Genomic DNA, 57,671 nt, shown 5'->3' with positions numbered 1-57,671 from the left:
AAATTGCCGAACATTTCTTTGCCGATATTGATTTTGACTGTCAGATTAATTTAGTGACAACGGATCAGGAAGTTACGGTGATTAAAGAATATCTTGAGAGTGTTTCCGTCAAAGCAAGCAGCATCAAATTCATTTACGTAAAAGAAGATATGTCGCACATTTTTGAGATTAATGAAGCCTTATCAAAGAATGAATTGATTTGTTTTACAGGCGACCGTTATTTTGAAGGTTCCAAATTCTTGGAAGGCGATTTACTCGGAAAATCAGCGAAATTTCCGGCTGGACCTTTTCTCATTGCCTCGCGATTGGGAGTTCCGGTTGTGTATGTATATGTGATGAAAGAAAAAAATCTTCATTATCATTTATACGCGAGAGTAGCTCAGAACGTTAAAAAGCGCGATGCACAGGGGCTTTTGAATTCTTATACTCAAAATTTGGAATCAATGATCAGAAAATATCCTCTTCAATGGTTCAATTACTTCGATTTTTGGGATGATATTGATTAAATTTCCTACTTTTACCCCAGAAAAAACTAATATTTAAAACTCAAACACTAAGATTCTTTTATGAATTAATCCTTTTTTGCTTTGATTTTCATTGATTAAGTTTTACTTTGCTGAGTGTTAACGCCTTTGCGAACTCAAAAACAGTTAATTGTAAAAAAATCTTTGCGAACTTTGCGTTAAATAAAATTATTTCTAAATTTCTTTCTAAATTTCTTGGTAATTAATTTTCTCCTTTGAAAAAAGAATTTGACATACTTGTAATCGGCAGCGGATTGGGAGGTCTTGTTTCGGCACTTGTTTTGGCGAAAGAAGGTCTGAAAGTCTGTGTTTTGGAGAAAAATAACCAATATGGCGGAAATTTACAGACCTTTTCCCGCGATAAGATGATTTTCGATACCGGAGTTCACTATTTAGGCGGGCTTTCGGAAGGGCAGAATCTTCATCAGTACTTTTCTTATCTGGAAATTATGGAAGATCTTGAAATTCAGAAAATGGATGAAGACGGTTATGATAAAATTACTTTCGGAGAAGAAGAAACTGAATATCCTCACGCGCAGGGTTATGAGAATTTTATCGAGCAGTTAGCCAAATATTTTCCTGAAGAAAGGGAAAATTTAGAAGATTACTGTGAGGAAATTCAGAGGGTTTGCAGTCAGTTTCCGAGATATAATCTGGTAGGGAAAGACAATTATAACGAAGAAATCCTTCATCTCAACACGAAAAGATTTATTGAGTCTTTAACTTCAGATAAAAAGCTTCAATCTGTTTTACTGGGATCCAATTTTTTATATGCCGGAGATTCTGAAAATGTTCCGTTTTACGTGCATGCTTTGACGGTGAATTCTTACATTCAAAGTGCTTATAAATGTGTAAAAGGCGGAAGCCAGATTTCAAAATTACTGATCCGAAAACTCCGTCAATACGGTGCTGAAGTTCATAAGCATTCCGAAGCTTCCGAATTTATTTTTAATGAAACAAATTCTTTAGCAGGCGTAAAAACCAAGACCGGAAAAGAATATTCGGCGAAACAGTTTATTTCCAATATAGAAATCCGTTCAACCATTAAACTGATTGGGGAAGAACGGCTGAAAAAATCTTTTTTAAACAGAATAATGAGTTGGGAACCTGTTCCTTCGTGTTTCAGTGTTTATCTGGTCTTAAAACCTCAGACGGTTCCGAATTTTAATTATAATATTTATCATTATTCCAACGAAGAACTAGTTTGGAATGCGTATCGTTACGAAAAAGAGTCATGGCCCGAAACATACATGCTTTCTTCTACTCAATCAAAATATCACCCTGAATTTGCAGAAAGCTTAACGGCTATTTCTTATATGAATTTTGAAGAAGTAAAAGAATGGGAAACGACTTTTAATACCGTTGCAGACGAGCATGAAAGGGGAGAGTTGTACGAAAATTTTAAGCTTGAAAAAGCGGAGAAAATGATTGATGCTCTGGAAAAGAAAATTCCAGGTTTAAGGCAATCAATTAAAAAAAATTATACTTCTTCGCCACTGTCTTACCGTGACTATATCGGAAGTTTCGACGGAAATATGTATGGCTACACCAAGAGTTCAGAAAACCCATTGAAAACTATGGTTTCGCCACGAACAAAGATTGATAATCTATTTCTTACCGGACAATCTGTAAATATGCATGGAATTTTAGGTTGTACCATCGGAGCATTTAATACCTGTTCTGAAATCTTGGGAAAAGAAGTTATCGACGAAAGATTAACACAATTGATTAATAAAAACAATGGTGAAAAATAACAGCAGGTGTACTTTGCAGTCTGTCATTCAGAATGAAAAGAACTGGAATAAAGAATCTAAATGTAAAAAAACAGATTTCTCCTTTCGTCGAAATGACAGAGTTTTGATCTTATTTTTTCTCATTCTAAACCTTAGCCTTATCTTGACATCCTGTGGAATAAGAAAATCCATCAAACATATTCCCGATGTAAAACAATATTCGCTTGAAATTCCGAAAGTCAACAAGATCAATGATTCTACTTTTAATTTTAATCAAAATTATTTAACCAAAAATAAACAACAGCTTTGGGAGCTCTATATCAAAGGAAATTCTTTACAATTGGGCTATAATAATGGAGCTTTAACGCAAAATTTAATGCAGAAACAGGAAGAAATATTCTTTTCAAAAGTGGAAGGTTTTGTTCCGTCGAAGTTTAAGCAAAATTTATTGCGCGGCTTTCTAAAATGGTATAACCGAAAAATGTACCTGAACGTTCGTGAAGATTATCAGGCAGAATTATACGGCTTATCTCAATATTCATCAGATAAATATGATTTTATCGCTCCGAAATTTTTGCGGAGTATGTACTTGCACGGAGCGCACGACATTGGTCACGCGATGCAGGATTTGATGGTAGTTGGCTGTACTTCTCTCGCAGTCTGGAATGAAAATACAGAGGACAGAGATCTCCTGATCGGAAGAAATTTTGATTTTTACGTCGGTGACGATTTTGCTAAAAATAAATTAATAGAATTTGTAGAGCCAGAAGAAGGAATTCCTTATTTGTCTGTAAGCTGGCCGGGGATGATCGGAGTCGTTTCGGGAATGAATAAGGAAGGAATTACGGTGACGATTAATGCAGGAAAATCTAAAATCCCGCTGACGGCAAAAACGCCGATTTCTTTGGTAACAAGAGAGATTTTACAATTCGCAAAAAACATCGATGAAGCGATTGCCATTGCCAAAAAACGGAAAGTTTTCGTTTCAGAATCGATTTTGGTGGGAAGTGCGAATGATAAGGATGCGGTGATTATAGAAGTTTCTCCGGATAATTTTGGAGTGTACAAAGTGGAAAATACGAGCCGTGTTTTTTGTACAAACCATTTCCAGTCGGATGCTTACAAAAATGATAAGAGGAATCAAAAACATATTGCAGAAAGTCATTCTGAATACCGTTATGAAAAATTGCATGAACTTTTACAGGAAAATAAAAAGCTTAATCCTGAAAAAATGGCTGCGATTTTAAGAGATAAATCGGGTTTGAAAGAGGAAAAGATCGGCTACGGAAATGAAAAGGCAATCAATCAGTTGTTGGCGCATCACGCGGTGATATTTTCGCCTCAGAAAAAGCTGGTTTGGGTTTCTTCAAATCCGTACCAGTTGGGAGAATTTGTTTGCTATGACTTAAACGAAATTTTTTCGGATAAAAGATTGAAAAACGGAGAGTTTGCAAAATCGAACTTAAACATAGCAAAAGATCCTTTCGTAGATTCTAAAGAATTTGAAAAATATGAAGAATTTAAATTTGCTAATGGAGAAGTTCAACGTGCGATTGATGGTGATAATGTTCTTTTAACTGATGATTTTATTCCGCATTATCAGTCGTTGAATCCTGATTTTTGGTTCGTTTACTATCAATCCGGAAAATATTATTTTAAGCAAAAAGAATTTTCTAAAGCAAAAATTGAATTTGAAAAAGCTCTGACTAAAGAAATAACAACGGTTCCGGACAATGGAAATGTGAGAAAATATTTGAAGAAAACTATAAAAAAGTTGAAATGATATTGAACCCCTCCGGGGTTCGCAGTGAAGATTTTCATTTACCCCAGATTACACTTGAGGCTATTTATATTCAGCCACTGCGTGGCTGTGCAAAATAATTAAAATTGACAAAACTTCTAACCCCGTTTGAGCGGATGTGTGAACTTTTTTAGATTCCGGCGGCTCGTCGAAGACAAGCCGCCGGAATCTAAAAAAGAGCGAGTAGCGAAAGTAGGAATCAGCTCCTAAAAATCAATTATTTCTCAGGACTTACTTTATTTAAAAAAAGAAAAGTCGCAATCCCGGAAATCACGGACATTGTTGTTGCCAAAATAAGACTTCCGATTATGTATTGAAGCAGATTATTTTTTACCAGTTCAAAATTTAATTCCTCACTCAGAATATTGCTTTCACTCTGTACAAAAGGAGATCCCAAAAATAAAGCAGCAGCAATGATAAAAGGAATAAACGGAGGCAAGCTTACATTAGAAGCCACAAAAGCCAATACTTTATTCAGCTTAAATAGCACCGCAAGAGAAATGGTAAGCAGGGTATGAAATCCCCAAAACGGAGAAAAACCTATAAATACACCCAAAGCAATGGAAAAAGACTTGGTTCGGTTGCTTCCATCACTTTCCAGAACATCTTCTTTTAGAAATCTTTTAAAGCTTTTTTTTTTGAAATTATTCACGAAGTTCCGCGGAATAATATAAAGTAAAGTAATGGTCACCAAAATTGTATTCAGAATGCTGATCCTTGTAAAATCCTTAAAAGGTCTGAAATGAGAAACTCTTTCTGCCGGATCATACAAAACTTTTATAGAAACATTCTTTACGGGCACATGTCGCCATGCGGTTCTTACGATTATTTCAATTTCAAATTCAAATTTCGGAGTAAAATACTTTTTAGGAATTTTGTGTAAAGGATACAATCGATAACCGGATTGTGTGTCTTCAAGCTTAATCCCGGTTTCGAACCAGAACCAAAAATTCGAAAAACGATTTCCAAAGCTGCTTTTCTTAGGAATTCCGTCCTGAGACATATTTCGGTTTCCAATCAATAAAACATCTTCATTTTCATTAAGCAAAGCTTCTACAAAAACAGGAATATCATTGGGATAATGTTGTCCATCAGAATCGATGGTTATCGCATAGTTATGATCCAATTCTTTTGCCTTTCTGAAGCCGATTTTCAAGCCGTTTCCTTTTCCTTTGTTCTCAGGTAAACTGATGAGACTAATCTGAGAATATTGGCTTAAAATCTCCTTTGTGGAATCGGTGGAGCCGTCGTTGACAACAATGATATTTTCTGTGTAATCTAAAACACCATCGATCACTCTTTTCAGAGTTTTTTCATTATTGTAAGTAGGAATTAAAACGCAGATCTTTTTTTCAGAGATTGCATTTTGTACTTCAGGCAGGTTCATTGTTTTATTTAAAGGTGGCTTTTTCGGCTTCGGTCATTGTCTTGGATTGTGCGGCGAATCTTTTGATATAATTTTTCAGCGCAGTGTTTTGTTTGCTGTAATTATTTAATAGAAAAGCCTTATCATCTTTAAGGCTTCCTCTATATCCTACAATTTTAGGAATATTTTCCTGAACACTCATTCGGATCACTCTCAGTTCGGCGTTGTTCGGGTTACTTTTAATAATCGTTTCAAGACTTGTTGCGCCGGATTTTACCAAAGCTTTTCTGTTGTTCTTGGTAATTTTGGCTTCCATGATCTTGGCTGCAGCTTTATAGCCCTGAACTATAGCGTCTGATCCGGATGCTTTTTCCGCAGTATTGATAAATGCCTCCGTATTTGCATTGGACGAATTTGCCTTTGCATAGCTTTCTCTCAAAGATTCAAGACCCGATTGGAAAAAAAGGATAAAAGCCGTTAAAAATGAAAAAATTAGCTTCATTTTGCTGTTTTTTGGTAGTTAACTGACATTTTTAATGCAATAGTCTCGCCAAAAGACGTTGTGTTTTTTACTTTCACTTCTTCTTCGGTCTGTGTGATATCGAGTTGCAGTTTCAGGTCCGGTGTTTCAAACGGGTTGATGATCGCCATAAATTTCACATTAGATGCCGTTTTTAAAAATAAGGCCGACCCTGTGAATTCTTCAGAAAGTTCTTTTACGATCTGCATCATGCAAACTCCCGGAGTTACAGGATTTCCAGGGAAATGTCCCTTGAAAATATCATGATCTTTATTCAAAGAAATGTTGGCAATATAACTTCCGTTTTCTGCCTGTTCATATGATTGTAATGTATAAAAATCTGTAAGAATGGTCTGCATGTTATTCTGTTTCAGTTATTTGAAATAGTTTTATATTGATCTTGAAATCTTTGTGTTGAAGGTTCAAGCTATCCGCGAAGATATGTTTTTTTGCATCAAAAGTAAAATCGATTTTTTCCTTATTATTTTTCGTATAAATGATTTGTTTCAATAAACCATTTTCTTTGTTAAATAATAAATAATAGATTTTTTTATCAACTTTAGAAAGATAAATTTTTGAATTTTCATTTTCAAAGCTTTCAGTCACAGGATATTCTTTTTTTAAAAGCTGTTGGAAGTCATTCTTTAAAAAGTTGATGACGATTTTTTTGTCTAAATCAGGAAGAACATAGTTCAGCTTAAAATTGTTATCCGAAATTTCAAAATCGATTAATTTATTTCCGAAATCTGAAGTAAGGACAACACGGTGCGTCGTTTCGTTAATTTTTTTTAATATTAAAATTCCGCTGACATGATTTTTATAAATATCCATCTGACATTTATAAACATAATCTTCATTGGAAGAAAAATATAAATTTTCAACTGTTTTTTCAGAAGTGGAAAGAGGTTTTACGTCTGTTAGCTTGTACGTTTTACACGAAACAAACAGTAAGAAAATCAGACTATAAACTGAATTCTGAAGCAGCAATCGGCGCATTGATCTTTGTATTTTTGAAAACAATATTCGTGGTGTCTCCCGAAGCTTCCGTCATATTTACCTGCGAAACTGTAGATTGACCTTTTGGAAAACTCAACTCAATTTGCTTAATATATTTCAGCAATTGAGCAGATTTCGGGGTGAATTTTGCAATGTTGAAATTGGCATTTTTCAGATACGTAACAGAAAATTCAGGATCGTTGAACATTTGTCCGTTTGAACTTCCGACAATCAGCTTATTGATTTTTTCAAAAGTTTTACTTTTCGCATCGACAGAAGATTTTTTCCCCTGATCGTTGATGAAAATTTTATTATCCTTGAAAACAATGCTGTATTGATAAGGTTTCGTATACTTCCAGCTCAGCATATTCGGAGTCTTTAAAGACATTTTCCCGTACGTTACGATGCTTTTATCCAGAAAATCCATTTTTTTGGTTTGGATAAAATCTGCCTGTAAGGTTTTTATTTCTTTGGTTTCCGAAGAAACTTTAGTTACAAATGCTTTTGCTTCCGCTCCAGACATTGCCGTGTTTTGTGCAAAAAAGAAGCTTGAAACTAATAAAAGTGCTCCGAAAGCAATATTTTTAATCATTGTTTAACGTTTTTAAATTTAACCACAAAAGTCACAAAAGATTATTTTTAACTTAAATATTTAGAAATAAAAGTTTGCAAAAGATAAAACTCAAAGATTTTCAGAACTTATGTGTTCTTCTTAATCATTTAAACTTAAAACTCTAATATGTTAAAACGCTTTTGTCTCTTTTGTGGCTAAAATATTATCAATTGTAAAAGTTGAGTAATTTTTATCCTTCAAAAATACTAATAAATCCACCAAAACATTATACGTTTTTTCCGAAGTGTCATGAAGAAGAATGATACTTCCTTTTTTCAATCCTTTGGTAACTTTTCGATAAATTTTTTTCTCATCTTCTGTAATCGTATCGAGAGAACGTACATTCCAGCCGATGCTTTTTTTGTGAGTTTTTTTGATGGCTTTGGCAATATTCGGATTGGTAACTCCGAAAGGCGGACGATATAAACTGGTTTTTAAATTTCCAATTTTCAACATGATGTCATCACATTTTTCAATCTCTTCAACCATTTTTGAAGTCGATAAAAAACCTGTCGCGTTCAAATGTGAAAAAGTGTGATTTCCAATCGTATGTCCTTCTGCAATAATTCTTTGGAACGTTTCGGGATATTTTTCAATCTGTTTCCCGATGCAGAAAAAAGTCGCTTTTACATTGTTTTCTTTTAACAGATATAAAAACTTCGGCGTGAATTCCGTCGGACCATCATCAAAAGTCAGAGCCACTTCCTTGATCTTTGTTCTTTTATGAGTAATACTGTTGACAAAATATCCCAATGTAATATCGAAAGAACCCCAAACAACAACCGCGGCAAATAATAAAAAACAAAATAAGTACACCCAAAAAGTCCCATGAAACGCATAAATAAAAACGTTACAGAAAAGATAAAATAGGATAAATAGATAATGCTTCATCTTTATTGTCTTTGAATTTTTGGTTTTAAATATCCAGTTTTTTAAAGCGGTATCTTTGTCATTCAGAGCGAAACGAAGTGTAGCGTGGAATCTAAACGTCGTCAAAAATCCATGTCGAGATTCCTACGGAATGACAAATAGACTGATTATTTTGAAATCATCAAGCTCTTCCCAACAAAACCAAGCTATGGTCATTCCCTGCAAGATGATTATAAAGCAAAATATTTTTAATTCCGCCTTTCTTCGCAGAATTAATCATCATCACTTCCGGAATCTCTTGATTTTTCAGAATATGACAAGCCATAAACGTTGAAAAACCACTTGCTGTATTGAATTCGCCACTCAGATGTTTGTAATATAACAAAGCCGAATTTTCAAATAAATTCATTGCTTTTACATAATACACATCCGATTTTGCATCTCCGCTGAAACCTAAAATCACAGCATCAATATCATTTTTAGACAAATTATTTTTAGCTAAAAAATCTTCAATAAACAGTTCCGTTTCTCCCAAATCTAGTTGGCTATTGATCTGAATATCTTGTAATTGGGCATACGAATTTTCCGTTTTGTCTTTCCCTAAAACAAAAAAACTTGCGCCTTCTCCCCAGATGACACCGTCTGTTGTTGAATTAAGATAATCGATGGGAAGATTTTCTTCTTTTTTAATGGTTTTGTTTAATCTGTACAATTCCATTGTCCGGTCGGTTTGTTCGTCTGTTGAACCGACTAAAACGTTTTTCGCTTCACCGTCATTGATCTGTAATTTTGCATCCAAAAACGAAAATTCCAGGGAAGAAGATGTGTTGACATACGTGAAATTGTACGCGTGACATTGCAGACCTAATGCAATTTGCCCCGCAACCGTATTGTGTGTGGATTGAATAAAAAACGTAGGAGTCAGAAACTCTTCATTGTTATCCAATACATTTTTCAGAAATTTTTCGGAATCCTGGGAACAGCCCATTCCTGTTCCGACGATAATCGCGTCAGGATTTTCGATTCGGGCTTCTTTTAAAGCATATTGTGAAGCTACGGAACTCATTTTTACGGTTTTAGACATTCTTCTGCTGGCTGCAGGTGGAATGAATTCTTTGTAATTGGGTTCGATCGCTTTTAAAACCTGAGATGAATTTTCGGGCTTAAGATTTTGGAAAAAATTTTCATTTAATGTGTCCTGAACTGAGATACAGGCTGCACTGTTGATGTAAACTGCACTCATGATTTTGAAAAAATTAAAGTTGAACAATTTCCTCCAAAGCCAAACGAATTGGAAAGAACGTGGTTAATATTTTTCTCTTTGAGCTCAGTCACGGGCGTTAAATCAAATTCTTCCATTTTTGTTTTAAAATTCAGATTCGGGAAAATAAGATTGTTTTGAATGGCCAACAACGAATATACCGCTTCAATTCCCGCTGCCGCTGCCAAAGTATGACCTGTAAAAGCTTTCGTAGAACTGAATTCAGGAACTTTATTTTCTCCAAAAATTCTGATCATCGCAATACCTTCAGACAAGTCATTGTTCGGAGTTGCGGTTCCGTGAACATTGATATAATCGATGTTTTCTTTATCTAAACCTGAAATTTTCAATGCTTTTTCCATGGCTAAATAAGCGCCTTGTCCGTTTTCCGAAGAAGCGGTTTGATGATGGGCATCGTTCGCATTTCCGTAGCCTGAAAGATAGCCTAAGACTTTTTTGTTTTCTTTTTTAACAACTTCATCAGATTCCAAAACGATGAAAGCGGCAGCTTCACCAAGATTCAGACCTTTTCTGTCATTGTCAAAAGGGGTATTGTAAGAATCTGTAAGAATCATCAGCGTATTGAACCCATTCAAAGTAAATTTTGAAAGAGAATCTGTTCCGCCAACAATCACACGATCCAAAACGCCGTTTTTTATCAGTTTTGCACCCATCATAATCGCATTCGCTGCAGACGAACAAGCTGTACTGATGGTTGAGACCATGCCTTTTAGACCCAAATAATCTGCAATCAATAACGATGAATTTCCCGCATCATGAGCGTCAATATATTTTTGCTTTTCAGGAAAGTCTTCGTAAGTGTAGAAATATTTTTCGGTAACGTCCATTCCGCCAACGCTGGTTGAGGAAATCAGACCGGTTTTATATTCATTAATGTCGGAAATTCCGGCACTTTCTACGGCTTCTTTTGCAGCAATCATTCCTAACAAAGAGGTTCTTGTTGCGTTGTTATCTTCATTCAACTGAAGTTTTTCAACAAGTTCCTGATTAGACAATTTTATCTCGCCCGTTTTGATATTTCCGGCATGACGAGTTTCAAACAAGCTAATGTCTGAAATTCCATGTTTTCCGGATTTTAGCGAATTCAAATTTTCCTCCACATTGTTTCCAATGGCGGAAATAATGCCCATTCCTGTTATGGCAATTTTTTGACCCATTTTATTTTATAATGTAACAATATAAAAATGTAACAGTTTACCAATTGTTAGACTGCTACATGGATACATTGGTATATTAATTTATTTTGTTCTGTTTTCTTCAATGAATTTCGCCATTGTGTCGATCGAAGAGAAAATTTCTTTCCCTTTTTTCGGATCGGCTAATTTGATTCCGTATTCTTTATCCAAAAGCACGATCAATTCCAGAGCGTCGATAGAATCCAACCCAAGACCTCCGCCGAATAACGGATCTGTATCTTTGATTTCTTCTACTGCAACGTCTTCTAAATTAAGAACTTCGATGATTTTGTGCTTTAATTCTTCTCTTAAGTTTTCCATAAAATTAATTTGAAAATATGTTAATGAGACAATTTGAAAATATATCATCAAATATTTAAATTAAAAATATTCTGATAAATAATTGTTGTGCTTTATTGACATGATTTTACATTTTCAAATCCGCACATTTTCAAATTCTCAAATTTATAATGTCAGCAAATATACAAAAGCTTTATAACTTTCCTGATAGAGTTCTACCCAGCCACACAATACTTTATCAGCCTTGCCCGACTGTAAAATCTGTGCTGCGTAATCGTTTAAAAATTGTTCATCAAATTCGTCCAAAACGAAAAAAGCATTCTCTGTTTGCATTTTATGTTTAATACTGATTTCACCCACACAAATATTAGGCAAAGTATACACAAAAACGGCAGGACTTGGAAAATAATTTTCCTGAGAATTGATGCTTTCCTGATATTTAAAATCAGTGTCCAAACTTGATGATCTGTTAGCAAAAACCAAAGCTGTTCTGCTGTGGTCTTCATCTTTTAAAATCATTTCAGAAGCAAGAAAAGCGAGTTTGCTTAAGTTATCCATTTTATGAAATTTTGGATAATTCAATGCTAAACTTTTATAAGCTTCTTTCGCAAAATCTAAAAAATTTTCGGTTTGAGTTTCAAAAATAACCTCGTTATTGAGAACGATTTTTGATTTTTCTATGGTGCAAATATCTGTTTTCTTCATCGTTTTCATTTTAGCATTTTTCTAAAATAATTGCTGCATTACACCCACCAAAACCTGAAGCCGTTTTCAAAATATATTTGATTTCTGCCGGTTGATTTTCTTTAATAATATTCAAAGGTTGGGAAGTTCCCGTTTCTTCAAAATTTTTAGACGGAATTAAAGTATTTTGTAAAGAGCTTTCCATTGAAATAATACTTTCCAACAATCCTGAAGCTCCTAAACAATGACCGTAATAGCCTTTCATACTGTTAAGAGGAACATTTTGTAATTCCATTCGGTTGAAAGCGATGGCTTCCATTTCGTCGTTATATATGGTAGCCGTTCCGTGGGCAGAAATAAAATCAATTTTTTCTGCCGAAATATTGGCTTCTGTCATAGCATTTTTGATGCTCGCAAACAATCCGTCACCGGTTCTTGATGGTCCCGAAATATGGTTCGCATCATTAATTGCTGAATCTCCTAAAACTTTAAAACTAAATTTTTCGTTTGAGATTGCTTCGTCACTTCGTTCCTCGCAATGACTAGTAATATAAACCGCTGCAGTTGCTTCACCAATGTTAATTCCGTCACGATTTTTATCGTAGGGTTTACAAATTTCGGTTCCGATCGCCTGAAAAGAATTGAAACCAGAAATCACAAATTCCGAAATTTCATCTCCGGCAATGACAAAAGCATCTTTATATTTTCCTGCCTGGATCATATTTTTCGCAACAGCAATCGCCATAACTCCTGAAACACAGGCATTAGAAACCACAATCGGTTTTGTTTTAAATCCGAAGAAGTCAGCAATTTTTTGAGCTAAGCTGGAAAGAAAAACGCCTTCCGGCAAAGTTTTCTGGTTTTTTAATAAACTGATATTTCCTTTTGTGGTTGATAAAATAAAAGCCGTTTCGTCTGAAATCTGATGTTTTTCAACTAAAGGTTTTAAACTCAACAAAAACATTTTTTCAAGCCTTGTGAATTCCGTAGTGTCATTCTGAGCGGAGTCGAAGAATCTATTAAATTCTTCGTTCAGTTTTTCGGAATTAATCATGGAAGCATAAAAAGGCTCCTGATTTTCTATGATTTTATGTAAAGCTACACCGGATTTTCCTTCCAAAAGAGCATTCCAGTTCGAAGAAACATCAAAACCTAAAGGCGTAACACAATTGTAATCTGTAATGTAAACTTCCTTTCTCATGATAACCCCATTTTATCTTTCCAGGCCTGAAAAAACTCAGGATTATACAAACATAAATTATTGTCAGAATCCAGGAAAACCTGAATGGTTTCTCCTGAACAGACCAATTTATTGTCTTCGTTAAAAAGCTCGTATCTGTAAATCAATTTCGCTGAAGTGGAATTTACGAAAGTCGTTACAATTTTAAATGTCTCCCCATATTTTAATGGCAGAAAATGTTCACAAGTACTTTTTACAATCGGTGTAACGTAACCTGCTTTCTGAATATCAAGATACGTCAAACCATGCTTTCTTCCGAAAGCTTCTCTTCCGTCCTCGAAATAGACGATGTAATGTCCATGCCAGACAATTCCCAACGGATCTGTTTCGTTGAATCTTACGCGGACTTCCTCTGTACAAGTTAAATTTTCTTTAGACTGCATTTTGTTTTCTTTTTTTTACCACAAAGGTTTTCACAAGGTTCACAAAATAAATTTCCACATTTTCTATTTGCGTTAAAATACTTATGTTCTTCGCGGTTAATAAACCCTTAAGTTCACAAAATTATACACAATGTTCACAATGGTTATTCTAAATTTTATATCGTTCCGTTGATTAATCTTTTTACACCATTTTTAAATAAAACTGAGTTAAAATTAATTAATAAACCCAATTTGCAATTGCTTAATTTTAAATACGTTAAAACTTGAGCAATATGAATTTCATTTAATGATTCTACGGATTTTATTTCAACAACAACTTTTCTCTCAACCAGTAAGTCAATCCTATAGCCAATGTCAAGTTTTATATCATCATAAATTAATGGCATTGGTTTCTGTTTTTCTATTAGTAATCCGGATTTCTGTAACTCATAGTACAGACACTCTTCGTATGCGCTTTCTAAAAGTCCAGCTCCAAGTTGGCGATGAACACTTAACCCTGCATCAAATATAACTTTTGAAATCTCATTTTCATTCATATTATTTGTGTTTTTCAGATTTTTATTTAACCACAAGGAACACAAAGTATTTAACGAAGAACACAAAAATTATCTCAAAGGTTTCAATATAGTTTATTTATTTGTGCTCTTTGTGATAAATCTTAGTGCCCTTTGTGGTTAAATTTAAACTGCATTTTGTTTTCTTTCGTAAAATAATGAAATAGCGACCATGGCTACATAAAATAAAAATAAGAAAGTGATTTCTTTAGAAATTCCGCCGATTCCGCTGTTTCTTAAAATGATATCGTAATAGGCATTCAATCCCCAATTCATAGGAGAGAATTTGGCGATCGTCTGCATAAATTCAGGCATTAAAAATACCGGAACCCAAATTCCGCCAACTGCAGCCAAAACGACAACCGAGGTTGCTCCAAATGGCGCAGACTGTTCCTGAGTATCGGCAACAGTTCCCAATAAAACACCAAAACCAATGGCTGCCAAACCTGAAAATAAGGTCACAACAATAAGTTGCAACATTTTTCCTGTGACGTCAAACTGTGGTAAATCCATATATGGGAAAAGGTAAATTCCTACAGCAACCATTAGTAAAAACTGAATGACACAAATGATCAAATAAGTAAATGTTTTTCCTAGAATATGGATGAAATAAGGGGTCGGACTGATTCTCGCTCTCACGCTCGTTCCCTGACTTTTTTCTTTCACTAAATTAATCGATAAAGGAACCACAATAAAGAAAATGGCAAACAAAGCCCAAGCCGGCACGTTATGTTGAACGGAATTCGGCATGACATCCATGTTGCCTTTTTTCGGTGTGATTTCTTTAAAGCTGATCAAATTTTTATTTTCTTCCAGATTTTCCGTCGTTCCCAACTGATCCTGGAAAGCTTTGTAAATCTTTTTATTTTCGATCTCAAAAACCATTTTGTTCACAGCATTCATCACATTGTTTTTGAAGCCGATATTGGTTGCCGGATCAAAATACAGATGAATATCTTTCGCTTTTGAAACCGTTTTCTTCACGGCGGAAGAATCCGTTTCCAGACCGAATGAACTCACGATGGTCTGAACTTTAGAATCAATATTTGAATTGATATCTTTCGTTAAATTCTTAGGAATAACAATCGCCATTTGATAGTCGCCGCCAAAAACAGCATCCTGAGCAGATTTTTCCGTATAATTGGTCAGTAACTCAAATGTTTTGCTGCTTTCGAGTTCCTGTTTTATATTTTTTGAAACTTCAGACTTATCGTTATCAATGAAAATGATTGGAATTTTTGAGCCTTCCAGATTTTTAAAAGTAGAATCCTGAATCAAGGTAATCGTGATAATCAATAATAAAGGCATCACGAAAATAATGACAATTCCTCCGATATCTCTTTTCAGCAAAAGGATTTCCTTAACGAAACTTCTCCACAGTTTATAAAACAACATCTCTTAATTCTTTTCCGGTTAATGAAATAAAAACATCTTCTAAGTTTTCGGCATTTGTCACTCTGTTCACCAATTCTTCAGGGGTTCCGACTGCGTGGATTTTCCCGTGGTCGATAATGGCAATTTTTGTACAGAATTCCTCCGCTTCTGAAAGGTGATGTGAAGTATAAATAATGCAGGTCCCTTTTTTATTTAAATCCAAAAGATGGTCAATAATTGCTTTTTTTGACTGAACATCAACACCAACAGTTGGCTCGTCCAAGAATAAAACTTTCGGATTGTGAAGGGTTCCCGCGATCAAATTGCAGCGGCGCTTCATCCCTCCTGAAAACTGTTCTACTTTTTTATCCGCAAATTTTGATAAACCCATTATTTCCAAAGATTCATCGATAGCATTTCTTAATTTTTTATGGCTTAAACCGTACAGACTTCCGAAGAACATCAGATTTTCTTTAGCGCTCAAAGTTGGATACAAAGCGTATTCCTGCGGAACGATCCCTATAATTTGTCTTAATTTAAAACCGTCTTTCTGAGGAGATAGTCCGTTGATTTTAAAACTTCCTGAAGTGGGTTTTATCAACCCTGAAAGCATGGAAATCAATGTTGTTTTTCCGGCTCCGTTTGGACCCAGAATTCCGTAGATTTCGTCTTTATCAATATTCAACGAAATATCATTTACAGAAAACTCTTCTGCATTTTTATATTTTTTATATAAATTTTTAATCTCAATAAAGTTCTCCATTTAGATCGCTTTTCTCAGTTTTTTATAGAAAGCTTCTTCCAGATCTGCGATATGAAGCATTGTTTTCGAAAGCTGATTATAAATATCGCTTTTCGAGTTTCTGTTTTTGTAAACTCTTGCAATATCCACCGCAAAATCTCTCCAAAGATCACCGATTGCTGTAATTTCTTTGGAAAGCTCTCTCAATTCATCATTTTTAAGGATCACTGCAGCTTCCTGTAAGAAAGCTCCATAAATAAATCTGAAACCACCACCTCCGGTTCCGATTTCTTCCTGCATTCTGATCAGTTGTCCCAAATAATGATTGGTTGTTTTTGTTCCTTTTTTCGCCGCCCATTTCGGGATGCTTTTAGCCACCCAACGCATTGCTTTTACTCCAATGATTGGAACGGGAGCCAACATATTTTTGCAGGTATCTTTAATTCCTTTTTTAATCGCTTCTTCAAGATTTACATTTTCAGGAATGTAAGTAGGGTAGTACATATGGCCTTTTGGAGGAAGAGCGCCTTTTGCATATCTTACTTTCTCCAGTTCGGCTTCGGTAAGCGTCGTTGTATAATCCATCACAGGATCACTGATCAGGAATTTTCCGTCTTCTTTGCCGTAAACAACAAGATTATGAGCATTGAAGTGGAATTTATATTCTTCAGGAAAATAAGTCAGGTTGAAAACGCCAACCTGTAAACCTGTCGGGATATTTTGTTCCAGATTTTTTTCTAAAGCGGTTTGCGCATCTTTGGGATTGGAGAATTTTTGTCTTTTGATTTTTATTCCCAGTCTTTTTGCCGCTTTGCTGAAAATCGCACCGGGCATCGGGCGATAACTGAAACCGGGAGCGAAATTCACTTTTAAAAAAGGAAGATACACAAAGAACAATCCGGAACCGATTCCGAAAATCATGGGTTCGCTGAGTTTTAACCCTTTGTTTAATAGTAAATTGGAGGCAACACCGTTTTCGCAATGTGCGGTCTGATGGTGTTCAAAGTTGATCTTCATTGTTATTTACCGTCGAAGTTTTTTAATTCGTCTACCGAAATTCCGAATGCATCGGCATATTTTTTCAGGGTAGAATCGCTGAGTTTTTTGAAAATTTTGGGTTTTGCGTGTCTTTTCACAGTCCATTGCCATTTGTCAACATAGGCCGCAAGAACCTGTAGATCCATTTTATTTAATTCCATGAAATAAATAATCGGACTTACGATATTATTGGCAACGTTTTGTTTTGCTTCTTCAATACGCTCATGAATCAGCTCCATCGATTCTTCGAGCGCCGCTTTTTTAGCGTCCCAACCAATGCTGTTTGCTGTGGTATAATTATCGTTTTCGTCGGTCACATACAACACTTCGGTCATATTTGCTGACTGTAAATTACTTTCGTCCTGTGGAAGATCTTGCTTTTTCACCCGAAAAAAATTCTGTTAATTGTAGTCTTAATAATTGGCTAAAATAGTAAAAATGCAGGACATAGTATAATGTGTATTTTATTGGACTCCTTTTTAAAAGCCCCTTTTACATCATAAAAATATTGAATTTATGTCCGTCCGGATCAGCAAATATGAAACCATAATTATGATCCCCAAATTCTTCGGGACTTGATATTAATTTACCTTCAGAGTTTTTAATTTTTTCTGCCCATTCATTAACCTCTTCTTTTGTTGCGGCGGAAATGGTAAAAATAATTTCATTCGATTGTTCTGAATCTGATATTTCTAAATCAAGGTTTCTACTCAAAATTTCTTTTTTGAAAAAATGAATAATAAAATTGTTTTCTCCAAAGAAAAAACTTGTAAGATCATCCGATTTTCCATTTGACTTAAAGCCTAACGAAGTGTAAAACTTTGTGGTGCAATCTAAGTCTTTTACACCAAAATTTGCCCAGATCATATTTGATTTCATGATTAATTTTTATGATTAGTAATAATAAACAGCAATTTTTATTCCCGTTGAAATGTCATTAGAGAATGTAATAAAATTATTGTCTTAGTTGTAACAATGTATATATATTAATATACTTATATTGCTACAATAATCAATTCATATGAAGAAATTTTTTATTTCAGTTTCGCTTTTTTGTACAATCATTGCAATGGCGCAGAAATTTGAGACACAAAAACAGACCGATGCTCAAGGATATAGCTTCGAGACTGTAAAAAATGATCAGGCAGGAGTAAGAGTTTATACCCTGAAAAATGGTTTAAAGGTATATCTTGCTAAAAACGATGATGCACCAAGAATTCAGACTTATATTCCGGTAAGAACAGGTTCTAATAACGACCCGAGTGATAATACAGGTCTTGCACATTATTTGGAGCACATGGTTTTTAAAGGAACTTCCCATCTGGGAACTCAGGATTGGGCAAAAGAAAAAGCTTTGTTAACTCAGATTTCAGACCTTTATGAGCAACATAAAGCAGAAAAAGATCCTGAAAAGAAAAAAGCACTTTACAAAAAAATCGATGAGGTTTCTCAGGAGGCATCAAAATATGCAATTGCCAACGAATATGACAAAGCAATTTCATCGTTGGGAGCAACAGGAACCAACGCTCATACTTGGTTGGATGAAACAGTTTATAAAAACAATATTCCATCAAATGAGCTTGAAAAATGGCTTAAAGTTGAAAAGGAACGTTTTTCTGAATTGGTTTTAAGACTTTTCCATACGGAATTGGAGGCAGTTTACGAAGAATACAACAGGGCGCAGGATAATGACGGACGTTTGGTAAATTATGCATTAATGGATGCGCTTTTCCCAAAACATCCAAACGGCCAGCAAACGACAATCGGAACTTCAGAACATTTGAAGAGTCCTTCAATGGTAGCGATTCATAAGTATTTTGATACCTATTATGTTCCGAATAATATGGCAGTTGTTTTGGTTGGAGATTTAGATTTCGACAAAACGATAAAATTGGTTGACCAATATTTCGGTTCTTTCAAATACAAAGAATTGCCAATGAAGAAAATGGTTTCGGAAGAACCGATGACTTCAATTGTAACAAGAACAGTAAAAAGTCCGTCTGCTGCAAGAATGACGATGGCCTGGAGAACTGATTCTGATGGAACTCAGGAAGCAAGACTAGCGAATGTAGTGGCTGAAATTTTAAGCAACAACGGAGATGCAGGCTTGATCGATTTAAATATCAATCAAAAGCAAAAAACTTTAGGAGCAGGAGCTTATGCGAATCCTTTGAAAACTTATGGGTCATTTAATCTTTATGTAACTCCAAAAGAAGGACAAAGTTTTGATGCGGCTAAAGAATTACTTTTAGACCAGATTGATCTGGTGAAAAAAGGACAATTCCCGGATTGGATGTTGAAAGCGATCGTGAACGACATGAAAGTTCAGCGTATGAAAATGTGGGAAACGGCAGATGGTTTGGCAACTACACTTTATGGTAATTATATCAGTGGAAGAACTTGGGAAGACGAACTTGATGATATCAACAAGTATGAGAAAATTACAAAAGCGGATGTTGTAAAATTTGCGAATGATTTCTTTAAAAATAATTATGTTGTTGTTTACAAAGAAAAAGGCGTAAATGATAAATTGGTTCGTGTAGAAAACCCGGGAATTACACCTATTAAATTAAACAGAGAAGCGCAATCTCCCTTCCTTAAAGATATTTTAGGGACAAAAGTTGCAGACATCAAACCTCAGTTTGTTGATTATAAAACAGCAATTTCTACGACGCAAATTAAGGATAAAAAAGTAAGTTTCGTAGACAATAAATACAACAAAGTAGCTCAGGTAAGCTATATTTTCCCATTCGGAACGGATAACGATAAGGAACTTTCTTTGGGGGTAAGTGTTTTACAGTATTTAGGAACTGACAAATATACTCCGGAGCAATTGAAAGAAGAATTCTACAAATTAGGAATTTCAAACAGCTTCAGAACGACGAATGATCAAACTTTCATTACTTTGACAGGTCTTGAAGGGAATATGAAAAAAGGTGTTGAATTATTAAATCACTGGCTGAAAAATGTAAAAGCTGACCAGGAAATTTATAATCAGACTGTGAAAACAATTCTTGAATCGAGAGATGTTGCCAAAAAAGATAAAAACAGAATCATGGCGGCGCTTACCAACTATGCTAAATATGGTAAAGATTCCAGAATGACAGATATTATTTCTAAAGACAGACTTCAGAATATCAACGTTACAGAATTGATGTCGAAGATAAAGACTTTAAATAATTATCCTTACGAAGTTTTCCTTTATGGGGAAAGCCAGAGCGATCTTGAGAAAGCGGTAAAACCATTCATTGCTAATGCAACTTTACAACCTGCAAAAGCGAAAGAATATGCAGAGCCAACAACAGGCGGAACAGTTTATTTTGCAAACTATGACATGGTACAGATGGAAATGTCTAAAGTAGCAAAAGGTAGCAACGTAAATCTTTCAAATTTCGGTAAGGCAAATGTTTTCAACGAATATTTTGGTAGAGGTTTGTCTTCTATCGTATTCCAGGAAATCAGAGAAAGTAAGTCTTTAGCTTATTCTGCGTACGTTTCTTATGCAAATGCTTCAGAAAAAGACCACGCAAACTACATCACGAATTATATCGGAACGCAAGCTAACAAGTTGCCATTGGCTGTAAATGCAATGAATGAATTGATGGCACAGCTTCCGCAAATTCCGGCGCAGTTTGAAAATTCTAAAGGTTCTGCCTTAAAGCAGATTGCATCCAACAGAATCAACAGAACCAATATTTTCTACAATCAAATGGCATTGAAAAAATTAGGAGTTGATTACGACATCAGAAAAGATATTTATTCAGAAATTCAGAATCTAACTTTACCTCAATTGACTAATTTCTACAACACTGAAATTAAGCCTGTACAATACAACACGGCAATCATCGGGAAAAGAGAAAACCTGAATATGGAATCGATCAACAAGATGGGAACTTTTAAAGAAGTGACTTTAGAAGAAATCTTCGGATATTAATTTTCATTAATATAAATTGTTTGAAGTGAGGCAGGAATGTCTCACTTTTTTGTTTTAAACAGGTAATTGAAGTTTGTATATTTGCTGGATCACGTAAAGCCTGATTATAAAACAGATCATAGAAAATAAAAAATTAATTTGGACTGCATTTGCTTGCAGTTTAGTTTTTCTGTTTATTGCTTTTAAATTTTTAATTTCCGAACTGCCTGATAAAAATAACGTTGTTAAAATCAGCGGAATTTTAAAAGATGAAATAAAATTTGAAAGAAGAGGCCGAGGGAAGAAATCTTTACTAATTAAATTAAAAAACTATCCCGAAATTGATTTTATGATAGGAAGCGTTTCTTTAGATGAAACTTATTCACAAGAATTAATTAATGAAAATAGATTAGGAGATTCAATTACCTTGTTTATTGAGAATAAGGAATTTAAAAGGAAAATAGTAAAAACTGAGGAAATTTCATTTCCTGAAAATATTCTTCATCCGCAAATCGTCGATATTGTTGAAATTAACGATGGAAAATCAAATTATCTTTTTCTGGAAGACTATCGTAAAGCACATCAAAGAAATAATTATCTGGGCGCTGTCTTTTTTGGCATTTTAAGTCTATTAATGCTTTTTTTAGCTATAAAAGTATTGCGACATCGAAAAAATATGAAAATTTTAGAGTGATTTTGGAATAAGGGATATTTTGATGATATTAATTTAAAACCGTGTCAAGGTTCTAAACCTTGACACGGTTTTAAATTTCGGTTTCAATAAAAACGTTAATCTAAAATAATTTTACCCAGGCTTTCTGAAATTTTTCAGTGTAAATGTAATGCGCCTTCATCAGTTCTTTCAGAAGGTTTTTTGATGGTTTATAAGAAGTTTCCTGGGCTATTCTCGAAAGAATTTTTGTTTGCTGATCTTTATCCTTTTTTTCATTATACATTACAGCAAGCCCAATAAGAATATCGATTTCTTTTGGATCTAATGCTAAAGCTTTTTCAAAGTAGGATTTCGCTTTTGTTGTATTATCAAGTTCAAAATATCCATAAGCTGCATTAGTGATTACAGACGTGTTTTTTGGGTCTTTGATTAATGCAATTTCATAATTTTCAACGGCTTCTTTAGATTTACCCTGCATTTGGTAGGTGTTGCCAAGATTGGCATAGATGTAAGGATCGTTGTTTCCTAAAGCGAGTATTTTCAAAAGATCTTTTCTCGCATTTTCATAATCTTTAGCCTGAAAATAAATACTGAATCGGTTTTCATAGTAGGAAGGTTCATCAGATTTAATTTCAATAGCCTTATCAAGATCCCGCAACGCCAGTTTTAGGTCTCCGGTTTCCTGATAGATAAGACCTCTGTTATTGTAATACATAGAACCAGAATCTTTCTGAGTAATTGCTTCGGTCAGTAAAACTTTTGCTTTTTCGTAATTTTTTGCTCTTTCGAAAGGTAACGAAAAATAAAAGTAAACATCATGAAGAAATTTATTGTCCGGATTTTCTTTGATTTGCGGAAGTGCTTTAGCAAAAATAGGATAGAGATCAATCATTTCCTGATCAAGTCGCTTTTCATTCAGTAATTTCAGATAATTGTTATAGTATCGATCGTTGCTTTGATCCAAAGAAATCATTTTACGATAATCTTGCAGTGCCTTTTCAGGTTCAAAATCAAAATAGTAAGTGTTGCCTCTTATTTCATAAAATTTAGCATCATTCGGATTAAGATTGATTGCCTGGGTCGAAGTCTCAATAATCTCTTTATTTCTTTTAAGCTTGATAAGGATGTAGCATTTCAAGTCATAAAAATCTAAATTCCTTTTGTCCTGCTTTATTGCCAAATTTATTTTCTGCAGAGCTTTGTCATAATTTTCGTTCTGATAGAAATCATAGGCTTCCTGATAAAAATCAGAACTGTTTTTTGTTTCATCGGTCTTGCTAGAACTAACTGCAGATGGAGGAGGAGCAACGGTTTTTTGTGCTAAAACGGGTAAAGCAGCTAAAATGAGAATGAAAACCGTAATTTTTTTCATGTTTAAATTGTGTTGAGTTGATGAATAAAGTTAGTAATTTATCTTCTTTTGAATTTCAGCTGTATCAAAAGGTAAATTTCATTTTTCTGCAGATCATTGTACCACGTTTTTTCACTTACAATGGCATTGTTGTATAAATTCAGCTGCTCCATATTTTCCACATATTCTATTCTTTCAGAAGTCTGATATTTGAAAAAGGATAACAGGTTTACCTCATCACCTATCTGTGGAACAGCAGGAAATTCTACAGAATTTTCAAACTCAAATTCCACATCGTATGAATAGAATCTTACTTTTACGCTCACAAAATTATTTTCACCAAATATAGAGTTTATTCCATAAAAAAAGCCAACTCTAAGGTCGGCTTGTATATTTATAATAAAAATTCGGGATCAGATTTCCTGAATAAATAAACTAATTTCGGTGCGAATCAATAATTTTTCATCTAAAAAAGTTTCACAGAAAATCTGGCAGATGTTTTCATATTTCGAAACCAGAGAAGCTTTAGAAATAATTTTATCACCTGCCTTGGGTGAGGCAAAAACTTCAATTTTTTTAATATTGGTAATAAAACCAATCACTTTAGTATTCGATTCCGGGTTTTCAAAAAAGCTTTGTCCGAGAATCGATGAAGAAGTCTGGGCAGAATGCTCAACCAATCCTGCTTCAATAAAATGATTGTTGTGAATAAATATATTATCAGGAGTAATTTTAAAAGAAGTAACCACTTTCTCAGGGGTAAGCTCAAGAATGTAGTCTACCATCAACATTGGTTTGCGATGAGGTAAAAAATTGTGAATGTTGATAAGATTTTCTTCTTTTAACTCCATTTAATTATTGTTTAAACCAAAAAAATGCTTCAATTGGCTCTTTTTACTTTTATCTTGATTTTTTTAAAACTATTTCACGACGGTTTTCATCTCAGACTTGGCAATGACTTTATCGTTAATTTTCGTAACGACTTCCACCAAAGTTACGCCCATCATTTCGTTCATGATCTTTACTTCAGAAATCAGTTGGTCTCCTATTTTTGGTAACACTTCAGCTTCAAAGGTTTTTATGGCTCCGATATAGCCGGTCGGAGCTTCTTTTCCTAAGAGATAATACTGATATCCGGTATGAAGAGCAACACTTTGCGCCTGATGTTCAATTAAACCTGAAGCTTGAAAAAAGCCTTCATTTACAAAAATATTGTCATCTTTTATTTCAAATCCTGAAACCAGATGTTCTGCAGAATATTCTGAAATTCCGCTTACCATTACAAATGGATATTTCTGCGGAATCAGACTTTCGACAAAATTCTGATCAGAAGTCGGAAGTTTATTTTCCATTATACAACGGTTAATAAAGAACAAGAATAAGCAAATCTTCCGCTTTCAGGAACACAAAGCATGATTCTTTCACCCTTTTTTAGTCTGCCGGAATTCATCAGTTGCTCAACAGCAATAAATATTGAGCCAGCTCCGATATTTCCAACTTCCGAAAGATTGTAGAACCATTTTTCCCAAGGAAAATCCAGTCCAACTTTCGCAAACTCGTCCTTTAAGCCTTCTTTAAAATAACCTGAAGAAATATGTGCCAAAACGTGATCGATAGATTCAGGATCAAGATTATGCTTGGTGAAAGAAGCTCTTAAACTTTCTGCACCTTTTACCAGAATATATTTATCTAAAATTTTAGTGTCCTGCTTTAAAGCAAAAATAGACTGGTTCAACCATTCTTCAGCAGGGTATTCTGCCCAGGATTTTAAGCTTCCGTCTTCCTGCTTTTCGCAACCGGAGTACATACAGGCTTCAATTTCGTGAGCGTAAGAATAAAAATCAATCCATTCGATCTTCAGTGAAGTTTCGTTTTCTCTCGGTTTGTTTTCCAACAAGAACGCTCCTGCTCCGTCAGAAAGCATCCATCTTAAAAACTCTCTTTTGAACGCTACGATTGGTCTTTCTTCCAGAAGTTTTAAATTTTCCGCTTCATGATTAAATTTATCCGCTGTCATCCAAGCAGACATTCTTTCAGAACCTACACATACGGCATTATCTTTAATCCCGGCTTTTACATTTAAGAAGCCGTAGTTTAAAGCATTCATTCCCGAATTACAAAGTCCGGTTGCGGTATTAATTTCTACAGATTTCCCGATATTCAGCTCACCATGAACCATTGATGCATGAGAAGGCTGAATCTGGTCTGCAGAGGTAGTTCCGCACGAAAGAAGTTCCATATCTTCTTTTTTGAAGTTTTCATCAAAAAGTCCTTCAATGGCTTTTGCTGTAATCTGCGCATTAGTATGCGTAGATTTGCCGTTTTTATCTAAAGCGTAATATCTGGTTTTAATTTTATTGTTTCTTAAAATCAGCGCTTTCGCTTTAGAAGGAGTATTATTTACTAAGCCAAGATACGTTTCCATTTCGTCATTAGAAACCGGTTCATTCGGCAAGTATGTTGAAGCTTTTGTTATAAATACGTCGTACATTTCTATTTTAAATTAATTCCTTGTAAATATTCTTTCTGTTTTTGTCTTTTTTTCCATAAAAGCGGAGCGAGCAGAATGTGGAAAATCAACACAATTGGCGAAATAATCCAAATTGCTGCCATCAAATATACCTTAAAGAATTTTATCAGCAATGGTCGTTTTTCTTTTTTATTGATAATCAGATTTGACCAGATGGTGAAAATTTTATTCCCTACTTTTTCAACTCTTACCAGAAAGGCTCTGATTTCTACGGCTCCGTTCTTTACCAATTCAGGCTGAAGATTGGCTAAATCATTATTCTCAAAATGCCTTTCAATAATCTTACCATATTTTCCTGCTCCATTGATTTCTTCGTCTGAAACTCCTGCTGCGGGAAGAATTCCTGATTTTTCTTTTTGTCCGGTTGTCATCCAGCGGAGAATCGTCAAAACACTTGTATAATTGTCTCTTCGGTCTACTAATGCAATGTTTCCGACAAGTTTGGCTTCAAAATTCTTTAGATATACTTTTAATTTTTCCTGTGAAAGCATCCACATATTTCTTGTTGCAGAAATGGTTACCACCGGAGTGTTTTTTAAAATATCGGCTGCAAATCCGCTTTTTAAGAAAGAAATAATCGGAATAGACGGCGTTAAATACCAAACCTGATAACCGAAAAGAATTAAGTCAAATTTTGTATTGAGTACTTCTTCCGGCGGAGGTAAAATCTCACTTGGAATCTGCAGGTAAGATTCCGGAAAGGTGTTGAAAAAAACATCACTCGGCCAGGGAAAAGGAAAATCTTTTTTGAGCTGAATGTTGTAGTAAGTAACCTTGTATTCGTCTTTTTTATCTTCAAATGGTTGTGCGATATTTCTTACAATATCCTCCAACTGACCGGTTTGAGTATAATAAATAACGAGTATATTTTTTTGCATTAATATCTTTTATGGATTACAAAAATATGATTTTCAATTTTATTATTCATGCCTAAATATTTTTATTGATTCCGAATCAAACATTTGTTGGTAATTTGCATTTTCAAAAGGATGATTCTTAATGTTCAGCAGGATAATTGTAGCCGGGAAATCAGGTATATCTTTAAGATTAAAATTTTCGTCAGAAATTAAAAGAACGTCTGTTTTTTTATTGACTTGAGACAGATTTTCAATATAAAGAAGTTTTCTTCTTTTAACTAAATAATTATTTTTCGCAACCGATCTTTTTTCTTCATCATGAATCAAGCTGAAAATTCTTCTTCCGGCTTGCTGAAGCGTTAATAAAATGTCTTTTTGCCCAAAATCATCTGCAATATGGAAAATAGTGGCATCTTTCGGGATGTGTTTATTGAGTTCAAAATAGACTGACTTGTTTTTGTTGAAATCTTCTTTTACAGGTTTTACAACTTCGTTTTCTTTATATAAATAATTTAAGAAAAGCTTCTTTTTAAAATAATTTTCATCTTCAATTTCGCTTCTCAGCTTGGCAAATTCATCACGGAAATAAGCATTGATTTTCTTCGTTCTTTCAGAATAATTTTTACCAAAGCTCAAATCTTCTTTGTGAATTCTGTCACCCACTTTTACAGTAATGCTTCCGTCATAAATAATGAAATCTCCTTTTGGCTGAACTTCAGAGTTTCCATGAATATAAATCGGAACAATATCTAAATTAAATTCTTCAGCGATATAAAAAGCACCTTTGTGAAAACGTTTAATGTCATTTGTATAAGAACGTTCAGATTCAGGGAAAACAACCAGAGAATATCCCTGTTCGATTTTTTCTTTCAGCTGTTCCATTCCGTTTTCGATTCCCTGAGACACAGGATAAAAACCGAGAGCTCTTACCAGTTTTCCGAAAACGGGAGAATTGTAAACCCAGTCGTTCACGAGGTAAATAATTTTATGATTGACCATTCCCAACGCCAGAGTATCAAGAAAAGAAGTGTGATTTGCAATAATTACAGCAGGTTTACTTAGATCTTCGTTCGGATTTTTAATCACTTTTTTCTTCACAAACGGATTGGTATATAAAACTGAAGTCAAAAATTTTGCTAAAATTAATTTGATGAAATCTAAAGTTTTTCCTTTTGAACGTTTTACGAAAATACTTCCGATGGCTGAAAAAATCAATCCGCCTAAGCCGTAATATATAAATGATAGCACAGAATTTAAAAACAATCTGAAAGTAATCGGCGACAAACCTTTTTTCTGTCGGTTGATAATTAAAAACCTAAACCAAAACGGATATAAGGTTGAGGTAATTACAATCACGGAAAACATTCCGATTAAAGCGACTAAAGCCAAAGAATGTAAAGCCGGATGTTTCGCAAAAATCAAAGAACCGATGGATAAAATCGTTGTGAAAACTGCCAAAATAATCGAAATTCTGTATGTTGGAAGTTCGTTTTTACCGGTTGTATGTTCTTTCTGCATTGCTTTCGTGAGGAAAATGCTGAAGTCATCTCCGACCCCGAAAACCAAAGTGCAGACTACGGTGCTGAAAATATTTAATTCTAATCCAAGAAAATACAAAATTCCTGCAGTCACAACTCCCGTTAAAACAATCGGAAACATCGTCAAAACAGACAATTCGAAATTTCTGAAGAAAACAATAATCGTAAGAATAATGGCTAAAAGTGAGTAATTGATTAGCGTATTAAAATCATTTTTAAGCAAACCTAAAAAATTCTCATTCATCTGTTGACGGTCGATCGCCAAAGCATCGTGATTTTTTTCAACATCTTTGATGAAAGCATCGCGTTTCTTTTCGTCCACTTTCACCACATTCGAAACGGTGTAAAATCCATTTTCGTTGCTTAGGAATTCTGAGATTTGAAGGGCTTTAATTTTTTCGTAATCTCTTAAACTTAAAGTGGAATATGATTTATTTAAATTCTCATTGAACTGGTCAAATGCGGAAGCATTGAAACCAAATTTATTCCCATTTTGAACCAATTCAGAGATTGTCTGATTTTTTTTGTTCTGATTCCAGAACTGATTCCATTTTTCAAACTTTTTTTGTTGGTCTTCTTTCGATAAAACAACATTTCCAAGCGAATTATAGCTTAGGATTTTTCCTTCCTGCTTTTCTTTTTCCAAAAACCGGCTCAGCTGAGAGTTTCTCGCCAAAGCTTCATTTTCAGAATTTCCATAAGAAATCGTGTAAATCGATTTTGAAGTAAGGTCTGATAATTTTTCAAGTTTCGCTTCGCTGATTTTCAAATCTTTTGGAATGTAATTTAAATCACCAATGTCTTCATTAAAACCAACGTGACGGAAACCAAAAAGACACGCAATTATCATCAAAGAACATCCGATAATCAACGGTTTGTTCTTTTCGTAAGGGTAATTTCCAATTTTATCGATGAAATTCGTGCTAACTTTATCTGAATTTTCTTTCGGATGATACAGTTGCGGAACAATAATTAAAGCGGTAAAAGACGACAGGAAAACTGTAATCGCAGCGAAAAGCCCAAGATCTTTCAACGCTTCAGAACGAACGAAAACCAAACACAAAAATGAAACCGCCGTAGTTGCGCTGCTCAGAATAATCGGTTGCGTAATTTCCTTGTAAAGCTCTTCAATATTGTTGTTGTGCTTGTAATGCGTTAAAATATGAAGGGCATAATCGATGGTAATTCCAATTAAAATTGCTCCGACGCTAAGTGAAATTGCCGAGATTTTATCTTTAATAAAGTATAAAATCATCAGTGAAATGAAAACGGCAAAAACAGTCGGTAAAAAAACAATGAGCGGCGTAAAGAAATTCCTGAAGTAATACATCAGTAAAATCAACAGAACCGTCATCGAAATAATAACCGTATTCTGAATGTCTTTCTTGATTTGTTGGGCATTCGCAACCGCAATTACCGGCGAACCAAAATAGCTGATTTCAGTTTTTCCTTTGAATTCTTTGTTGAGGTTGTCTTTAATTTCATTTAACTGATTGACGAAAACCTCGTTGTTTTTCGTGTCGTTGCTTTTGTTTTTAGGATTGATGAAAAGCAGGAGGTTTTTTCCGTCTTTGGTAACGATGTAATTGTCTTCCAGCTTGAAATCTTTACTGATATTTAGAGCATTGAGTTTTTTGATTCCGAGAAAAGTGATTCCGAGAGGATCTTTTTTGATAAATTCTTTGGTGACTAAACTTGTTGGCGAAACCAGCGACACATAATTGTTCTCTACCTGTTTTGCAATACTGTCTTTGTTAAGTTTTCTTTCAATTTCCTGATAATCGTTTTCATCCAGAAATAAAGGCAGATTCTGATTGACAAAATCAAAAGTTTCGGAAATTTCGTTGTCATTTACTTTTCCCTGAACTGAACCGATGTATTTCTGTAAAGGTTCGATTTTATGTAAAAAAGTATCTGCAGTTTCCGAAAGCTGGAAATTATCATTTCTTGATTTGTTCTCAATGATGACAATAATTTTGTCTGAAAAGTTCAATTGCTTTAGAACTTTTGCTGTCAAATCAGATTTGTCATTTTTCGGAATAATCTGATTGATGTCTTCTTCAAAATTAATTTTAGAAGCAAAAAATCCACAAATGACAAGGATTCCCAATGCTGCTGCGATGGAAATGAGCCGGTTTTTAGAAATAAAATAATATAAATGGATGAAAATGCGATGCATTGCCTTGTTTAATCAAGTTGCAAATTTAAATTTTTAAGGATTAGCTCAAAATAAATATGTGATAAGTTTTGTCTGAAAATCAATAAAATATTCGGTGTAGAAGAAAAAAACTTTTACTTTTGCAAAGTTCCCGATTGATGAAATACATTTTAAAACAAAAATAGCTAAGTAATAAACTTAGATCTTGATATGTTTAAAATATTTGATGAAAAAATAAACGAATTTCTGTTTGTAGTGATTTTACCGTTTCTACTGCTTTTTATGTCTTATTACGGCTTTGAATCTTCGTATACGAGACTTAAAACTTCGGTAAGACCTCCGGAATTTTTATTTTCTTCAGTTTATTCTTACCGGATTATTCCTAATTATCTTAGTATTTATATGACAGATTTTATGGAAAACTGGATTTCTAACTGTTCTTTATCTTTTAAGAATTTTCTTGATAAAAACGGAACTCCATTTTATCACGGTCTTTTTCTGATGAATACCTTTTTCTTTATTCTGAGTTCGTTGCTTATTAATGCTATTCTGAAATTTAAGGTAACTGAGGCTTTATTTAATATTAATTTCAGAAGAATCATTCATCTTTTGGCAATTTTTTTTATCGTTATTACACAATATGCACCATCAAATTGTGATACTATTGCCTTATTTTGTTACTTGTCTGGTATCTGGTTTACAATGAAATATTTTCATAATAAAAGAAATTTATATTTCTATTATCTGGTTATTTTAATTGCAGCATCTACCTTGGTAAGAGAAACGGCATGTCTGAATATTGCTTTTTTTGCTTCAGTTTTCTTTAGTTTTGAAGATTTGAAGAGAAAGAACTATACATTTATCTGGAAAGTGATTCCTTTGCTGTTCTCATTCATGATTCCGTATTTTGGATTAAGAATCTTTTTGAGTCGAGAAGAAACTTCTTTTATGGAGGGAGTATACATTGTAAGTAATTTTACCAGTCCTTTTAATCTTGCCGGATTGTTGTTTTCCGTCATTGTGTTCTATTTTATATATAAACTATGCACACATTCTGAAAGCAGATTAGTGATAAAGAAATATTTATTCTTTTCTTTGCCATATATTGGAATGATTACTTTGGTAGGACTTTTCTGGGAAGTGAGACTGTTTCTTCCTCTTATCCTTACAGCTATTATTGTGGCGTTTCATGATTTTAAAAATCTTTATAATTAACCGATGAGTTTACTACATCCCTATTTTCTGATTGCTATCATTTATATGCTGTTCTTCAGCGTACAGGAAGTTTTTGGACGAAAGGTTGAGAAGAAATATTTCTGGTTTCTTGGGGTTTATCTTATGATTCTTGCGGGGCTTCGTGATAATGTTGGGCCAGACTACGGAAGTTATGTGATGATTTATGTCTATGCAGACACAAAGGAATATCTTAATATTTTTTTAAAAGCACTACATATTGAAGGTTCTGAAAATGTAGATATAGAATGGCTTTTTGCTTTGATCAATAAGCTGTTGCTGAATTTGTTCAATGCTCCGTTTTATTATCTCACATTAGTTATAGCGATTTGTGCAATATTTTTTAAAGTGGAGTATACAGATGATAATACTTTTTATCCGTTTACATTCACTTTGTTTATGTTTATTCCGAACTTTTTTATCGGAGAGAGTGGTCAGATCAGACAAAATCTGGGAACTTTCATTGTTTATTTTGCTTTACGATATATTAAAGAAAGAAAATTGTGGCTTTATCTATTCTGGATGTTTATAGCCTCGGGGATACACAATGTTTGCTATATTTTTATTCCTATGTATTGGCTTGTGAAAATTCCCCTAAATAAGTACATGATGCTTGTTTTGATTATTGGTTCGATATTCGCCTCACCTTTTGAAATTTACAGGGTTTTCGGTAGTTTTCTCGATAGTCTTGCTACGGATAGTATGCTTGTAGATGGTTTTAACGGCTATATGAATGAGAGTGTGGAGAGACTAAACGGCGGAATTGGTATTCCGGAGGTTATGATGGCAATTCTTACATTTTTCTTGTTTACTTTCGATGATAAGATGATGGAGAAATTTCCTTATTATGAATACCATAAAGTATTTGCAGTAATAGGAGTGTGTTTATATTTCATTCTTAGAAATAACAGTATATTTTCTTCCAGAATGGCGGGTGCCTTTATCGGTTTTGGATATATCATTATTCCTAATGCGATGTATGTGGTTTCTGCCGGCACGAAAAAGATAATTTATACTTTTATCATATCGCTTTTCTTATTCAATTTTGTTGTATTCTCTGTTTTTAAAAATATTGTAGCCGGCAGGTTTACTATTGAACTATATAAAAATCACTTACTGCCTTAAAGTTGTTTTTTTTGATCAATAAAAATTCATCTGAGAAGATGTATTTTTTTGTGTCTAATATTGTACTTTTGCTCATAGAATTATTTGGTGCAAAATTTTCATTAATACTTAAATATCATTATTTATTGTTTAAAATATTGCATTTATATGTTGTTATTTTATATTAATGATGGTGTTTTTGAATAAATGAAATAAGCTCAACTCACAAATTTATTGCTATGAAAAAGAAATACTTTTACAGTATTGCGGCAGCATTTTGTTTGCTGTCTGTAGATGGTTATGCTAAAAGTTCTTTACAATTAAAGAATGAATTATCTGAATTTAATACAAGAAAAGATACTTTAGAACGCGATTTAGATAATAATATTGCAGCCCGTGTGGCTGCAAAAGATTGGATGAAAGCTCCCAATAGCTATCTTTTTGATCCTTCTCTGAATAATGAGGGACTTTATATTCCTGTCAGAAAAGCGTTTGCGATGTGGGAAGGTTATAAGTTTCTTGGTTATTCCACTATTCCTAATGGTCAGATTACAGCAGATGTTTTATGGGAAGATCATCATGGACTCATAAAGTCGGGTGCAAATTATAGCTTAGAAATCATAGGTACAGGTAAAAATGCTAAGATAAAAGTTCCCGTTAATAAAAGCCAGGAAGGTAATGCTGTAATTGCTTTCAGAGTAAATGGTGAAATTTACTGGTCTTGGCATATATGGGTGACCGATGATCCTACAAATGGTTCTTCTTATAAGAGCTTTCCGGCTGTTAAAAGAGAGAAAATAGATGGGACTATTGAAGTTATTCCTGATGCGGAATGGCAGTGGATGGATAGAAACTTAGGTGCATTAAACAATTCTATTACCGCTGATGACTGGAATAATAATGGCGGTTTGTTGTATCAATGGGGTAGAAAAGATCCTATACCCACCTTAGTCCTTAGAGGAAACGATTTTTATGAAGTTTCCGGCTCAATTGGAAGAGTGCGTCACAGAGGGGCGAAAAACTTTACAAATGCCATTAACTTTGATAATCTTAGAAAATTTGTTTTGTTCTCTAATGCTACTGTGGATAATAACATTCAACTTTCTGTCAAAAATCCGCTAAGTCTTATTTACGTAAACAAAGATGACAATTCCGGACCGGCATATTACTTTAATAATCCTAATCTTATGGTTAATTGGTTCGGGTCTACTCTTGCTCTCCCTAATAACAGGTTGACTGAGCTTAATCTATGGTCAGACAATGCAAAAGGCAGGCTGAACTCCGATTATACCAGCGATGCAAGCACTGCTCCCTACAGAAATAAGTCATCATTTGATCCTTGTCCTAACGGATGGAGACTACCTTCAATGTTGGTGGCAAATCAGGCTTCGGGAAATTATGTAGATAATATCAGGGTAGATTTTTCTCCCTTTGGTGTAAGAACCAATTTAGGTAAAAACACTTTCGAATCTAATGGTTATTATATTTTAAAGCCAACCGATAACAACGTTCCTTCTTTTATGACGGGTATGAAGTTATTTACAAATATAGGTTTCGACCTGTCTAATGTCGGTGGAAATAATATGGGAATATTTCCGGGAACCGGCCAGATTGCAATTAATGCGCACGGCGGCCAATATACCGATCAGCATCATGTAGGCTTGTGGACAGCTACCATGACACGTTTTTACGATACAACGCCGGCTGTAGAAGCACGTATGTTGTTTATGGTACCCGATAAAGACCAGCCAGATATTCCTGATCCTTCATATTCTTCGATTAAAGGTAGATACTGGTACAGACCGTTGGGTACTGCAAAAACTTCAGATGCAAATGCTTGCCGATGTATAAAAGACCCTTTATTTTCACTTAATAATTATGATTTTCCGACAGAATATTTTGCACCGGTTTCTGAATATACAGTAGGCCTGAGTAATCCGAATACTTATCAGGTGGTGAAAAGTACTGCCGTTTCAACAGTTGAGATCCCGGTGACTAAAGCATTTTCTGTACAAAGCCAGCTTTTAAATAATCCTTCTATTTTAAATCCCTCAAGTTTCAATAATTTGAAGTCAAATGTTTTATGGGCAACAAATACAAATCTGATAAACAGTGTAAACATAGTAAATCCCTCACCGGCTTCCTTAGTGGCATTAGCAGACACTAAAATCTTAATTAATTTAGCAGCTAATCAAAGTGGAAATGCAGTCGTAACTCTTCATAACGGAAGTATAGCAAACCCTGTTTATTGGTCGTGGCATATTTGGGTTACCGACACAGATATTGGCTCTGAAATTTATGCTACGGAAACACCCAATACTGTTGCAACCAATTATATTAACTATGTTCCAAAAGGAAGTATTCTGAAAACCGAGTTTATGGATAGGAATCTTGGTGCAACTGATGCTTTCCCCTTAGTTGTTAATCCGCTTTCTCCTACAGTTGAAGAATATTCGAAAATCAGAGCATCTACAGGTTTGCAGTATCAATGGGGAAGAAAAGATCCTATTCCTTCTTTTCAGTATGCCGACAGATCTTCTTACAATATATTTTTAGGAAACGTTAATCAAAATGGAGCGGTGGCTTATACTACTTTACCTGCTGCAACTTATAATGATACGTCGGGAAATTATATAATCCCATATGATACGTATACAAACTCCTCAAATGCAAATGTTTTAGTAAGTGATAAGATTAACGAAAAAGTAGCCAAAGTTCTTTCCTATTCCGTGAGAAATCCTTTAGTATATATGATTCCGAGCAGTTTTGCACCTTATAATAATGTTGTTTCGAATTACACGAATGGTACAGACTGGTTGTTGAACGAACCGAATGTGGCAATAGACAGATGGGGGAGAGGTGGAGAAAAATCACCTTTCGATCCTTGTCCGGAAGGATGGAGAATTCCTGATCTCACAGATGTAGCAATTGTTAGCAATAAAGATTTCGGCTTGTCACCATGGTATAAAAAAGATAAAAATGTAGCAACAAGCTATAATATGGTTACAGATTATCTTGGTACACCTGTGAAAAATTCAGGAAATGCAAGTTTAGGATATTTATTTAGCAATCCTGCCTATAATGTAGGCAATTATCCGAATTCAGGATCACGTGGTTTCCGAAGTGTTGTGGCAAATCAGACCCCTGTTGGTACATATAATGTAAACAACTTTCAATATTCAGGAGTCTGGACTGCTGCATTGAACTCCAACTATATCGGAAGAGCGATTAATATTTTATTTGATTCTGCTTCTAATCCTAACCGTTTCATTGCATTTCATGATAATAATGATCCTTACTTCGGAATGGCGTGTCGCTGTGTTAAAGTAAAACATAACCAGAACGGAATTGAAGAAGGCCCTATTCCTGCAATTCCTGTTACGCCGGGTTCGGTTATCAAAGCTTCTAATATCTTTACCGAAAATCAATTGCAACTTAAAGCAATAGAAAACAAAATCGTTCTTTTTCCTAATCCTGTGAAAGATTTGCTCTATATCAAGGCAACCGAAAATAGAGATTATTTTTTCCAGATTTACAATGCAGCCGGACAGTTGGTAAAGTCAGGTAAATTTGAGAATAATCTGACCGATGTTTCCAGTTTAGTGGGCGGAGTTTATCTTGTAAGAATAAATAATTCTGAAACAGTAGTAAAGATCATCAAAAAATAAATTTTTAACTCATTACATTTTTAAAGAACAGATATTCGTAGCTGTTCTTTTTTTTGTCTTTATAAACTCAAAATATCAAATTTAATGAGAGACAGTATCTATTTTATTTAAAATCAAATCCTTTAATGACTTACGTAGAGCATACTTTCAGTGTTGCAGAAATTATTAAATTTCTCTGAAAACTTAGTCAGAATTGCTAATTAAAATGATTTGGCAAGCCCATCTAATAAAAAAGCTTTACTTTTGCAAAAATTTTCAGTATGTCGAAAAATTTAGTAATCGTTGAGTCCCCGGCAAAAGCAAAAACTATTCAGAAATATTTAGGAAAGGATTTTGAAGTGAAATCCAGTTTCGGTCATATCCGGGATCTTCCTAAAAAAGGAATGGGAATTGACTTGGCGACATTCAGCCCTGATTACGAAGTTTCTGCCGACAAGAAAAAACTGGTAACAGAACTTAAAGCTTCTGTGAAAAAAGCCGAAATGGTTTGGCTCGCTTCCGATGAAGACCGCGAAGGAGAAGCGATTGCATGGCATTTGGCAGAAGAACTAAAACTGAAACCTGAAAACAGAAAAAGAATTGTTTTCCACGAAATTACCAAAAATGCAATTCTGAAAGCAATCGACAATCCGAGAGATATTGATCAGAACTTAGTAAACGCCCAACAGGCGAGACGAGTTTTAGACAGAATCGTAGGTTTCGAAATGTCTCCTGTCCTTTGGAAAAAAGTAAAGCCGGGATTATCTGCCGGAAGAGTGCAGTCGGTGGCGGTAAGATTAGTTGTAGAAAGAGAAAAAGAAATCCGTGAGTTTACTCCAAAAGCAAGTTTCAAAGTTGACGGAATTTTTCTGAATAATGCTTCTCAGGAAATTGCTGCAAAACTTAAAAAAGATTTCGATAAAGAACAGGAAGCCGAAAGCTTTCTGGAATTAGCGAAAACTGCAGAATTTAAAGTTTTAAATGTAGAAACAAAACCGGGAAGCCGTTCTGCATCTGCACCATTTACTACCTCAACATTGCAGCAGGAAGCTTCTTCAAGATTAGGTTACAATGTGACCAATACGATGCGTCTTGCTCAGAGATTATATGAAGAAGGGTACATTACTTACATGAGAACAGACTCGGTAAACCTTTCTCAGGAAGCTATCGAAGGCGCAAAAAACCAGATTATTTCAGAATACGGAGCAGAATATTCTTCTCCTAGAAATTATACCACAAAATCTTCTTCTGCACAGGAAGCTCACGAAGCCATCCGCCCGACAGACTTCTCTGTTAAATCAATTGGAGATGCACAGTTGAGCAAGTTATATCAATTAATTTACAGAAGAACACTGGCTTCTCAGATGGCAAATGCTAAAATCGAGAAAACGGTCATTGAAATCGGCGATGCAAAACTTCCTCAGCATTTTGAAGCGCAGGGGGAAGTTATCATTTTTGACGGTTTCCTTAAAGCTTACGGAATCGTAAAAACAGAAGAGGATGATGAAGAAAACAACGAGAAACTATTGCCAAAAGTAAAAGTAGGCGAAGTTTTAGACTATAAAAAAATTACCGCAACAGAAAAATTCACAAGACCAAGCGCAAGATACACGGAAGCTGGTTTGGTAAGAAAACTTGAAGAGCTGGGAATTGGTCGTCCGTCGACTTATGCACCAACGATTCAGACGATTCAGAACCGTGAATATGTTGATAAAAGAGAAATTGAACCACAGACAAGAGAAGTGGTAAAGATGTCTCTGGTGAAAGATAAGATTAAAAAAGAAGTTCTGGATGAAAAATTCGGGGGCGACAAAAATAAGTTCGTTCCGACGGATATCGGTGAAGTAGTCAACGATTTTCTTACAGATAATTTCAGTGAAATTCTCGATTTTGGTTTTACGGCAAGAGTGGAGGAAGGTTTTGATGAAATTGCAAACGGAGGTCAGAAATGGAAAGAAATGATGACCGACTTCTATTCAAAATTCCATCCGAGAATTGAAGATGTAGAAGAAAATGCAGACCGTGCAACCGGAGAAAGACTTTTGGGTGTTGATCCGAAAACCGGGAAGAATGTTCACGCAAGAATCGGAAGATTTGGTGCGATGATCCAGATTGGAGAAACGGATGATGAAGAAAAACCAACTTTCGCGTCACTAATGACGGGACAAAATATTGCGACGATTACTCTGGAAGAAGCTTTGGAACTGTTTAAACTTCCTTTTGACCTGAAAGAAGTTGACGGACAACCGGTTTCTGTTGGTGTCGGAAGATTCGGTCCTTATGTGAAATGGGGTGAGACTTATATCAGTATTCCGAAAGGTGAAGATCCACTTTCTGTTGATCAAAGTCGTGCGGAAGAAATCATTAATGAGAAAAAAAGAGCTGATGCTCCGATTGCAAATTATAAGGGCGAACCGATTACGAAAGGGACAGGTAGATTTGGTCCTTTTATTAAGTACAAAAGTATTTTCATCAATGTTCCGAAAAAATACAATTTCGAAAACCTTTCTCAAAGCGACATTAACGAACTGGTGGAAGCTAAATTAGAGAAGGAAGCCAACCGTTACATCCAGCAATGGGAAGCTGAAAAAATCTCAATTGAAAATGCAAGATGGGGTCCCATCGTAAAACACGGAAAAAATATTTATAAAATTCCAAAGAAAAAAGACGATACCAAATACGAAAGCGATGATTTAAAAGAAATCTCTTTAGATGAGGTTAAAAAGTGGATCACCGCACAGGATCCGAAAGCTTTTGCAGAAAAGAAAAAACCTGCTGCGAAGAAAACCACAGCAAAAAAGACGACTACTGCTAAGAAAATAGTTGCGAAAAAACCGGCAGCAAAGAAATAATAGTTTTGTAAACTCATATAAAGCCCTTTTGAAATTTTCAAAAGGGCTTTTTGTTTTGTTGTACCTCATCAATTAGTAATAAATATGGTTGGATTTTAAATTTTAGTCTATCCTGATTGAACACTTGCTTACAGTATATTGAGAACAATACATATAATGAGATTTAATGTAACAAAAATGAAAATAGAATTGTCTACTCAATAGAATATAATATATGAAAACAAAAATTTTAGTACTAATCTTACTTAGCTGCATCAGCCAAAATTTATTTTCTCAAAAAAAGCTGCCGGTTATCAGAGCAACTTCACCCATTGTTGATATTAGGGAGGATAATAAACTGTATAAAAAAGCCTGGAATATTGTTCCGCAAGAAAAATTGGATGTTTATACCACTTCCGGTAAAAAAGTTACTTTCTATACTGATATTGATTCCATTACTTTCAAAGTCGAACCTCAAAAAAACTATGATTTTATTATTTTATTGAATGGGAAAGATTCTGCAAGAACCCAGATTAAATATCAACCATCCAAATTAGATGTTTTAAAAAGAAGTGGAAAATATAATTATTCGGATAATAGCTATACACCAAAATTTACTTATCAGTCTTCTGAAAATATTGAATTGCAAAAAATTAGAAAAGAATTGAAACTAGACTCGATTGCTGGAAAAGGTAATGAATTGTCTCAAATTTTTAATTTAATGCATTGGCTTCATAATCTCATAAGACATGATGGTAATAGCAGTAACCCTGCATCGCAAAATGCAGTTGATTTAATAAAAGTATGCAAAGCAAAAAACCGGGGAGTAAATTGTAGAATGCTTGCAATAACTTTGAATGAATGCTATCTTGCTATGGGAATTCAATCTCGCGCTGTTACTTGTATGGTGAAAGATAAAAATGACAATGATTCTCATGTCATTAATATGGTTTTTAGTAAAGATTTGAATAAATGGATTTGGATGGACCCTACTTTTAATGCCTATGTTATGGATGATAAGGGAAATCTGCTTGGAGTGGAAGAAGTAAGAAAAAAGCTGATCAAAAACGAGCCTTTAGTTTTAAACGCTGACGCTAATTGGAATAGAGAGCTTATGCAAACGAAAGAAGGTTATCTTTATAACTACATGGCAAAAAATCTCTACCGTTTACAAACCCCTTTAATGAGCGAATATGATGCTGAAACATTAAAAAAAGGGAAAGAAATTATTTATGTTGATTTACTTACTTCAGATGAATTTGAGCAAGCTCAACAAAAGAAAGAGATTTTATATAAAGATATCAATGCCAAGCTGGTTTTTTATAAACTCAGTAACCCTGATTTATTTTGGGAAAAACCTTAATAGAAGCGCAATTGTAAATAAAGATTTTCGTCTTGTGTACTCAGAATAACTTAAAGCTCAATTTAGTTGTTAAAAAATTTATAGAACCCCGAAACCTCAGGATACCCAACCAGTAGATTGTCATTAATTTAGATTCAAATTAATGCTATGAACGTATCCAAAAATTTTACACGAAAAGAATTTCTTCAAATGTCAGCTTTTGGGATTGCTGCCATGTTTTTGGGCTCATCGTTTACAACATCATTTGATTTGTCGGAAAAACCTTATTTTAAGCTAAAGCCAATTGGCCGGTCATTAGAGCTTGAAGGTTATTACATCTGGTGCTCTTCTCCGATTTGGGGTGATGACGGAAAGGTTCATCTTTTTTATTCCCGATGGAAAAAAGAAAAAGGAATGGGGGGATGGCTTAATGGTTCGGAAATTTGTCGAGCAGAAGCCAATTCGCCATTCGATCGATTTGAACATAAGCAAGTTGTTCTTTCGCCAAGAGGGGAAGGTTTTTGGGATGCAACAACTTGTCATAATCCACTAATTAAAAAAGTAGATGATCTATATTATCTGTTTTTTATGGGAAATTCTAATGGGAAAACCAATACCAAAAGAATTGGGCTGGCTGTTTCAAAAAGTATTGATGGAGGATGGAAAAGACCAGATCATCCACTTCTTCTTCCAGGCAAAGAAGGTTCGTGGGACGATCACTGTACAACCAATCCAGCTTTTGTAAAAGGAAATGACGGAAAATGCTGGCTCTTCTACAAATCATGGAATACCGAAGAATACGCCAATCAAAAAGGTACAGTCCGTGGAAATCGAAAGTATGGTTTGGCAAAAGCCTTAAAACCTGAAGGTCCTTACGTAAAAGCTTCAGAAAACCCGGTAATCGATTTTTCTGATATGCCGAATAATGCACAGCTTGAAGATGCTTTTGTCTGGAATGAGAAGGGGAAATTTCACATGATTGCAAGAGATATGGGATTTTATAATCACGAATATGGTTTGCATTTGACAACGAAAGACGGAGTAAAATGGACGAAACCAACAGTTGCTTATTTAGATTTAAAACAATACATCACCGAGGCTGAACCTCCCAAACATTTAAAACGCTTCGGAAGATTAGAGAGACCTATGATTTTGTTTGATAAAGATGGAAAAATCCCTAAATTCTTGTTCGGAGCCACACAAGGCGGAACATTTGGAACTTCTACAACTTTTGTTTTTGAAATTCTCAACTGCTAGTTTTTTAACTTCATATAGATTTTGTTTAAACCATCACGATTTTTGTTGATGGTTTTAATTTAAATACACCTTAATGCTAAGTTCGCAAGGTTTAATGAATTTGAAATTTAATTTTTTACGTTTACAACGGCGCTCCGCTCAGCAAATAACATATAAGAATCTTCGCTGAGTGGAACGCCTTTGCGAACGGATTTGTTTTCACTACATTAAATTTACTTTGTGAACTTAGCGTTTAAATAATTTTAAATAGTTTCATACAGTGAACTCAGATTTATTTTAATATTTTTGAGCTTTAATAAGTATTTTGAGCGCATGAATTTTGAAGATTTTATTATTTCACCCAGAAATTTCAGAACAGAAGATTGGCAAATCGGAAATAAAATTACGAAGGAAATAAAAGAAGATAGTATTGTTTTGCTGTTCGTTTCCGATTATAGAGGAGCCAATGGCGATGCAGAAGTACAGGATTTTACCGCCATCAGAAAAGAGTTTTATAAACTTTCACAGTTAGATTTCGAAATCCCGATAGTGGATTTAGGAGATTTGGTTTCCGGGAAATCGGTGCAGGATTCTCATTATATTTTGCAGGAAGTTTTGTCGGCTTGTCATTACAAAAGAGCCATCCCTGTGATTGTCGGCGGTTCAAATGATTTTGCTTTTTCTTTATTTTCAGGATTAAATTTTCATCAGAAAAATATTAATTATACTCAAATCAGTAATGTTATTTCTCTAAAACAGGGTGAAATCATCAACGAACATACTTTTTTAAGTAAAATTTTAGGCTCTAAAAATTTCTCTATTAAAAATTATCATCATTTAGGCTATCAGAAACATCTTAATGAAAATGATTCTGTAAAGCTCATCAAAGAAGTTGAGTTTGATATTGTACGTCTTGCAGAAATGATGAATTCCACGGAAAAAACCGAGCCGTTTTTCAGAAAAGCCGATTTGGTAACGGTAAACTGCGATGCGATTGAAAGTTTTGGCGATGCTTTTTCGATGAATCCGCAAGTGAATGGTTTAAACAGGAGAGAAATCTGCGCTTATATGAAGGAAATTGGTTTAAGTGAAAATCTTAAATCGGTAGGGATTTTTAATTATAATATTTATTCTGAAAATCAGCTTAATCATCAGCTATTAGCACAAATGATCTGGTATCTGATTGAAGGAATCAATATACAGCATTCTCATCCAAAAGAAAGAAAGTATGAAATGTTTTATGTTTTGATTGAAGATCGGCAGTATGCATTTAAGCGTGATACCTTCAGCAATCTTTGGTACTTCGGCGATGATGATGATATAGAAAATTGCATTCCGTGTTCGAGAAAGGATTTTGATGAGGCCAAAAAAGGCTGGCTAAGTCCGCGTTTTACAAAAAACTAAACGATGAAAAACGTTCCCTCAAAAGTTTCTGTCATTGTTCCGGTTTACAATGTTGAAAATTACTTGCCGAAATGTCTTGATTCTTTACTGTCGCAGACCTTACAGAATATTGAGATTGTGGTGGTTGATGACGGAAGTACCGACCGATCTGCGGAAATCATTCGGCAATATTCTGAGAAATATCCTGCAAAAATCAAAGCTTTAACCAAAGAGAACGGAGGTTTAAGTGACGCCAGAAATTTTGGGATTGAAAGAGCATGTGGAGATTTTTTTGGTTTTGTAGACAGTGACGATTATGTCTCGGAAACCATGTTTGAAGAAATGCTGAGTCTTGCTGAAAGACATGATGCCGAAATGGTGATCTGTAATATTCAGAAAGTTGATGAACATGGAAGTATAACCCAAAAACTAACTCAGATTCCGAACATGCCCGAGAAAATAGACCTTGAAAGTAATTTTTCTGTTTTTTCAGATCTAAGTTATTTTGCCTGCAATAAATTGTTCAGAAAAGAACTTTTTACCACTAAGAGGTTCAAAAAAGGAGTACACTTTGAAGATATTCAGCTTATTCCCCAGCTTTTGCTTGAATGCAAAACTTTAGCTCAGACACAAAAATTCCATTATCAGTATCTCGAAAGAACAGATTCCATTACAAAAACCCATAACGAAAGAGGTTTAGATATTCTGAAAGCAGTTGAAGACGTGGAAGAAGCTTTCGAATCTTCCTCTTATTTTTCAAAGAAAAAAGAACTTTTGGGATTTCAGGTTTTACAGGGAGTATACAGTTATCTGGCTTATCTTGCTTTTGTAAAAAATGAAACTCTGTTTTATAAAATGGCTCATGAACTTGACAGATTTGTAAAAAAAAGAGGTGTTAAAATTAAAGATATATTGAGTTACAATCGTTTTGGTAAGAATTATATTCTATCTTTGCCACTGAAAAAAATGATATTTTATCTGCTCTTCTTTGCTAAACAAAAAAAGCTGATAAGAAAACTGATGTAAAAACACATGAAATTTCGGGATTTCGAAATTATTTTTTGAAGTTTCGATCTTTTTTAAGCTTTGCTTCTCGCCTCATAGAATGCAAAGAACGATAAAAGAAAAGGATGAAAAATTTTGAATTGTTCTTAAATGAAACAGGGATTTCTATTTTTTATATAAAAGTGGGCTTGGGTTTCTTGTCCTCTTTTCTGATAACTTTTTTCTCTATTCCCACCATCATTAAAATCTCGAAACGTAAAAACCTGATGGATGAACCGGGCGTAAGAAGCTCGCATCTCAGAAAAATTCCCAATCTTGGTGGGATAGCTATATTTTATTCTATAGGAATTTGCACTTCTATATTTGCGTATGAGATTTTTGATCTGTATAAATTCTTATTTGCTTCATTAATTATCCTCCTGTATGTCGGGATCATGGATGATATTGTGGTTATGAGAGCTTACAAGAAGCTGGTTGCACAAGTCGTTGTTTCTGTTCTGATTGTCGTTGGATCTGATGTGAGAATAAGAAATTTATTTGGAATTTTCGGAGTTTATGAAGTTCATTACTGGATCAGCGTTTTTGTTACGGTAATCACCTTCATTATTCTTATCAATGCCTTTAATCTTATTGATGGTATTGATGGTCTTGCAGGAGGGTATTCTTTAATCTGCAGCGCCCTTTTCGGAATCAGCTATTATCGTTTGGGGGAATACAATTATCCTCTGGTTATCTTATCTGTTGTCCTTATTGGGTCTGTACTCGCATTTTTGTATTATAATATGTCAAATTACCGGGCGACAAAAATTTTTATGGGAGATACCGGCTCAATGCTGTTGGGCTTCTTACTGGCATTTACCTGCATTTGCTTCATTGATATTTTTATAGATAAAAAGCTGTTTTCAATACCAAGTTATCATCTGGAATCTGCACCGGTAATTGCTGTTGCTATTCTTATACTTCCGATTGTAGATACCCTGAACGTTATTATTGTAAGGCTTTGGAACAAAAAATCACCCTTCGAAGCAGATAAAAATCATATTCACCACAAGCTTTTAAAGCTTGATCTTACGCACAGGAGATCTAGTTTTTATATTATAACATATTACCTTGCGATAGTTACAGTTACCTATTTTTTAAGACATACGAATGTTAATCTTCTGCTTTTTATAGTATTGTTTTTAGGCTTTTTGGGAGCTTACATTCCGGATTTCATTTTCATGCTTAAGAATAATAAAATTAAAACTAATAATTAAATTTCTATTTTTGCAACTACAATTATCACGATGAAAATATTTAAGTACCTTTTTTTTATACTGACACCTTTTTTGCTGACATCTTGTATCACGACAAAAGATGTGAGATACATGCAGCCCAGCGAAAGTCTGGTCATCAACGAAGAAGGATTAATCCCTTACAACGTACCGGTTTACAGAATTACAAAAAATGATATGTTAAACCTTAATATTGTCACCACTCCAAAAGGTGATGCAGCACAATTTTATTCATCTCTAAATACTTCTGGAGGGATGAGTGCTGGTGGAGCTCTTAATTCTATGACAGGTGGCGGTACAACAGGGAATAGCACTCCGGGAGGAAACAGAATTTTTTATTTCAACGGATTAAGAGTGGATAGCAAAGGTGATATCCATGTATTAGGAATAGGCTATATTAAAGCAGAAGGAAGAACAATTGAAGAAGTTAGTGCAGAAATACAGGAAAGGGTAAACGAAAACTTTCAGGAAGGTAAAGCAGAGGTAAGACTTAATACAAATGGAATTACTTATTATATTCTTGGAGATATCGAAAGCACTGGCCTTACCGGTGAAAAAGTAGCTCACAAAAATATTCTGACACTCACAGAAGCGATTTCTATAAACGGTGGTCTGAACAGAACAATAGATCGTAAAAATATTGTGGTATACAGGAAGTTTCCTGAAGGTATAAAAAAAGCCCAAATCGATCTTACAAGAGAAGATGTGATGAACTCACCTTACTTTTATGTGCAAAATGGAGATGAGATTCTTCTTACTACACAAAGAAGAGCACTTAACGGATTCGGAAAAGATCCTATACAGACACTTGTAAGTGGAGTTTCTGTAATTACAACGGCATTATCAATTTATCTGCTTATTAAAAATCTTTAATTATGATTCCAGGAAAAGAGACGGTAGTGGGTAAAAATGAACCGCAGAAAGAAAAGTATGGGTCATTCGCTTTATTCGATGTTGAGCATTTTTTACGAAAACTTCTAAAATATTGGTACTGGTTTGTACTGATGTTGTCAATCGGGTATGTAGTTTCATGGTTTTATGGTAAGTATTATGCACAAAATATTTATTCCTCTAATCTATCTTTAAGTATTTCATCAAATGCTTCCAGTTATTTTACACCCAATCAGTCTATCAATTTCATTTGGGGGCAAGGAGGTAATCAGGATGGTGTTTACCTTAAAAAAATGCTTTTGTCAAGATCGCACAATGAATTTTTGGTAAAGGAACTCAACTTATTTGTCAATTATCAAACAAAAGGGGCAATAAAATCAACGTATTTAGACAAAGATGATTCTCCGGTGTTTTTAGAAATTGATAAAAAACATTTACAGCAGGTAGATTATCCTATTACTTTAATACCAAAAGGAAATAATTCTTTTGAAGTAAGTCTTCCTGATGAAGGTCAATCAACGAATCTTTATTCTTATGATCTTGAGGGATTTCAGAATGTTGAACCATATAAAAAACCAGCAAATAAAATTATAAAGGTTAATGAATGGTATACATCTCCGAATTTAAGATTCAAATTAGTTTCAAACCCGGTTTCTCCTCCTATAAAACTGCAGAATATTATCATTAATCTTTCTACGGTTAACAATACTGTAAACGGAATTGTATCGACAATTGGAGTTGATTTCGATAAAGAGATCAATACCATAATGATTATTTCCAAGTCAGGATATAGCCTGAACGGTACCGTAAGTTTTCTCAACAAATCTGTTGCAGAGCTGCAGAAAAAGAGGTTTATAGATAAAAATACAATTGATAAAAACACGCAAGAATATTTAAAAGGAAGTTTGGCAGATATCAGAAAGAAATTAGACTCCAGTGCTGCTTATCTTAATTATCTTAAAGTTTCAGAAGAACTGTATGATATTACAAACAGGGATGAAAAATCATTGCAAAAAATAAAAGATTTAGAGACTAAAAAAGCTGATATTCTTAGTAAGATGAACTCTCTAAGTGCGATCAGAAACACTGTAGATTCGCAGAATTTCGATAAGATGATTAGTCCATCGGCTGCAGGATTTGATGATGGCCTTTTTACGGCTTCGGTTTCTGAACTAAAAGCACTTTATCTCAAAAAAAGAGAATTGTCATCTATTTATACTCCTAATTCAGAACCAATCAGAGAAATTAACAGGCTGATAAGTGAAGCAAAAACAAATTCTTCGGGATCTTTAAGAAATGTTTATACGGTTTATACAACAGAATTGAATAAAATAGATCAGCAGATTCGAGAGGCGAGTTCTGATCTGACTTCTTTCCCTGAAAAACAGAGAAAATATCTTGATGCAGAAAGGGGGTATAATATGATTGAAGCAACCTACAACAGTCTGCTTGCAAGACAAAATGAAAGCCAGATGAGATTGGCCACAAACCAATCTGACATCAGCGTGATTGACCCTGCAAAAAATCTGGGTCAAGGACCAATCGGGCCAAACGTAAAAGGAACCAAGATGGCAATTGTAGGCGTTTTTTTTGCTTTGCCTTTTACTTTAATTCTTTTAGGCAGTCTGTTTGACAGTAAAATAAGGAATATTAAAGAGCTGATCAGTGCAACAAGAATACCACTATTAGGAGTTATAGGAAACAATAATGCAGACAACATGCTCACTGTTTTAGATTCTCCAAAATCATCCGTTTCTGAAGCTTTTAGAGGAATCAGGGCTAATGTGAGGTTTTTATCTGGTGAAGATGAAACCAGTAAGGTTATTCTCATTACATCTTCAGTCGGTGGAGAAGGGAAAACCTATATTTCAATTAACTTAGCTTCGGTTTTAGGGTTAAGTGATAAAAAAACAATATTGTTGGGAATGGATTTAAGAAAACCAAAGATTTTTGGTGACTTCAATATTGATAATAAGCTGGGGATTTCAAACCACCTTACCGGAGAGGCAACAATTGACCAGATTATTAATAAAACGAAAATTCCTAACCTTGATGTAGCGACTTCAGGGCCAATACCCCCAAATCCGTCCGAACTTTTGATGAGTGACAAAAACGTCAGGTTTATAGAAGAGCTGAAAAAGATGTATGATTTTATCATTATTGATTCTCCGCCGGTTGGTTTGGTTGCAGATTCTTACGAGTTGATGAAGCATTCTGATGCCAATCTATATGTTGTTCGTCATGAATATACAGAAAAATACATGCTGAAAATGATTACAGAAAAGTATCACAATAACGAAATTAAACACCTTGGATTAGTTTATAATGATTATGTATCAAAACAAGGGTACGGCTATGGATACGGCTATGGTTACGGATACGGCTATGGTTACGGATATTTTGATGAGGATAAAAATTATAAAGAACCTCTGTTGATTAAAATAAGGAATAAAGTAAGAGCGATTTTTAACAGATAAATTATAAACATGCCCTCATTAAATGGGGGCTTGTTATTTATAAATTTCACCTCAAACTATTAAAAAAAGAATAAATTTGTTACTTTGTCGTTTACTTTATAACAAATTATATTTTTTTGTTTATTTTTAACTAAACATTAAGATTATCATTAATATAAAAATGTTTTATATTTGCAAAAATTAATTTTTAAAATAACCATAAATCCATATTCTTTTATGAATAAAAAATTATTGTTTAGCTTCCTTACCCTCTTAGGAACTGTGGTAAGTATAAAAGCACAAAGAAATGAGGTGGGAATTCGCTTGGGAATGAGTAATCTTGTTGGTGATATAGGAAAAACCAATTACATTCTACAGCAGCCTTTGGATTTGGATAGAGCTTCAGAATGGGGCTTTCCTTTTTATGGTGGAATTTTATACAGATTTAATTTTAACCCGCACCAGACAATCCGATTAGATTTAGGGTATAATCAGGTGCAGTTTAGTGATAAAGCAGCAAAAGAAGAGTACAGAAGAAACAGAAATTCGTTCGGTAAAAATAATATTTATGAAGCAAGTTTGGTTTTTGAATATAATTTCTTTCCGGTAAACAATGAACAGATGAGTATGGTGAGTCCATATATTTTTGGAGGAATCGGAGGCATAATGTTTGACGCTCCGAAAGCTACTCTTACACACGATTTCAGAAGAAATGCAGATGGTGTGGCGCAGGCCCCGATTAGCGAGACAGACTTTGTTACAACCACTCAATATAAAATGGGTACTAAAACGGTTGCGCAAATCCCTTTCGGTGTAGGTCTGAAATATAAGTTCAATCATGGTTGGGCAATTTTTGCTGAAGCAACTTTCAGATATACTTTGACAGATCAGTTAGATCATAGTAAGATCCTTGCAAAAGATGTTGTTTCCAATTATAATTCTGATATATTAAGCCCTGCTACAGGAGGTTCTCTTCTTCAGTCAGGCAATTATTATATAGTGTCTAAGGAAAGAGAAGCTGAATATATTAGGAATAGAACTGTAGGAGACAGTGATTCCAGAGACTGGTTGAACACTTTCAGTTTAGGATTAACCTACTCTTTCGGAAGACCGCCTTGTTATTGTGATTAAGAAAATATGTCGTTGATAAAAGAACAAATAAATTCTGAGAATTTACCGCAGCATGTCGCTATCATTATGGATGGCAATGGAAGATGGGCAAAATCAAGAGGTGAAAAAAGAACTTTTGGTCATAAAAATGCTATTAATGCCGTAAGAAACGCCATTAATGCATGTAATGAGATCAATATACCCTATCTTACACTTTATACATTTTCCTCAGAAAATTGGAAAAGACCTACTGATGAAGTAAATACCCTGATGACTTTACTTAGTGAAACCCTATTGCTGGAAGCAAATGAGATTTTCAGTAAAGGATTAAGGATGCATGTAATCGGGAACTTAGATAAATTACCATCTTTGGTAAAAGATCAGCTACTGAGAGTGGTAGATCTCACAAAAGAAAACACAAAAGGAAATTTGGTTCTGGCCATAAGCTATGGCTCCCAGGATGAGATACTGAATGCCGTAAAAAACATCAGCAATGATGTAAAAGATGGCAAAGTGGATGTGGAGAGCATTGATGAAAAATTATTTGAAAACTATCTTTACACTAAAGATTTTCCGCCAGTTGATTTGTTGATCAGAACAAGTGGCGAAATAAGAATCAGCAATTTTCTTCTCTGGCAGATTGCTTACGCAGAGCTTCAGTTTTTAGATATTCTGTGGCCGGACTTTACTAAAGATGTCTTTTTCCAGTGTATTGTGAATTATCAAAACAAGGAAAGAAGATATGGTCTTACAGGTGAACAAATTCAAATCCAGTAAATTTTAAGAAAAGAAAGATTACGATAAAATGAAGTTTAGATTATTACCCATCATTATGTTTGCGGCTTCTGCACATTTTTATGGACAGGTAACTCCTCAGGACAGCACAAAGGTTAGTACCTCTGTTCTTGCAGAAAATCAAACAGGATCTTACACATTGAAAGATATTGTTGTAGATGGGGTAAAAAAATATACGCCGGCTCAGATCTTCAGGTTTACCGGCCTGTCGAAAGGCGAAATTGTAGACATTCCGGGGCAAAAAGTTAGTAATGCAATCAAGAAGCTTTGGGATTCTCAGTCTTTCTCTGAAGTTGAAGTTTATGTAGAAAGTATTGAAGGGCAAACTGTTGTTCTTAGATTTTATCTTCAGGACCTGAAAGATCTTGGTGAAGTGAAATTTACGGGTAAAGGTATCGGTAAGTCTAAAAACGAGAAATTAGCAAAAGATAATAATTTAAAGCCTGGAACAAAAATCACGCAGAATCTTGTTTCAAGCTTGAAAACAAATATTCCTAAAGATTACATTAAAAAAGGTTTTGCTGATGCAAAAATCAGTATTCAGGATAAGGTAAATGCAAGTGATCCTAATCTTGTGGACTGGACGATTAATGTTGATAAAGGAAAAAGAGTGAAAATCAGCCACATTGAGTTTGAAGGAAACGATAATGTAACTGACAGAAAGCTTAGAAAAAAAGCCTTTAAAGAAACAAAACAAAAAAGATTTGGTATTGGAGGTATCCTTAAATCTTCAAAGTTTGTTGAAGAAAAATATCAGGAGGATAAGAAAAATCTGATTAATTATTACAACTCTTTAGGATATCGGGATGCAGCCATTGTATCTGATTCTGTTTGGAGAAACAATAAAAATAATTACGAAATCAACGTTAAGCTTAAAGAAGGTAAGCAATATTATATCGGTGATATTACGTTTACGGGTAATACGGTTTACCCTACGGATTATCTTGAGAAAAAATTAGGTTACAAAAGAGGTGATATCTATGATGCTGTAGGATTTAATAAAAAAGTTGGGGAAGACGGAGGAAAAGAAGACGATTCAGATATTAAGTCAATGTATATGAATAACGGTTATCTTTTCTCGAATGTTACTCCTGTAGAAAAATCTGTTGCCGGGGATAAAATTAATCTTGAAATCAGAATTAACGAAGGTGAACAGGCAACATGGGATAAAGTTACATGGAAGGGAAATACAACGACCCATGACCATGTAATTCTCAGAGCTTTAAGAACGAAACCGGGTAATCTTTTTGCAAAAAGCGATATAAAAAGAACCTATTTTGATCTGGCATCAATGTCTTTCTTCGATCCACAGCAGATTAAATATGACATTGATCCCAATGCTCAGGACAATACAGTAAATGTAAACTGGGGTCTTGTTGAAAAAGGATCTTCTCAGGTGCAGTTACAGGCTGGTTATGGTGGTAACAGTTTCATAGGAACTTTAGGACTTACTTTCAACAATTTCTCCTTGAAGAACTTTCTGAAATTGAAAGACTTTAGACCTGTACCTCAGGGAGATGGACAGACTTTATCAATTCAGGCACAAGCTGGGCAGTACTTCCAGAACTATGGAATTTCATTCACAGAACCATGGCTGTTTGGTACTAGACCTACGGCGCTTTCTGTGAGTTTAAATAACTCCAGAGTAAATTACCGACAGGTGTCTGGCCCGGATCAGAGATTAAATATTTTCTCGGCAACGGTTGGTTTAAACCGATGGCTAAAATGGCCGGATGATTATTTCTCGCTATACACCGGAATTCAGTACCAGAAATATAATTTCAGCAATTATCCGTTCGAATTCGGAAATACAACCGAATATTATGGTAATGCAAACAATCTGAGTTTAAATATAGGATTAAGCAGAAACTCTGCGGGTATTGATCCTATTTTCCCGACAACGGGCTCAAATATTGAAGTTTCAGGTAAATTTACGCCACCGTATTCATTGTTCAGCAATAAAAATTATTCTACAATGACTCCTACGGAAAAGTATAGATGGATGGAATTCTATAAAATTAAATTTAAAGCAGATGTTTACAATGAAGTTATTGGGAAACTTGTTTTAAGATCTTCTGCCGAAATGGGTTTTATGGACGGATATAACAAAGAACTTGGTGCTCCGCCGTTTGAAAGATTTTATGTTGGGGGGACAGGTCTTTTCGGAGGTAGATTCGATGGTAGAGAACTTATTCCTTTAAGAGGTTATGAAAATGCTTCTACGTACGGAGGACAGGCTGAAGATATTACTCAAAAAGGAGGAGGTACTATTTATAACAGATTTACGTTAGAGTTAAGATATCCAATCTCATTGAATCAGACAGCAAAAATTTATGCACTTACTTTTGCAGAAGGAGGTAACGTTTGGAACTCCTGGAGCAACTACAATCCTTTCCAGCTAAAAAGATCGGTTGGTATCGGGGTAAGAGTGTACATGGGAGCGTTTGGTTTGATCGGGTTTGACTTTGCTTACGGATTTGATAAAACAATCGACGGTAATGTTTCCGGAAGCAAGACTCACTTCTTGATGAACCAATCTTTATAAATGATATGAAAAATTTTAAAACACTTTTCACTTTTGTAGTTGCCTTACTATTTAGTTTGACTAATGCTCAAAAAATTGGGGTTATAGATACTCAGTATATCTTAGATAAAATGCCCGAATATAAAGAAGCCGAAGCAAGATTGAATGCCCAGATTGATACTTGGGAGCAGGATCTCCAGAGACTACAGTCTGAATACGAGCAAAAAAAATCAGCGTTTGAAAACGAACGAGTTTTACTGATTGGTGATCAGCTTAAGCTTAGAGAAAAGGAAGTTTTAGATTTAGAAAAAAATATTAAGACAACGACAAGCTTAAGATTTGGCAAAACAGGAGAGATTAATCAACTGAGAGCAAATCTTGTAGAGCCTTTTGAAGATCAGATATGGGCCGCAATGCGTACCGTGATAGATAAAAATGGCTTAGGCATTGTTCTTGATAAAACGAAAGACAATGTTGTATTTTATCAGCCAAGATATGATTATACAGACAAAGTGTTAGATGTGCTGATGAAAGGTTCAGGAGACAAAGGAGACAAAAAAGAAAAGAAAACTAATAAAAAATAGTAAAAGTTTTTTCAGTACTTAACTTTTACTTAAATTTAAAATCTAAAAACAAATTAATTATTTATTACCCGTTATGAAAAAATTAAGTGTATTATTTGCAGCAGTAATGATGGTAGCGTCTGTAGGTATGGCGAAAGCTCAAAAAATAGCTACTATGGATGTTGCAGCGATTCTTAATGCAATGCCGGAAAAAAAGAAAGCAGATACGGAAATTACAACTTTCGTGAATGGAAAGCAAGCTGAAATAAAGAAAAAAGCTGATGCAGCACAAGCAAAATATGAAGGTTATGCTAAAGAAGCGCAAACTAAAACTGAAGCTGAAAACAAAGCGAGAGGTGAAGAAATGCAGAAACTTCAGCAGGAGTTAGCTCAAATGGAAGAGAAGATGAGAAAAGATGCTACAGCTAAACAAGATGCTTTGTTCGAGCCTATCGAGAAAAAATTAATGGAAGCTGTTAACAAAGTTGCTAAAGCAAACGGTTACGAATACATTATGGATTCAAACTCTCAAGGTCTTGTTTACAAAGGAGGTCCTGATGCGACTGCAGCTGTTAAAAAAGAACTGAATATTCAGTAATTTTGAAATTAACAAAGATTTATAAAAACCACCACTGCTTTTAGAGGTGGTTTTTTTATTTTTGCGGTATGGAAAAAGAAGTATCAACAACTGTAAAAGTTAGGTTTAGCGACTGTGACCCGATCGGGCATCTGAATAATGTAAAATATTTGGATTATATGTTCAATGCCAGAGAAGATCACGTAGAAACATTTTACGGTTTTACTTACGAAGAATATACCAAGAAAACAGGTTGTACATGGATCGCAATTCAAAATGAGATTGCTTACCTTAAGGAAGTAAGATACAACACTCAGGTTGTCATCAGCAGCAAAACAATTGAAGTAGCAGACAGAACTGCCAAAGTGGAGATTCTCATGAAAAGCCTTGACGAGAAAACAATCCATGCGGTACTTTGGGTAACGGTAATCTATTTTAATGTTAAAACAAGGAGATCAGAAATTCATCCTGAAGATATAAAAGAAACGTTCGGTAAATTCTATGTAGATCTGGAACAGAAAGATTTCCAATCAAGAGTTAAATTTTTAAGATCACAAAACGCAAAAAATTCATAATTTAAACAAATGAAAAAAATACTTGTAGTAGGAGGGAATGGTCAACTTGGAAACTGCATCAGGAAAATTGCTCCGGATTTCGAAACACAATATGAATTTACTTTTACAAATTCACAAACTTTAGATATTACCAATCAGAATCAAATCAATGACGTCTTTTATGATCTGAAACCTGATTTCTGCATTAATGCATCAGCATACACTGCAGTAGATCTTGCAGAAAAGGAAGAAGAAAAAGCTTTTGCTGTTAATGCTGAAGGCGTAGGTAATCTGGCTGAGGCTTGCGCAGAATATAAAACGGTATTAATCCATGTTTCTACTGACTATGTTTTTGATGGTGAGACAAATCTAGACTACTCCGAAGACGATTTTACAAATCCAATTGGCGTTTATGGTAATTCAAAACTAAAAGGTGAAGAACTTGCTTTAGAAAATAATCCTAAAACAATTATTCTGAGAACATCGTGGCTCTATTCCGAGTTTAATAAGAATTTCGTGAAGACAATGTTGAATTTATTTTCACAGAAAGACGAATTGGGAATTGTAGCAGATCAGTTTGGTCAGCCAACCAATGCGAATGATTTGGCTGAAGCGATTATGAGCATTATTGAAAATCCGAATAAATCATTTGGTGTTTTCCACTTTTCAAATTATCCCGAAACGACATGGTTTGAGTTTGCAAAAAAAATTGCTGAATTCTCAAATTCTTCAGTAAAGTTGAATGCACTGACTACAGAGCAATATCCAACTCCGGCAAAGAGGCCAAAAAGAAGTACAATGTCTTTAGATAAAATTGAGAAAATCTACAATATTGAACCAAAACATTGGGAAAATAGCTTGGAAGATTGCGTTAATATACTTTCAGAATAAAATGAATATTAAAACTTTTGCCATCACTATTTTTAGTTTCGCTGCAACAATGATCAGCGCACAGAATATTTTTCTTACCAAAGTTGAAAAAACAAAAGAGAATAAAGACAAATATTTTATAAAAATAGACCCACAGACTTCGGGAGCAGAATATTTGGGAGAAATAGATGTTCAGGGATTTTCGAATGATGACATGGATGTTTTTTACAGAATTTACAATAAAGCGAAAGAAATTGGAGCCAATGCTTTTGCGTTTCAGCCTTTTGAAACAGTAGACGAAAAAAAACAACCATTCAATCCGTCAAATTATAAGATGCGATTGTACTATGTGACAAAAGAAGAATACACAAAGCCTTCGGATGCGATATATTTATTTTCATCGTCATCAAAATCGCAGACAATTAGCATTAATAAAAAAGATTTTGTATTACCGTCTCGTTCCTTCACTACAATTAAAACGATTCCGGGTGAAGTTTATACAATATCTACAAAAAAATTATTAGGTTCCTCTATTAAAGTTTCGGGCAAAGCTGAATCTCCGGCACAGTATTATCAGGTTTCATCATTGAAAGTTCGTTCCAACACTTTTGGTGAACCTGGAATTAACTTAAAATCCGGCGACATCATCGGACTTGATAGATCCTTTGGTGATTTTCTTAGAATGATTTACATTGAGAATAAGTAATTTTTCTATAACCTATATTTACCTCAGATTTTTTCTGGGGTATTTTTTTTTCAGGAGCTATTTCCCGCTCTTCGCACTCGCTATTTTTTAGATTTTGGTTTCGGCGGCAAAGCCGCCGAAACCAAAATCTAAAAAAATGAGCTCAAACAAATGCTTCGATCAGGGCTAAGAAATAAGTTTGTAGTAAAATTCTTTGTCGTTAGTTTAAATCTCAATTTTCAAATTTTGAATCTCGAATATTCAACCTCTTTAGTTTGCTTCCTAAATAATGGAAATTTGAAATTACGAAATTCAGCTCCTGCGGAGCTGAACCTTTGTAGAAAAACAATACACCAAAAAATTATAGCTCCATCGGAGCGACACGCAAAATAGGCTTCTTTATTTTGTTTAAACAAAATGCTTTCCACAGCATCTTGTCCTAATCCTCCCTTACTATCAGCCTGCGATACCCCGCCTCCCGTACCACGTTTCTTATTCTAAAACTCGCCTCCCGCCTCCCGTATCAAAATAACCATCTCTCATGTCCATCTCCAATCCTCACGCCCTCAAACCCGCACACATATTTTTTGCTTCCTTGCTGAAAAACCTGCATCCTGTATTTAATATGTTTCTTTCACCATCTCGGATTTCACCCTTCATTTTTAAACTTGATGTCCCTTGCTCCAATTTCAACCCCTCAACATTAAACTTTCACCCCCAACCCTGAACTTTGCAGCCTGAACACTTACGATTAAACATTAGTTTAAAATTTTCCCACCACTCAACCAGCAAGTTAAGATTAAATATGAATTAAAATTAAACTTTATGTTAAATAAATTAGGATTGTAAGGTAATAATATACTACTTTTGCCCCACTGAAAAACGAGAGATATTCAGTAAGCGCAGAAGAGCTTTTAGATAAGCGTATAACATTAAGGAATCACTTTTATTAGAGATGAGATTATAAATATAACGCATCAGATAATAAAGAAACGAATCGAAAAAAAACTTTTAATTTTCAGAAATAAAAGTTGTGAGTTTTAAAAAGATTCGTATCTTTGCAGTCCGGTAAAACGGGGAGCAGGAGTGAGATTGACAAAATGAAAAACAAAGGAATTAAGGTTATCAAAAAACTTTAAAATTTTCTTCAAAAACATTTGGTCAATAAAAAATAAGTTATTACTTTTGCACTCGCAAATACGGAGCGAAACTGACAGAAAAGTAGCGACGTAAAAAAAGCGGAAGATTTGAAGATCATTGACATACAATATAACAACCAAGTAAGGAAAAACTAAAGCGTTAAAAAACTTTGAGTGAGTCAAGAACAAACATACAATGGAGAGTTTGATCCTGGCTCAGGATGAACGCTAGCGGGA

General features: G+C 34.5%; 49 protein-coding genes (1 of these 49 running past the window's edge). 24 read left to right on the top strand and 25 right to left on the bottom strand.

Translation table 11 applies throughout. The features are described from left to right. The 3 genes from ACR1PN_RS04060 to ACR1PN_RS04050 form a co-directional block, all read left to right on the top strand. Positions 1-506, top strand: the 3' portion of a protein-coding gene (locus tag ACR1PN_RS04060) for a lipid A biosynthesis acyltransferase (protein ID WP_433978984.1). Its footprint begins 379 nt before the window's first position; the window shows 506 of its 885 coding nt (coding positions 380-885); its start codon lies off the left edge, out of view; it ends in the stop codon at positions 504-506. Between the two features lie 233 nt (positions 507-739). Further along, positions 740-2,278 (top strand): phytoene desaturase family protein, encoded by a 1,539-nt coding sequence (locus tag ACR1PN_RS04055; RefSeq protein WP_433978983.1) that lies wholly within the window; start codon positions 740-742, stop codon positions 2,276-2,278. Continuing rightward, positions 2,265-4,040 (top strand): C45 family autoproteolytic acyltransferase/hydolase, encoded by a 1,776-nt coding sequence (locus ACR1PN_RS04050; RefSeq protein ID WP_433978982.1) that lies wholly within the window; start codon positions 2,265-2,267, stop codon positions 4,038-4,040. The genes ACR1PN_RS04055 and ACR1PN_RS04050 overlap by 14 nt, the downstream gene beginning before the upstream one ends. Positions 4,041-4,275: 235 nt before the next feature. Here the strand turns inward: ACR1PN_RS04050 and ACR1PN_RS04045 are convergent, their stop codons facing one another. The 18 genes from ACR1PN_RS04045 to ACR1PN_RS03960 form a co-directional block, all read right to left on the bottom strand. Continuing rightward, positions 4,276-5,445 carry a DUF2062 domain-containing protein gene (locus tag ACR1PN_RS04045; protein WP_433978981.1) on the bottom strand — a complete coding sequence of 390 codons (1,170 nt, stop codon included), beginning with the start codon at positions 5,443-5,445 and terminating at the stop codon, positions 4,276-4,278. 4 nt (positions 5,446-5,449) lie between these two features. Then, positions 5,450-5,926, bottom strand: coding sequence for a hypothetical protein (locus ACR1PN_RS04040; RefSeq protein WP_433978980.1), 477 nt, complete (start codon positions 5,924-5,926; stop codon positions 5,450-5,452). After that, complete coding sequence (locus ACR1PN_RS04035) at positions 5,923-6,303, bottom strand: 3-hydroxyacyl-ACP dehydratase (RefSeq protein ID WP_433978979.1); 381 nt, start codon at positions 6,301-6,303, stop codon at positions 5,923-5,925. Before ACR1PN_RS04035 ends, ACR1PN_RS04040 begins: the two co-directional genes overlap by 4 nt. 1 nt (position 6,304) lies before the next feature. Next, positions 6,305-6,940 (bottom strand): hypothetical protein, encoded by a 636-nt coding sequence (locus ACR1PN_RS04030; RefSeq protein ID WP_433978978.1) that lies wholly within the window; start codon positions 6,938-6,940, stop codon positions 6,305-6,307. After that, positions 6,906-7,532, bottom strand: coding sequence for a LolA family protein (locus tag ACR1PN_RS04025; RefSeq protein ID WP_433978977.1), 627 nt, complete (start codon positions 7,530-7,532; stop codon positions 6,906-6,908). Before ACR1PN_RS04025 ends, ACR1PN_RS04030 begins: the two co-directional genes overlap by 35 nt. Before the next feature lie 150 nt (positions 7,533-7,682). Continuing rightward, positions 7,683-8,444 (bottom strand): polysaccharide deacetylase family protein, encoded by a 762-nt coding sequence (locus ACR1PN_RS04020; RefSeq protein ID WP_433978976.1) that lies wholly within the window; start codon positions 8,442-8,444, stop codon positions 7,683-7,685. Between the two features lie 160 nt (positions 8,445-8,604). Further along, entirely contained in the window at positions 8,605-9,666 is a 1,062-nt protein-coding gene (locus ACR1PN_RS04015; RefSeq protein WP_433978975.1) for a beta-ketoacyl synthase N-terminal-like domain-containing protein, read from the bottom strand. Beyond that, positions 9,663-10,862 carry a beta-ketoacyl-[acyl-carrier-protein] synthase family protein gene (locus ACR1PN_RS04010; RefSeq protein WP_433978974.1) on the bottom strand — a complete coding sequence of 400 codons (1,200 nt, stop codon included), beginning with the start codon at positions 10,860-10,862 and terminating at the stop codon, positions 9,663-9,665. Before ACR1PN_RS04010 ends, ACR1PN_RS04015 begins: the two co-directional genes overlap by 4 nt. A gap of 81 nt (positions 10,863-10,943) precedes the next feature. Further along, complete coding sequence (locus ACR1PN_RS04005) at positions 10,944-11,201, bottom strand: phosphopantetheine-binding protein (RefSeq protein ID WP_034672593.1); 258 nt, start codon at positions 11,199-11,201, stop codon at positions 10,944-10,946. 144 nt (positions 11,202-11,345) lie between these two features. Next, the gene (locus tag ACR1PN_RS04000) at positions 11,346-11,885 is read right to left on the bottom strand and encodes a 3-oxoacyl-ACP synthase (RefSeq protein ID WP_433978973.1); all 540 of its coding nucleotides are present in this window, start codon (positions 11,883-11,885) and stop codon (positions 11,346-11,348) included. A 10-nt stretch (positions 11,886-11,895) separates the two neighbouring features. Continuing rightward, complete coding sequence (locus ACR1PN_RS03995) at positions 11,896-13,065, bottom strand: beta-ketoacyl synthase N-terminal-like domain-containing protein (protein ID WP_433978972.1); 1,170 nt, start codon at positions 13,063-13,065, stop codon at positions 11,896-11,898. Next, on the bottom strand, positions 13,062-13,487 hold the full coding sequence (locus ACR1PN_RS03990) for an acyl-CoA thioesterase (RefSeq protein WP_433978971.1): 426 nt from the start codon (positions 13,485-13,487) through the stop codon (positions 13,062-13,064). The genes ACR1PN_RS03995 and ACR1PN_RS03990 overlap by 4 nt, the downstream gene beginning before the upstream one ends. Positions 13,488-13,642: 155 nt before the next feature. Then, positions 13,643-14,023: a GxxExxY protein gene (locus ACR1PN_RS03985; protein WP_433978970.1), complete on the bottom strand. Its 381-nt coding sequence runs from the start codon at positions 14,021-14,023 to the stop codon at positions 13,643-13,645. A gap of 144 nt (positions 14,024-14,167) precedes the next feature. Continuing rightward, complete coding sequence (locus tag ACR1PN_RS03980) at positions 14,168-15,436, bottom strand: ABC transporter permease (protein ID WP_433978969.1); 1,269 nt, start codon at positions 15,434-15,436, stop codon at positions 14,168-14,170. After that, positions 15,423-16,178 (bottom strand): ABC transporter ATP-binding protein, encoded by a 756-nt coding sequence (locus ACR1PN_RS03975; RefSeq protein WP_433978968.1) that lies wholly within the window; start codon positions 16,176-16,178, stop codon positions 15,423-15,425. The genes ACR1PN_RS03980 and ACR1PN_RS03975 overlap by 14 nt, the downstream gene beginning before the upstream one ends. Beyond that, complete coding sequence (locus ACR1PN_RS03970; RefSeq protein WP_433978967.1) at positions 16,179-17,174, bottom strand: BtrH N-terminal domain-containing protein; 996 nt, start codon at positions 17,172-17,174, stop codon at positions 16,179-16,181. It lies immediately after the preceding gene. A gap of 2 nt (positions 17,175-17,176) precedes the next feature. Further along, on the bottom strand, positions 17,177-17,581 hold the full coding sequence (locus tag ACR1PN_RS03965; RefSeq protein ID WP_378179007.1) for a hypothetical protein: 405 nt from the start codon (positions 17,579-17,581) through the stop codon (positions 17,177-17,179). 106 nt (positions 17,582-17,687) lie between these two features. Continuing rightward, positions 17,688-18,074: a VOC family protein gene (locus ACR1PN_RS03960; protein WP_433978966.1), complete on the bottom strand. Its 387-nt coding sequence runs from the start codon at positions 18,072-18,074 to the stop codon at positions 17,688-17,690. Positions 18,075-18,216: 142 nt separating this feature from the next. Here ACR1PN_RS03960 and ACR1PN_RS03955 point away from each other — a divergent pair, with 142 nt between their 5' ends. Together ACR1PN_RS03955 and ACR1PN_RS03950 are read left to right on the top strand one after the other, a co-directional pair. After that, positions 18,217-21,129, top strand: coding sequence for a M16 family metallopeptidase (locus ACR1PN_RS03955; protein ID WP_378179001.1), 2,913 nt, complete (start codon positions 18,217-18,219; stop codon positions 21,127-21,129). Positions 21,130-21,457: 328 nt separating this feature from the next. Then, positions 21,458-21,802 carry a hypothetical protein gene (locus ACR1PN_RS03950; protein WP_433978965.1) on the top strand — a complete coding sequence of 115 codons (345 nt, stop codon included), beginning with the start codon at positions 21,458-21,460 and terminating at the stop codon, positions 21,800-21,802. A 100-nt stretch (positions 21,803-21,902) separates the two neighbouring features. On the opposite strand, the gene ACR1PN_RS03945 is transcribed toward ACR1PN_RS03950, so the two are convergent. From ACR1PN_RS03945 to ACR1PN_RS03915, 7 genes are all read right to left on the bottom strand, one after another. Then, positions 21,903-23,153 carry a tetratricopeptide repeat protein gene (locus ACR1PN_RS03945; RefSeq protein WP_433978964.1) on the bottom strand — a complete coding sequence of 417 codons (1,251 nt, stop codon included), beginning with the start codon at positions 23,151-23,153 and terminating at the stop codon, positions 21,903-21,905. Positions 23,154-23,191: 38 nt separating this feature from the next. After that, a complete protein-coding gene (locus ACR1PN_RS03940; RefSeq protein ID WP_378178991.1) occupies positions 23,192-23,458 on the bottom strand; it encodes a hypothetical protein in 267 nt (88 codons plus the stop codon). 87 nt (positions 23,459-23,545) lie between these two features. Then, positions 23,546-23,983: an ABC transporter permease gene (locus tag ACR1PN_RS03935; protein ID WP_433978963.1), complete on the bottom strand. Its 438-nt coding sequence runs from the start codon at positions 23,981-23,983 to the stop codon at positions 23,546-23,548. A gap of 69 nt (positions 23,984-24,052) precedes the next feature. Further along, positions 24,053-24,484 (bottom strand): hypothetical protein, encoded by a 432-nt coding sequence (locus ACR1PN_RS03930; RefSeq protein ID WP_433978962.1) that lies wholly within the window; start codon positions 24,482-24,484, stop codon positions 24,053-24,055. Beyond that, positions 24,484-25,623, bottom strand: a complete 1,140-nt coding sequence (locus tag ACR1PN_RS03925; protein WP_378178982.1) for a beta-ketoacyl-ACP synthase III — start codon at positions 25,621-25,623, stop codon at positions 24,484-24,486. Before ACR1PN_RS03925 ends, ACR1PN_RS03930 begins: the two co-directional genes overlap by 1 nt. A 2-nt stretch (positions 25,624-25,625) precedes the next feature. Further along, complete coding sequence (locus ACR1PN_RS03920; RefSeq protein ID WP_378178979.1) at positions 25,626-26,540, bottom strand: dialkylrecorsinol condensing enzyme DarA; 915 nt, start codon at positions 26,538-26,540, stop codon at positions 25,626-25,628. A 42-nt stretch (positions 26,541-26,582) separates the two neighbouring features. After that, positions 26,583-30,236: an MMPL family transporter gene (locus ACR1PN_RS03915; protein WP_433978961.1), complete on the bottom strand. Its 3,654-nt coding sequence runs from the start codon at positions 30,234-30,236 to the stop codon at positions 26,583-26,585. 189 nt (positions 30,237-30,425) lie between these two features. Here ACR1PN_RS03915 and ACR1PN_RS03910 point away from each other — a divergent pair, with 189 nt between their 5' ends. The 19 genes from ACR1PN_RS03910 (at position 30,426) to ACR1PN_RS03820 (ending at position 56,316) form a co-directional block, all read left to right on the top strand. Continuing rightward, entirely contained in the window at positions 30,426-31,430 is a 1,005-nt protein-coding gene (locus tag ACR1PN_RS03910) for a hypothetical protein (RefSeq protein WP_433978960.1), read from the top strand. Between the two features lie 3 nt (positions 31,431-31,433). Continuing rightward, positions 31,434-32,573: an EpsG family protein gene (locus tag ACR1PN_RS03905; RefSeq protein WP_433978959.1), complete on the top strand. Its 1,140-nt coding sequence runs from the start codon at positions 31,434-31,436 to the stop codon at positions 32,571-32,573. 218 nt (positions 32,574-32,791) lie between these two features. Then, complete coding sequence (locus ACR1PN_RS03900; RefSeq protein ID WP_433978958.1) at positions 32,792-36,220, top strand: T9SS type A sorting domain-containing protein; 3,429 nt, start codon at positions 32,792-32,794, stop codon at positions 36,218-36,220. 260 nt (positions 36,221-36,480) lie between these two features. Then, entirely contained in the window at positions 36,481-39,051 is a 2,571-nt protein-coding gene (gene topA, locus ACR1PN_RS03895; RefSeq protein WP_433978957.1) for a type I DNA topoisomerase, read from the top strand. A gap of 214 nt (positions 39,052-39,265) precedes the next feature. Next, positions 39,266-40,393: a transglutaminase-like domain-containing protein gene (locus ACR1PN_RS03890; RefSeq protein ID WP_433978956.1), complete on the top strand. Its 1,128-nt coding sequence runs from the start codon at positions 39,266-39,268 to the stop codon at positions 40,391-40,393. Positions 40,394-40,540: 147 nt separating this feature from the next. Beyond that, entirely contained in the window at positions 40,541-41,629 is a 1,089-nt protein-coding gene (locus ACR1PN_RS03885) for a glycoside hydrolase family protein (protein ID WP_433978955.1), read from the top strand. A gap of 312 nt (positions 41,630-41,941) precedes the next feature. Then, the gene (locus ACR1PN_RS03880) at positions 41,942-43,012 is read left to right on the top strand and encodes a formimidoylglutamase (protein WP_378178954.1); all 1,071 of its coding nucleotides are present in this window, start codon (positions 41,942-41,944) and stop codon (positions 43,010-43,012) included. A 3-nt stretch (positions 43,013-43,015) separates the two neighbouring features. Then, the gene (locus ACR1PN_RS03875; protein WP_433978954.1) at positions 43,016-44,017 is read left to right on the top strand and encodes a glycosyltransferase family 2 protein; all 1,002 of its coding nucleotides are present in this window, start codon (positions 43,016-43,018) and stop codon (positions 44,015-44,017) included. 104 nt (positions 44,018-44,121) lie between these two features. Continuing rightward, a complete protein-coding gene (locus ACR1PN_RS03870; protein WP_433978953.1) occupies positions 44,122-45,252 on the top strand; it encodes a glycosyltransferase family 4 protein in 1,131 nt (376 codons plus the stop codon). 30 nt (positions 45,253-45,282) lie between these two features. Next, the gene (locus tag ACR1PN_RS03865; protein ID WP_433978952.1) at positions 45,283-46,143 is read left to right on the top strand and encodes a polysaccharide biosynthesis/export family protein; all 861 of its coding nucleotides are present in this window, start codon (positions 45,283-45,285) and stop codon (positions 46,141-46,143) included. Between the two features lie 2 nt (positions 46,144-46,145). Next, a complete protein-coding gene (locus tag ACR1PN_RS03860) occupies positions 46,146-48,638 on the top strand; it encodes a polysaccharide biosynthesis tyrosine autokinase (RefSeq protein WP_433978951.1) in 2,493 nt (830 codons plus the stop codon). Between the two features lie 216 nt (positions 48,639-48,854). Further along, the gene (locus tag ACR1PN_RS03855; RefSeq protein WP_433978950.1) at positions 48,855-49,748 is read left to right on the top strand and encodes a DUF6089 family protein; all 894 of its coding nucleotides are present in this window, start codon (positions 48,855-48,857) and stop codon (positions 49,746-49,748) included. Between the two features lie 6 nt (positions 49,749-49,754). Then, positions 49,755-50,504, top strand: a complete 750-nt coding sequence (locus ACR1PN_RS03850) for an isoprenyl transferase (RefSeq protein ID WP_378178937.1) — start codon at positions 49,755-49,757, stop codon at positions 50,502-50,504. Positions 50,505-50,532: 28 nt separating this feature from the next. Next, positions 50,533-53,067, top strand: coding sequence for an outer membrane protein assembly factor BamA (gene bamA / locus ACR1PN_RS03845; RefSeq protein ID WP_378178934.1), 2,535 nt, complete (start codon positions 50,533-50,535; stop codon positions 53,065-53,067). Positions 53,068-53,072: 5 nt separating this feature from the next. Next, on the top strand, positions 53,073-53,630 hold the full coding sequence (locus ACR1PN_RS03840) for an OmpH family outer membrane protein (RefSeq protein WP_433978949.1): 558 nt from the start codon (positions 53,073-53,075) through the stop codon (positions 53,628-53,630). A gap of 73 nt (positions 53,631-53,703) precedes the next feature. After that, a complete protein-coding gene (locus ACR1PN_RS03835; protein WP_378178928.1) occupies positions 53,704-54,207 on the top strand; it encodes an OmpH family outer membrane protein in 504 nt (167 codons plus the stop codon). A 68-nt stretch (positions 54,208-54,275) separates the two neighbouring features. Continuing rightward, a complete protein-coding gene (locus ACR1PN_RS03830; protein ID WP_378178925.1) occupies positions 54,276-54,761 on the top strand; it encodes an acyl-CoA thioesterase in 486 nt (161 codons plus the stop codon). 9 nt (positions 54,762-54,770) lie between these two features. After that, positions 54,771-55,631 carry a dTDP-4-dehydrorhamnose reductase gene (gene rfbD / locus ACR1PN_RS03825; protein WP_433978948.1) on the top strand — a complete coding sequence of 287 codons (861 nt, stop codon included), beginning with the start codon at positions 54,771-54,773 and terminating at the stop codon, positions 55,629-55,631. Position 55,632: 1 nt separating this feature from the next. Beyond that, positions 55,633-56,316 carry a hypothetical protein gene (locus tag ACR1PN_RS03820; protein ID WP_433978947.1) on the top strand — a complete coding sequence of 228 codons (684 nt, stop codon included), beginning with the start codon at positions 55,633-55,635 and terminating at the stop codon, positions 56,314-56,316. Positions 56,317-57,671 lie beyond the last annotated feature (1,355 nt).

Origin of the sequence: Chryseobacterium sp. RLHN22 (genome assembly GCF_051011795.1) — a bacterium.
In the GTDB taxonomy this organism is placed as follows: domain Bacteria; phylum Bacteroidota; class Bacteroidia; order Flavobacteriales; family Weeksellaceae; genus Chryseobacterium; species Chryseobacterium zhengzhouense.
The sequence above is the reverse complement of the archived record's forward strand: the minus strand, read 5'-3'. Positions and strand labels throughout refer to the sequence as shown.

Excerpts from the sequence above, each read along its gene's own strand:
- ACR1PN_RS03980 (WP_433978969.1), bottom strand. The coding sequence starts at position 15,436 with ATGTTGTTTTATAAACTGTGGAGAAGTTTCGTTAAGGAAATCCTTTTG.
- ACR1PN_RS03915 (WP_433978961.1), bottom strand. The coding sequence starts at position 30,236 with ATGCATCGCATTTTCATCCATTTATATTATTTTATTTCTAAAAACCGG.
- ACR1PN_RS03890 (WP_433978956.1), top strand. The coding sequence starts at position 39,266 with ATGAAAACAAAAATTTTAGTACTAATCTTACTTAGCTGCATCAGCCAA.
- ACR1PN_RS03935 (WP_433978963.1), bottom strand. The coding sequence starts at position 23,983 with ATGGAGTTAAAAGAAGAAAATCTTATCAACATTCACAATTTTTTACCT.
- ACR1PN_RS03830 (WP_378178925.1), top strand. The coding sequence starts at position 54,276 with ATGGAAAAAGAAGTATCAACAACTGTAAAAGTTAGGTTTAGCGACTGT.
- ACR1PN_RS04030 (WP_433978978.1), bottom strand. The coding sequence starts at position 6,940 with ATGCGCCGATTGCTGCTTCAGAATTCAGTTTATAGTCTGATTTTCTTA.
- ACR1PN_RS03995 (WP_433978972.1), bottom strand. The coding sequence starts at position 13,065 with ATGAGAAAGGAAGTTTACATTACAGATTACAATTGTGTTACGCCTTTA.
- ACR1PN_RS03970 (WP_433978967.1), bottom strand. The coding sequence starts at position 17,174 with ATGAAGATCAACTTTGAACACCATCAGACCGCACATTGCGAAAACGGT.
- topA (WP_433978957.1), top strand. The coding sequence starts at position 36,481 with ATGTCGAAAAATTTAGTAATCGTTGAGTCCCCGGCAAAAGCAAAAACT.
- ACR1PN_RS03920 (WP_378178979.1), bottom strand. The coding sequence starts at position 26,540 with ATGCAAAAAAATATACTCGTTATTTATTATACTCAAACCGGTCAGTTG.
- ACR1PN_RS03855 (WP_433978950.1), top strand. The coding sequence starts at position 48,855 with ATGAATAAAAAATTATTGTTTAGCTTCCTTACCCTCTTAGGAACTGTG.
- ACR1PN_RS03955 (WP_378179001.1), top strand. The coding sequence starts at position 18,217 with ATGAAGAAATTTTTTATTTCAGTTTCGCTTTTTTGTACAATCATTGCA.
- ACR1PN_RS03960 (WP_433978966.1), bottom strand. The coding sequence starts at position 18,074 with ATGAAATCAAATATGATCTGGGCAAATTTTGGTGTAAAAGACTTAGAT.
- ACR1PN_RS03985 (WP_433978970.1), bottom strand. The coding sequence starts at position 14,023 with ATGAATGAAAATGAGATTTCAAAAGTTATATTTGATGCAGGGTTAAGT.
- ACR1PN_RS03950 (WP_433978965.1), top strand. The coding sequence starts at position 21,458 with ATGATAGGAAGCGTTTCTTTAGATGAAACTTATTCACAAGAATTAATT.
- ACR1PN_RS04040 (WP_433978980.1), bottom strand. The coding sequence starts at position 5,926 with ATGAAGCTAATTTTTTCATTTTTAACGGCTTTTATCCTTTTTTTCCAA.
- ACR1PN_RS03990 (WP_433978971.1), bottom strand. The coding sequence starts at position 13,487 with ATGCAGTCTAAAGAAAATTTAACTTGTACAGAGGAAGTCCGCGTAAGA.
- ACR1PN_RS03875 (WP_433978954.1), top strand. The coding sequence starts at position 43,016 with ATGAAAAACGTTCCCTCAAAAGTTTCTGTCATTGTTCCGGTTTACAAT.
- ACR1PN_RS03975 (WP_433978968.1), bottom strand. The coding sequence starts at position 16,178 with ATGGAGAACTTTATTGAGATTAAAAATTTATATAAAAAATATAAAAAT.
- ACR1PN_RS03820 (WP_433978947.1), top strand. The coding sequence starts at position 55,633 with ATGAATATTAAAACTTTTGCCATCACTATTTTTAGTTTCGCTGCAACA.
- ACR1PN_RS03945 (WP_433978964.1), bottom strand. The coding sequence starts at position 23,153 with ATGAAAAAAATTACGGTTTTCATTCTCATTTTAGCTGCTTTACCCGTT.
- ACR1PN_RS04015 (WP_433978975.1), bottom strand. The coding sequence starts at position 9,666 with ATGAGTGCAGTTTACATCAACAGTGCAGCCTGTATCTCAGTTCAGGAC.
- ACR1PN_RS03880 (WP_378178954.1), top strand. The coding sequence starts at position 41,942 with ATGAATTTTGAAGATTTTATTATTTCACCCAGAAATTTCAGAACAGAA.
- ACR1PN_RS03925 (WP_378178982.1), bottom strand. The coding sequence starts at position 25,623 with ATGTACGACGTATTTATAACAAAAGCTTCAACATACTTGCCGAATGAA.
- ACR1PN_RS03905 (WP_433978959.1), top strand. The coding sequence starts at position 31,434 with ATGAGTTTACTACATCCCTATTTTCTGATTGCTATCATTTATATGCTG.
- ACR1PN_RS03885 (WP_433978955.1), top strand. The coding sequence starts at position 40,541 with ATGAACGTATCCAAAAATTTTACACGAAAAGAATTTCTTCAAATGTCA.
- ACR1PN_RS04045 (WP_433978981.1), bottom strand. The coding sequence starts at position 5,445 with ATGAACCTGCCTGAAGTACAAAATGCAATCTCTGAAAAAAAGATCTGC.
- ACR1PN_RS04010 (WP_433978974.1), bottom strand. The coding sequence starts at position 10,862 with ATGGGTCAAAAAATTGCCATAACAGGAATGGGCATTATTTCCGCCATT.
- ACR1PN_RS03865 (WP_433978952.1), top strand. The coding sequence starts at position 45,283 with ATGAAAATATTTAAGTACCTTTTTTTTATACTGACACCTTTTTTGCTG.
- ACR1PN_RS03870 (WP_433978953.1), top strand. The coding sequence starts at position 44,122 with ATGAAAAATTTTGAATTGTTCTTAAATGAAACAGGGATTTCTATTTTT.
- ACR1PN_RS04000 (WP_433978973.1), bottom strand. The coding sequence starts at position 11,885 with ATGAAGAAAACAGATATTTGCACCATAGAAAAATCAAAAATCGTTCTC.
- ACR1PN_RS03860 (WP_433978951.1), top strand. The coding sequence starts at position 46,146 with ATGATTCCAGGAAAAGAGACGGTAGTGGGTAAAAATGAACCGCAGAAA.
- ACR1PN_RS03850 (WP_378178937.1), top strand. The coding sequence starts at position 49,755 with ATGTCGTTGATAAAAGAACAAATAAATTCTGAGAATTTACCGCAGCAT.
- ACR1PN_RS03910 (WP_433978960.1), top strand. The coding sequence starts at position 30,426 with ATGTTTAAAATATTTGATGAAAAAATAAACGAATTTCTGTTTGTAGTG.
- rfbD (WP_433978948.1), top strand. The coding sequence starts at position 54,771 with ATGAAAAAAATACTTGTAGTAGGAGGGAATGGTCAACTTGGAAACTGC.
- ACR1PN_RS04020 (WP_433978976.1), bottom strand. The coding sequence starts at position 8,444 with ATGAAGCATTATCTATTTATCCTATTTTATCTTTTCTGTAACGTTTTT.
- ACR1PN_RS03840 (WP_433978949.1), top strand. The coding sequence starts at position 53,073 with ATGAAAAATTTTAAAACACTTTTCACTTTTGTAGTTGCCTTACTATTT.
- bamA (WP_378178934.1), top strand. The coding sequence starts at position 50,533 with ATGAAGTTTAGATTATTACCCATCATTATGTTTGCGGCTTCTGCACAT.
- ACR1PN_RS04005 (WP_034672593.1), bottom strand. The coding sequence starts at position 11,201 with ATGGAAAACTTAAGAGAAGAATTAAAGCACAAAATCATCGAAGTTCTT.
- ACR1PN_RS03900 (WP_433978958.1), top strand. The coding sequence starts at position 32,792 with ATGAAAAAGAAATACTTTTACAGTATTGCGGCAGCATTTTGTTTGCTG.
- ACR1PN_RS03930 (WP_433978962.1), bottom strand. The coding sequence starts at position 24,484 with ATGGAAAATAAACTTCCGACTTCTGATCAGAATTTTGTCGAAAGTCTG.
- ACR1PN_RS04050 (WP_433978982.1), top strand. The coding sequence starts at position 2,265 with ATGGTGAAAAATAACAGCAGGTGTACTTTGCAGTCTGTCATTCAGAAT.
- ACR1PN_RS04025 (WP_433978977.1), bottom strand. The coding sequence starts at position 7,532 with ATGATTAAAAATATTGCTTTCGGAGCACTTTTATTAGTTTCAAGCTTC.
- ACR1PN_RS03835 (WP_378178928.1), top strand. The coding sequence starts at position 53,704 with ATGAAAAAATTAAGTGTATTATTTGCAGCAGTAATGATGGTAGCGTCT.
- ACR1PN_RS04035 (WP_433978979.1), bottom strand. The coding sequence starts at position 6,303 with ATGCAGACCATTCTTACAGATTTTTATACATTACAATCATATGAACAG.